At 36.9% G+C, this 54,503-nt stretch carries 44 protein-coding genes, 1 tRNA gene and 2 pseudogenes (1 of these 47 only partly in view); 5 read left to right on the top strand and 42 right to left on the bottom strand.

Annotation, left to right across the window (positions count from 1 at the left end; translation table 11 throughout):
- Positions 1–722: 722 nt before the first annotated feature.
- From rlmH to yycF, 7 genes are all read right to left on the bottom strand, one after another.
- Positions 723–1,202, bottom strand: coding sequence for a 23S rRNA (pseudouridine(1915)-N(3))-methyltransferase RlmH (gene rlmH, locus FFM71_RS07900; protein ID WP_137611631.1), 480 nt, complete (start codon positions 1,200–1,202; stop codon positions 723–725).
- 394 nt (positions 1,203–1,596) lie between these two features.
- Positions 1,597–2,970: a S1C family serine protease gene (locus FFM71_RS07895; RefSeq protein ID WP_137611630.1), complete on the bottom strand. Its 1,374-nt coding sequence runs from the start codon at positions 2,968–2,970 to the stop codon at positions 1,597–1,599.
- 500 nt (positions 2,971–3,470) lie between these two features.
- Positions 3,471–4,286 (bottom strand): MBL fold metallo-hydrolase, encoded by an 816-nt coding sequence (locus FFM71_RS07890; RefSeq protein ID WP_171000511.1) that lies wholly within the window; start codon positions 4,284–4,286, stop codon positions 3,471–3,473.
- Positions 4,267–5,079, bottom strand: a complete 813-nt coding sequence (locus tag FFM71_RS07885) for a two-component system regulatory protein YycI (RefSeq protein ID WP_137611628.1) — start codon at positions 5,077–5,079, stop codon at positions 4,267–4,269. The genes FFM71_RS07890 and FFM71_RS07885 overlap by 20 nt, the downstream gene beginning before the upstream one ends.
- Entirely contained in the window at positions 5,080–6,393 is a 1,314-nt protein-coding gene (locus FFM71_RS07880; RefSeq protein ID WP_137611627.1) for a YycH family regulatory protein, read from the bottom strand.
- Entirely contained in the window at positions 6,383–8,278 is a 1,896-nt protein-coding gene (gene walK / locus FFM71_RS07875; protein WP_137611626.1) for a cell wall metabolism sensor histidine kinase WalK, read from the bottom strand. Before walK ends, FFM71_RS07880 begins: the two co-directional genes overlap by 11 nt.
- Before the next feature lie 719 nt (positions 8,279–8,997).
- Positions 8,998–9,699 (bottom strand): response regulator YycF, encoded by a 702-nt coding sequence (yycF, locus tag FFM71_RS07870; RefSeq protein ID WP_137611625.1) that lies wholly within the window; start codon positions 9,697–9,699, stop codon positions 8,998–9,000.
- A gap of 177 nt (positions 9,700–9,876) precedes the next feature.
- On the opposite strand from yycF, the gene FFM71_RS07865 reads away from it, so the two are divergent.
- A tRNA-Lys gene (locus FFM71_RS07865) sits at positions 9,877–9,949 on the top strand.
- Positions 9,950–10,175: 226 nt separating this feature from the next.
- Here the strand turns inward: FFM71_RS07865 and FFM71_RS07860 are convergent.
- The 6 genes from FFM71_RS07860 to mmuM all read right to left on the bottom strand — a co-directional run bounded on the left by FFM71_RS07860 (position 10,176) and on the right by mmuM (position 17,028).
- Positions 10,176–10,718, bottom strand: a complete 543-nt coding sequence (locus FFM71_RS07860; protein ID WP_137611624.1) for a 5-formyltetrahydrofolate cyclo-ligase — start codon at positions 10,716–10,718, stop codon at positions 10,176–10,178.
- 454 nt (positions 10,719–11,172) lie between these two features.
- Positions 11,173–11,613, bottom strand: coding sequence for a MarR family winged helix-turn-helix transcriptional regulator (locus FFM71_RS07855; protein WP_171000510.1), 441 nt, complete (start codon positions 11,611–11,613; stop codon positions 11,173–11,175).
- A gap of 11 nt (positions 11,614–11,624) precedes the next feature.
- Entirely contained in the window at positions 11,625–12,578 is a 954-nt protein-coding gene (locus FFM71_RS07850; protein ID WP_137611622.1) for a quinone oxidoreductase family protein, read from the bottom strand.
- Positions 12,579–13,073: 495 nt separating this feature from the next.
- Entirely contained in the window at positions 13,074–13,823 is a 750-nt protein-coding gene (locus FFM71_RS07845) for an SLAP domain-containing protein (protein ID WP_137611621.1), read from the bottom strand.
- Positions 13,824–13,982: 159 nt separating this feature from the next.
- Positions 13,983–15,569, bottom strand: coding sequence for a cation:proton antiporter (locus tag FFM71_RS07840; RefSeq protein WP_137611620.1), 1,587 nt, complete (start codon positions 15,567–15,569; stop codon positions 13,983–13,985).
- A 511-nt stretch (positions 15,570–16,080) separates the two neighbouring features.
- Complete coding sequence (gene mmuM / locus FFM71_RS07835; RefSeq protein WP_137611619.1) at positions 16,081–17,028, bottom strand: homocysteine S-methyltransferase; 948 nt, start codon at positions 17,026–17,028, stop codon at positions 16,081–16,083.
- A gap of 115 nt (positions 17,029–17,143) precedes the next feature.
- Here mmuM and FFM71_RS07830 point away from each other — a divergent pair, with 115 nt between their 5' ends.
- Positions 17,144–18,547, top strand: coding sequence for an amino acid permease (locus tag FFM71_RS07830; RefSeq protein ID WP_137611618.1), 1,404 nt, complete (start codon positions 17,144–17,146; stop codon positions 18,545–18,547).
- A 104-nt stretch (positions 18,548–18,651) separates the two neighbouring features.
- Positions 18,652–19,155, top strand: coding sequence for a GtrA family protein (locus FFM71_RS07825; protein WP_137611617.1), 504 nt, complete (start codon positions 18,652–18,654; stop codon positions 19,153–19,155).
- 126 nt (positions 19,156–19,281) lie between these two features.
- On the opposite strand, the gene FFM71_RS07820 is transcribed toward FFM71_RS07825, so the two are convergent.
- The 9 genes and pseudogenes from FFM71_RS07820 to FFM71_RS07780 all read right to left on the bottom strand — a co-directional run bounded on the left by FFM71_RS07820 (position 19,282) and on the right by FFM71_RS07780 (position 30,446).
- Positions 19,282–21,207, bottom strand: a complete 1,926-nt coding sequence (locus tag FFM71_RS07820; RefSeq protein ID WP_137611616.1) for a copper-translocating P-type ATPase — start codon at positions 21,205–21,207, stop codon at positions 19,282–19,284.
- A 14-nt stretch (positions 21,208–21,221) separates the two neighbouring features.
- Positions 21,222–21,593: pseudogene (locus FFM71_RS07815) on the bottom strand (cupredoxin domain-containing protein).
- Between the two features lie 101 nt (positions 21,594–21,694).
- Positions 21,695–22,330: a pentapeptide repeat-containing protein gene (locus tag FFM71_RS07810; RefSeq protein ID WP_137611615.1), complete on the bottom strand. Its 636-nt coding sequence runs from the start codon at positions 22,328–22,330 to the stop codon at positions 21,695–21,697.
- 624 nt (positions 22,331–22,954) lie between these two features.
- Positions 22,955–25,525, bottom strand: a complete 2,571-nt coding sequence (locus FFM71_RS07805; protein ID WP_137611614.1) for a glycoside hydrolase family 38 N-terminal domain-containing protein — start codon at positions 25,523–25,525, stop codon at positions 22,955–22,957.
- Positions 25,525–26,646 (bottom strand): annotated as a pseudogene (locus tag FFM71_RS07800) (PTS fructose transporter subunit IIC). Before FFM71_RS07800 ends, FFM71_RS07805 begins: the two are co-directional and overlap by 1 nt.
- A gap of 27 nt (positions 26,647–26,673) precedes the next feature.
- The gene (locus tag FFM71_RS07795; protein WP_137611613.1) at positions 26,674–26,994 is read right to left on the bottom strand and encodes a PTS fructose transporter subunit IIB; all 321 of its coding nucleotides are present in this window, start codon (positions 26,992–26,994) and stop codon (positions 26,674–26,676) included.
- Positions 26,994–27,458, bottom strand: a complete 465-nt coding sequence (locus FFM71_RS07790) for a PTS sugar transporter subunit IIA (RefSeq protein ID WP_137611612.1) — start codon at positions 27,456–27,458, stop codon at positions 26,994–26,996. The genes FFM71_RS07795 and FFM71_RS07790 overlap by 1 nt, the downstream gene beginning before the upstream one ends.
- Positions 27,459–27,460: 2 nt before the next feature.
- Positions 27,461–29,377 carry a BglG family transcription antiterminator gene (locus tag FFM71_RS07785; protein ID WP_137611611.1) on the bottom strand — a complete coding sequence of 639 codons (1,917 nt, stop codon included), beginning with the start codon at positions 29,375–29,377 and terminating at the stop codon, positions 27,461–27,463.
- 733 nt (positions 29,378–30,110) lie between these two features.
- Positions 30,111–30,446: an ASCH domain-containing protein gene (locus FFM71_RS07780; RefSeq protein ID WP_137611610.1), complete on the bottom strand. Its 336-nt coding sequence runs from the start codon at positions 30,444–30,446 to the stop codon at positions 30,111–30,113.
- A 434-nt stretch (positions 30,447–30,880) separates the two neighbouring features.
- Between FFM71_RS07780 and FFM71_RS07775 the strand changes: the two genes are divergently transcribed.
- Positions 30,881–32,659 (top strand): glycerophosphodiester phosphodiesterase, encoded by a 1,779-nt coding sequence (locus FFM71_RS07775; RefSeq protein ID WP_137611609.1) that lies wholly within the window; start codon positions 30,881–30,883, stop codon positions 32,657–32,659.
- Between the two features lie 12 nt (positions 32,660–32,671).
- Here FFM71_RS07775 and FFM71_RS07770 read toward each other — a convergent pair whose 3' ends face one another.
- On the bottom strand, positions 32,672–33,088 hold the full coding sequence (locus tag FFM71_RS07770; protein WP_137611608.1) for a winged helix-turn-helix transcriptional regulator: 417 nt from the start codon (positions 33,086–33,088) through the stop codon (positions 32,672–32,674).
- Positions 33,089–33,813: 725 nt separating this feature from the next.
- Between FFM71_RS07770 and FFM71_RS07765 the strand changes: the two genes are divergently transcribed.
- Complete coding sequence (locus tag FFM71_RS07765; protein WP_137611607.1) at positions 33,814–34,989, top strand: NADH-dependent flavin oxidoreductase; 1,176 nt, start codon at positions 33,814–33,816, stop codon at positions 34,987–34,989.
- A gap of 601 nt (positions 34,990–35,590) precedes the next feature.
- Here the strand turns inward: FFM71_RS07765 and FFM71_RS07760 are convergent.
- The 19 genes from FFM71_RS07760 to FFM71_RS07670 all read right to left on the bottom strand — a co-directional run.
- Positions 35,591–36,583 carry a sugar kinase gene (locus FFM71_RS07760; RefSeq protein WP_137611606.1) on the bottom strand — a complete coding sequence of 331 codons (993 nt, stop codon included), beginning with the start codon at positions 36,581–36,583 and terminating at the stop codon, positions 35,591–35,593.
- Positions 36,584–36,593: 10 nt separating this feature from the next.
- On the bottom strand, positions 36,594–37,328 hold the full coding sequence (gene dagF / locus FFM71_RS07755) for a 2-dehydro-3-deoxy-phosphogluconate aldolase (protein WP_137611605.1): 735 nt from the start codon (positions 37,326–37,328) through the stop codon (positions 36,594–36,596).
- Between the two features lie 2 nt (positions 37,329–37,330).
- Complete coding sequence (locus FFM71_RS07750; RefSeq protein WP_137611604.1) at positions 37,331–38,428, bottom strand: DgaE family pyridoxal phosphate-dependent ammonia lyase; 1,098 nt, start codon at positions 38,426–38,428, stop codon at positions 37,331–37,333.
- A 1-nt stretch (position 38,429) separates the two neighbouring features.
- Complete coding sequence (locus FFM71_RS07745) at positions 38,430–39,542, bottom strand: amidohydrolase/deacetylase family metallohydrolase (protein WP_137611603.1); 1,113 nt, start codon at positions 39,540–39,542, stop codon at positions 38,430–38,432.
- Positions 39,543–39,546: 4 nt separating this feature from the next.
- A complete protein-coding gene (locus tag FFM71_RS07740; RefSeq protein ID WP_137611602.1) occupies positions 39,547–40,635 on the bottom strand; it encodes a DUF871 domain-containing protein in 1,089 nt (362 codons plus the stop codon).
- Positions 40,632–40,895: a hypothetical protein gene (locus FFM71_RS07735; protein WP_137611601.1), complete on the bottom strand. Its 264-nt coding sequence runs from the start codon at positions 40,893–40,895 to the stop codon at positions 40,632–40,634. The genes FFM71_RS07740 and FFM71_RS07735 overlap by 4 nt, the downstream gene beginning before the upstream one ends.
- 9 nt (positions 40,896–40,904) lie before the next feature.
- Positions 40,905–42,182, bottom strand: coding sequence for a PTS sugar transporter subunit IIC (locus FFM71_RS07730; RefSeq protein WP_137611600.1), 1,278 nt, complete (start codon positions 42,180–42,182; stop codon positions 40,905–40,907).
- Positions 42,183–42,508: 326 nt separating this feature from the next.
- Positions 42,509–43,204, bottom strand: a complete 696-nt coding sequence (locus FFM71_RS07725) for a GntR family transcriptional regulator (RefSeq protein ID WP_137611599.1) — start codon at positions 43,202–43,204, stop codon at positions 42,509–42,511.
- Between the two features lie 250 nt (positions 43,205–43,454).
- On the bottom strand, positions 43,455–43,862 hold the full coding sequence (locus FFM71_RS07720) for a DUF3021 family protein (RefSeq protein ID WP_137611598.1): 408 nt from the start codon (positions 43,860–43,862) through the stop codon (positions 43,455–43,457).
- 10 nt (positions 43,863–43,872) lie between these two features.
- Entirely contained in the window at positions 43,873–44,325 is a 453-nt protein-coding gene (locus FFM71_RS07715; protein WP_137611597.1) for a LytTR family DNA-binding domain-containing protein, read from the bottom strand.
- An 18-nt stretch (positions 44,326–44,343) separates the two neighbouring features.
- On the bottom strand, positions 44,344–45,216 hold the full coding sequence (locus tag FFM71_RS07710) for an ABC transporter permease (protein ID WP_137611596.1): 873 nt from the start codon (positions 45,214–45,216) through the stop codon (positions 44,344–44,346).
- 1 nt (position 45,217) lies between these two features.
- Complete coding sequence (locus tag FFM71_RS07705; protein ID WP_137611595.1) at positions 45,218–46,051, bottom strand: ABC transporter ATP-binding protein; 834 nt, start codon at positions 46,049–46,051, stop codon at positions 45,218–45,220.
- Positions 46,052–47,395: 1,344 nt separating this feature from the next.
- Positions 47,396–48,268, bottom strand: coding sequence for a MurR/RpiR family transcriptional regulator (locus tag FFM71_RS07700; protein ID WP_137611594.1), 873 nt, complete (start codon positions 48,266–48,268; stop codon positions 47,396–47,398).
- An 8-nt stretch (positions 48,269–48,276) separates the two neighbouring features.
- A complete protein-coding gene (murQ, locus tag FFM71_RS07695) occupies positions 48,277–49,176 on the bottom strand; it encodes an N-acetylmuramic acid 6-phosphate etherase (RefSeq protein WP_171000509.1) in 900 nt (299 codons plus the stop codon).
- A gap of 3 nt (positions 49,177–49,179) precedes the next feature.
- The gene (locus FFM71_RS07690) at positions 49,180–50,235 is read right to left on the bottom strand and encodes a MupG family TIM beta-alpha barrel fold protein (RefSeq protein WP_137611592.1); all 1,056 of its coding nucleotides are present in this window, start codon (positions 50,233–50,235) and stop codon (positions 49,180–49,182) included.
- Between the two features lie 12 nt (positions 50,236–50,247).
- Complete coding sequence (locus FFM71_RS07685; protein WP_137611591.1) at positions 50,248–51,696, bottom strand: PTS transporter subunit EIIC; 1,449 nt, start codon at positions 51,694–51,696, stop codon at positions 50,248–50,250.
- Positions 51,697–51,715: 19 nt separating this feature from the next.
- Positions 51,716–52,615, bottom strand: a complete 900-nt coding sequence (locus FFM71_RS07680; protein ID WP_223876500.1) for an alpha/beta hydrolase — start codon at positions 52,613–52,615, stop codon at positions 51,716–51,718.
- A gap of 795 nt (positions 52,616–53,410) precedes the next feature.
- Positions 53,411–54,361: an FAD:protein FMN transferase gene (locus FFM71_RS07675; protein WP_137611590.1), complete on the bottom strand. Its 951-nt coding sequence runs from the start codon at positions 54,359–54,361 to the stop codon at positions 53,411–53,413.
- A 45-nt stretch (positions 54,362–54,406) separates the two neighbouring features.
- A protein-coding gene (locus tag FFM71_RS07670) for an FAD-dependent oxidoreductase (protein WP_137611589.1) crosses the window boundary here: on the bottom strand, positions 54,407–54,503 show its end. 1,682 nt of this gene lie beyond the right edge of the window; 97 of the gene's 1,779 nt are visible here — the last part of the coding sequence; its start codon lies beyond the right edge, outside the window; it ends in the stop codon at positions 54,407–54,409.

Raw genomic sequence — 54,503 nt, 5'->3', positions numbered from 1 at the left:
CAATGTAATGAAATAAACACAATCTGCCTAACTCCAGTAACTGAAAATCCCTTGGAATCAGTATTTTAAAAAGTGGCTAACTTGTTCTTGCAATTTGCGTGTCAATTATTTATAAAAAAAAGAAGATATTTCGCGACTTGAATATTTCAAGTAGAAAATATCTTCTTTTTTATCTTAACTTTAGAAAAGCTGAAACTTTTCATCATATCAGAATTATGATCACTTATTAACATTTGTCTAAAAGTTGAAAAACGAAAAATTAATATAGCCATTGTTGTTACAAGCCTAAAGTTATTTTATTTAAATAAGCGGAAGTCTTCATTTTACTGTTCCGCTATTAAAAATAAACTAGTTGGAAGAGCTGAGAGTATTCATTTGCAGCGAAAGTAGCGTTATTGCTTCAGCAATTGAATACTCTCAGATCTGGAAACGGCATCCGGCATACTTACCTAAACTTTCAACCTTTAGACATTTGTTTCTTAAACAAAAAAATAAAAAACCAAGATAATCATCTATACCCAACAAACTAGCTGGAGACCGGCAGTAATGTAGTACGTGGTGGAGGTGGCGTTAGAGCTTCAGCTCTTACCCCACAGGACGTATTTTGAGATTTGCGAACTTTGCAAAGCTCAAAATCGAGGGTCGAGACCGCTCTTCGGCTCGAGCCGGTCCCACTACAGACTACATTACTGCCGGTCTCCAGCGGCCACCAACCAAAATCCCTATTTATGATATGTCCGATGATTAATAATCATGAACGAACGATAAATTTGCTCAGTCAAAACTAACCGCATCAACTGATGTGGCAAAGTGAATTTTCCAAAACATATGCTGTAATCAGCCCGCTTGGTAACTTCTGGACTAACGCCTAATGATCCACCAATTACAAAAGTAATATCCGAAGTCCCATATGTGGATAAGTCGTCGATTTTTTTGGCCATTTCCTCAGATGTGAGTTCTTTGCCGCGCAAATCGAGTAAAATCACATATTCCTTATCTTTGATTTTACCTAATATTCGTTCTCCTTCAATTTGTTTAACTTTGATATCCTGTGCCTCACTTAAACTTTCAGGAGCTTTTTCATCCGGACACTCAACAATCTGAAACTTACAAAAAGCACCCAATCGCTTGGCATATTCAGCTATACCGGCCTTGAAGTACTTTTCTTTTAGCTTTCCAACGGTAACAATTTTAATATTCATAGTAGAAATCTCCTCGTTATTTATCATACGAAACTATCGTTTAATTGCCAAATTAATTTTAAAAATACGAATTATCATGAGGATTTATTTTTGCACAGAGAAATAAAAGTTTGTTTGTTTTTGTGTAACACTTATCATCCCTAATTTAATAAGCATTACTCTCATTGATGAATCCGACCATTAAAAGTTATCAACAGCTGTGGGTAATTCTGTGGATAACTTTTCTACAACGGTTTTTCTAAATTTTTGCCACTTATACACAGGTTATTAACATCTGTGGAAAACTATTGTTTATTAGTTTTCTGAAAAGTCGAAATAAATATCCATTTTGTACATAATTGTTCAAAAAAAAGCGTGAAACCACTATTACTTGGTTTTACGCTTTTATTCGTGTTTATTCGGTTGTCTGTTTGGTTAAGTGTACTTTAGCAGTACTCAATTTACCATTTCTGTAATATTCAACATTTACTGTATCACCAACTGAATGTGAATATAAGGCTGTATGCAAGTCTGCAACAGACGTTACGGTCTTGTTACCCAATTTCACGATAACGTCGTACTTCTTCATACCAGCGGCCTTAGCAACTGATCCTGAGGTCGTACTGTAGACTACAACACCTTTCGTTACGCTACTTGGCAATTTCAAGCTTGATTGTGAGTCATCAGTAATTTGATCAAGGTCTAAGACTTTGATACCAAGTGATGGCCGTTCAACTTTACCATTAGCAACTAATTGATTGATAATCTTGACTACTTCATTACTTGGAATAGCAAAGCCCATCCCTTCAACTGAAGAGCCATCTGTACTTGAAGCCAATTTCATTGAGTTGATACCAACAATTTGACCTGCGGCATTAACTAACGGACCACCTGAGTTACCAGGATTAATAGCAGCATCAGTTTGTAAAACAGTTGCCTGTCCGGTTGCTTGTCCAGTATTTTGGTCTTGAGTTGTGACAGTTCTGTTAGTAGCTGAAATGATACCTTGAGTAACTGTCGTAGCATATTCACTACCTAATGGCGAACCAATAGCAATTACCGGATCACCCGGTGAAACGTTGTCTGAGTTACCAAATGACGCTGTAGCAGGTACTTTACTACCTGGAATCTCTAAGACAGCCAAGTCAGTTGCTGTATCAGTACCAACTAATTTAGCAGATACTTTAGTACCATCTTCCAAAATAATTTCGAGTGAATCAGATCCCGAAACAACATGGTTATTCGTTACGATATAACCTTTACCATTTTGTTTAGCGTAAATCACACCAGAACCTTCACTGTACTCTTGCAAGTTACTGTTGCTAGAAGAACTGGAATTAGAATTACTGCTGTCGCCACTCTCATCAGCCTGTGTTTGTGTACTACCTGATGATGAACTATCCGACGACGAGCCACTATCTCCAAACAAGTCACCAAAAATGGATGAAATACTGCCATCACTGGAGCTCTGTTCCTTTTGTTTCTGCAAGTTGATAACGGAAACGACGGCACCGTTAACCTTCTTGTATGCCCCAGACATGGAACTGGATGTATTTACCTTCGTATTGCTAACTTGCGTCGTTCCGGCCGTATTGCCGACACTAGCTGTATCGGAAGAGTTATTACCGAAATATGTGAATCCTGCAAAAGCAATTACTACACCTAAAGCGGCGGAGATAAATGCTACAATTCCCGTCTTAAGCAAAGAATTATTACCAGAATTCTTAGTGGAACCACGTTTCTTTTCTTCTACTCTTGATTCAGATTTGTCTTTATTGTCATTATTCATACATTTTCACTTCCCCACACATTTAATAATTTACTAACAAATAGTGCTAGTTAATAACCTATTTTAAATACTCAGAATTCTTCATTTTATTGTTCCGGCTATTAAAAAAATAAACTAGTTGGAAGAGCTGAGAGTATTCATTTGCAGCGAAAGTGGCGTTATTGCTTCAGCAATTACACCACCGGACGTGTTAAAAATTCGCGGTTTTTGCGAGGCTTCAACCGAGGAACGAGTTCGCTTCCCAGGCTCGGGCCGTTCCGCGCAGCAATTGAATACTCTCAGCTCTGGAAACGGCATAATGCATCAAACTTTCAACCTTTAGTTAAATATTTTAAATTTCCCTAAGTAACTAAGCTCGTAAGAATATATCCATACCAGCAGGTAAATACTATCAGATCTGAAGCCGGTATATTTAACTAGCACTACAAGTTTTACTAACTATAATATACCGTTAAAATATGAAAAAATTATGAACGACTTATGATTAAATTGTTTACTTTTTAAAGAGCAATCAACGCATCTGCCACTGCAGGGTCAGTATCATTGATTTTGAAATCGTGACCCACACCAAAATCGTGGTCCTCCAATACTTGAGTAACCTCTTGTCTGGCAGCCGCCTTGGTGTTATTTTCGTGACTCAAATGTCCCAAGAAAATCTGTTTAGTATTATTACCGATAACGTCCATCAACGTGCGAGCTCCATCTTCATTCGAAAGATGTCCTTTTTCACTGAGGATTCGTTGCTTCAGAGGCCAAGGATAGATACCATCACGAAGCATTTCAACATCGTGATTGCATTCCATCAAATAGCCATCCGCATTTTCGATTGTCTTTTGAATTCGGTCAGACACGTAACCTGTATCTGTTAAGATAACGAACTCCTTGCCGTTGTGATAAAACTTGTAGAATTGAGGGTCAGCCGCATCGTGAGAAACGGCAAAACTTTCAACATCCAAATCATCTAAAGACATAACTTTATTGTGATTAAAAATATTGATTTGGTCCTCAGAAACCTTTCCAATTTTTGGCAACATTGCAGCCCAAGTTTTCTCATTAGCATAAACACTTAAACCATACCGTCTAGCTAAAACTCCGACACCTTGAATATGATCCGTATGTTCATGTGTTACAAAGAGCGAATCAACCTTAGTAATATCTTTTCCGATACTATCCATGGCTCTCTTAATTTTGATACCAGACAATCCGGCATCTACTAAGACCCGGTGCTTAGGCGTTTCGATATAAGTGGCATTACCAGAACTGCTACTGGCTAAGACACTGATTTTTAAACTATCATCATTGGGCACTATAATTATCTCCGTTTGTTGAACTCTTTATAATATTGCCCGTAAAGGCATTAACTTTTTTCGTTGCTGAAACTTTACTATCTTTATTCTTAATTGTCACGAACCAAACTGGAATGTAAATCGTACTATTCTTCGCTTCCAATAATTTCGTATAAGCTAAATTAGCGTAAGAAATTTTAGAGTTGTTAGGAATTTCAGAATTAGCATACAAATTAGTAATGACATCTTTTTCACTCTTAATTGCTTGTTTTTCATGCAGGATTATCATTGAATCTACATAAGTCTGAGTATAACCTACCACTTCTCCATCAGAAACGGAAAAAACTAGCTGTGCTGTTTTATCATAGACTTCACCTAACGAACCAGTTCTGACATAAACAATCTGAGAATTAGTTGAAAGCTGAGGTGCATATTTATATTGTTTACCGAATAAAATATTGCTGTCTTTTTGAACAAATCTGTTCATAACATCTTTTCTATCAGCATTTGTAACTGTAATTGGATCATTCAAAGTACTTGATATCATGTGATTAACTTCTTCATAGTTAATTTTTTGATTATTTAACTTTTGAAGATTTTGAGCCAATGATTCATCAGGTTGTGAGCCCAAGTAATAAGCATAGCCACTCTTGGTATCCAAACTGCCAAAACTAATATTACGTTTGTGCATTTCAGCTACGGTTGATGTGTTATTACTAGTGCTACTAACCAACTGTTGACTGTTACGAAATGACAAGAACAGGAAAATATCTAGTGAGAAAAAAACTATTAGGAATATAACTTCAATTCTTCTAAAATCCATTTAATCTTCCTCCGCACTTTCATTTGTCCACTCGTCATATGACTTCCAATGACTATCAATTTTCACGTAATAAGTAGGTTTCAAATCGACAACCTTCTCATTATCAGCCTCAGCTTCCCACTGATAACCGACTTCGATATCTTCAACATCATTAGGAGAATAGCCAGCTCGTTGTAAGCCTTTAAAGATAGCATTGGTTGATTTCAATCGTGTCGCTGCTTGATTAGATGGCACCGGAACTTCCAAAACTTTATTCAAGAAATGTTCTGTGCTGCCCTTTCGACTGAATTTAATTCGAATCGAACCAAATTGACTCTTCTTAAAGATTGGGAAACCTTCGACATATTCACGGAAAACTAAATCTTTATTATCCCAATCCGCACTGTACAAACGTAAGTTAGAGATAGAGTTTTGAATATTAGTGATTTTTTGATAACCTCGCTGCAAGAAAGTCAGCTGATTCTTAGGAACCGACGTATCAGTATAATCTTCAAACGTCAATTCGTCAGTATTATGATCTGAAACCAATCGTTTCGATTCACCGTAATTATACGTATAAACGCCATTATCCTCAGAAGTTACTAAACCATTCGTATTGGAATCAAATAAGGCTGTCGTATACTCGCCATCTTGTTTACCGCTGATGACATAAGAATAAGTTTTCAGTTTAATTGGATTGACGTAAGACGTGAAGACACCGTGCTTCATAATATCCAAACGAACTTGGAGATTAATATTAGCCTTCTTAACCAATTTGGTTAGCGGTACCGATGAAGCATTTTTTAACTTAGCTTTGTAAACGGCATAATTACTGTCATTAGCTAAATAAATATTTGGATCTTTCTTATCTTTCAAATTCACCAAAATTCGATTGAACTGATTAGATTTATCATTTTTCAAACTATCATTGTTCAGCAAATATCCGAAGGTATTGATTGAAATGGCAGTCGGATAGACCATTTGTAACATATTCTTGCCCTGAATGATTTTTTGATAATAAGCGCCATCTTTTTTGGAGACTTGCTTAGGTTCACTAATTTTCCAATCTTGCATAACTTTTTGAATACTCAGTGAAATATTTTCATTACTGTTATAAATTAAATGTTGCTCGGTCTCATCGTGCCAAATTACCGACGTGGGACTGATAACTTGATTCATGGGAATTTCATTCTTATTTGATTCGGCAGATGTTACATCAATATTGCGGCCTCGTTGATAACGCGCAGTATTTGTCCAGATGAAAAAGGATAGGACAATACTAGTGATCACGGCTACAGTCAAAAATATTTGGACGATCAATCGACTAAACTTCATCCCATTCTCCTCCAGTTTCGTTAGGATCAAATGGTAAGGAAATGTAGAATGTTGAGCCCTTACCTTCAGCACTGTTGACCCAGATTCTACCCTTGTGTTGTTCAACAATTTCTTTCGAAATGGATAGACCTAGTCCAGTACCACCTTGTTTTCTCGAACGTGCTTTATCAACACGATAGAAACGTTCAAAGACTTTCTTAATATCCTTTCTAGGGATACCCAAGCCTTCATCGGAAATGCTAACAATAATATGCTTGTTAGTTTCCAACAAACGACAAGTTATGACACCACCGTCGGGAGAATATTTGATAGCATTATTCATAATATTATCGACCACTTGCGTCATTTTATCTGTATCAATTTCGACCCAAAGATCCTTGCTGGTGAAAATACGCTTGATACGGTAATTTTTAACAATTTTCGTATCATCCTCTTTAGCATCAGCTTTTTCCTTTTTCAACATCATATCAAAACGATCCAAGATATAAGAGAAGAATTCATTGAAGTTAACTAACTCTCTATCAAGTTTCGAACGACCTTGGTCCATTCGTGACAAACTCAACAGATCCTTGATCATTCGGATCATTCGGTCAGTTTCCTCGGCAGTAACACCTAAGAATTGTGGAGCCAACTCTTGATCTTTCCAAGCACCATTATTTAAAGCATCGATATAACTACTAATACTTGTCAAAGGTGTTCTCAATTCATGCGAAACGTTGGAAACAAACTGACGACGTTCACTATCAATTTTTTGCTGTTCAGTGACATCATGAAGAACACAAACCATACCACTGATAAAGCCACTATTTCTTTGAATCAATGAAAAATCAGCGTTTAAAATCAACGAATTATCATCAGTTTCATCGTAATCTTCATTATTATCATTAGTTTCAATCACCATTGGATCAGGATTTTCCAACAAATCATCAAAACTAGTCCGATCCTTGATTCCAAGAACTTCCACTAAAGGTTGCCCAATAGCTTCGTCCTCGTCTTTTTCCAAGAACTCTTGTGCCATTTCGTTGATAACGGTAATATTTCCCAAACGATTCGTGGCAATAACACCATCTGACATTTGGGTCAAAACACTGTCCAGCCTTCGTCGCTCAGACTCCGAGTTTTCGGTGGCCTCTTCAACTTTAACCGACAAATCATTAACAGCCATTGCCAGTTGACCTAACTCATCAGGAGAATAAACTCGAACCTGTCCGGAATAATCTCCTTCAGCCATACGGACAGCTTGCTGTTTCATTTCATCAATTGGTCGTGTAATGGCCCGCGCAATGAAAATTGCAATTATGGCACCTAATAATCCGGCCACTAGGGATGCTGTTAGAAAAATCAAGATAATACTATTGATTCCGGTATAAACTGATTCCATACTGGCACGAACATAAATTGCTCCAACAACAGTACTATTATCCGGTGAAGTCACTGGAACAATCGATTCGTAAGAACTACCATTTTGCTTCTCATAGTAAATTTGCGTAATTTTCTTGTCATTACGGATACTTTGTTTGATATTATCTTTCAAAGTCTGCGTTCCAACGATATTGTCACCATCTGAATCCTTAGCCCCCACAATAATACCGCTGCGGTCGACTACTTGGACATCGGTGATATCAGTGCTGACTCGAGAATAATCTTGAATGGCATTGCCAATATTTTCTCGGGTATGTTGATCATTATCCGTTAAATTTTCTGAAATTTGATTAAGCGTATAGGCAGGCACTTGCACGGAAGTTTCAAAATTAGCAACATTTTGATCCTCTAACTGACGCACAAAATAGGCCCCAATGATTTCAATTGTGACTATCAAAATTAAAATAAAAGACAATCCGATTTTGAAGTTAATCGAATGTAAAAAGACAAATCTATTTTTCAAAATATTTCCACCTAAATTGTACAGACTTGGTTATATTATACAGCTTCCTGGTTAAATATGCCGCCTCCGGTCATCAGTGATTTTTTGTCCGCTATGAGGACCGGTCCGAGCCTGAGAAACGGTCTCGAACCTCGCTTTGAAGCCTTACCACAAACCGGTAAGTCTCCAAAGTCGCCCTGTGGTGTAAGTGCTAAAGCACTAACGCCACCTCCACAGCGTACAAAAATCACTGATGACCTCCGGCTAGAATTACTTTGATTTGGAATTATAACTATTGTTGTTAAAAGCCTATGGTTAATTTATTTAAATAATCAAAAATCTTCTTTTTATTGCTACTTCTATTAAAAAATAAACTAGTTGGAAGAGCTGAGAGTATTCATTTGCAGCGAAAGTGGCGTTATTGCTTCAGCAATTACACCACCGGGCGTGTTGGAGACTCGCGGGTTTTGCGAGGCTTCAACCGGGGTCCGAGACCGCACTTTGGCTCGGGCCGTTCCGCGCAGCAATTGAATACTCTCAGCTCTGGAGACGGCATACTTAATTAAACTTTCAACCTTTAGTTATAACTATAAAAAAAACTGACTCGCATTTTTCATGCCAATCAGTTTTTTTAGTAGAATTACCAACACAGTCGGAAATTATCCAACTTATGAGTAGTATAGTATTTATTTGTAATGGAAGAATACTCTTAGTTCTAAAGATATTTTACTTCCTATCTATTACTCACTATCTGGATCTCTCAAATAGTAACCAACGCCACGTCTTGTCATTAACCATTCTGGTTGACTAGGATTGTTTTCAATCTTTTCACGTAGGCGTCTTACAGTAACGTCAACCGTTCTGACATCACCAAAATAATCATAGCCCCACACTGTTTGAAGCAAGTGTTCACGTTTCATTACTTGTCCAATGTGTTGAGCTAGATAATGTAACAATTCGAACTCACGATGAGTTAATTCAATTTCCTTACCGTTTTTTGTGACAGTATAAGCATCGGGAAGAATGGTTAAATCCCCAATTTTAATCTCACTAGTTTTAGTATCTTCACTGTGAGCGTGTGTTTGGGTTCTTAAACGTGCCTTAACACGAGCAACTAATTCCCGATTAGAGAATGGCTTAGTGACATAATCATCTGCCCCAAGTTCTAGGCCAATAACCTTATCAATTTCGGTATCCTTGGCCGTTAACATAATAATTGGAGTATCTTTAGTTTTTCTGATAGTTCTTGCTACTTCAAGACCGTCAATAACCGGAAGCATTAAATCAAGCAAAATTAGATCTGGATCATCCTCATCAACTTTATCCAAAGCTTCTTGTCCATCAAAAGCAGTTATGACTTCGTAGCCTTCATTTTCCAAATTATATTTAACAATGTCGGAAATTGGTTTTTCATCATCTACTACTAGAATTTTTTTAGCCATATAATTTATCTCCTTGACGTGAATATTATACAAGTTATTAGTTATTAAAACAAAAGCACCATAAAGCAGGGTTAAATTTTTTAAATTTTTTTCAAAAAAAGACTTGTCAGAAATTTGGGGCTTATGGTATGATATATCTCGTTGGTTGAGAGAGATACGCAATCAACACAGATACATGGGTGGTTAGCTCAGCTGGCAGAGCAACGGACTCTTAATCCGTGGGTCTGGGGTTCGATCCCCCAACCACCCATAAATGCGATTCTCGCTTAAACCGATTATGATGAAAATCATGATCGGTTTTTTAGTATCTACAATTGTTTCCAGCAAGTAACTATGTTAACACCTTTAGACTACCTAGTACAATAATTTGGATTAAAAATGAGTTGTATCACACTTAAAGAACCAAATAATTAAGTATGATACAACTCATTTTGTTGCTGAAAATATCAAATTTTCTTATGTTAAATACATTACTTTTAATTCACACAGATCAATTTTTGAATCTTAATATCATAATCCTCAATTTCCCAATCTGCCGTGTCAAAATACATAGCAGATGGAACTAAAGCCACTGTTTTACCAGTATATTTTGCCAAGAAACGATCATAATAGCCGCCACCAAAACCAACTCGATAATTTGAATCCTCTGCGAAGGCCAACCCTGGAACAATGACTAAATCGGGTGTTTGGTTGACCAAATTCTCGTTATATACTGGTTCGAGTATTCCATAATCACTTCTTACCAAATCATCACTATTTGTAAATGGTAGAAAAGCCATTTGACGGTGAGGCATTGTTTTTGGTAGAAAAACTTGCTTGTCTTCTGCTTGGGCAGCCTCAATAATTGGTGTTGTGGGAACTTCAATAAGTGAACTAACAGTGGTTGCAATGGTCTTGGCATTCTTCCACTCAGAAGTATCCTGTAATTTTTTAAGTAGCTGTAATCCTTCAATACGAGTTAGTGTTTTATTTTTATGTAATTGTTTTGTCTGCTGTTTACGTAATTCCTTCTTATCGATATGCTTGCCCTCCGAAACCGTAATTTACTATCTAATAGTTTACAATTAAATAATCTAAAATTAAAACTGATGTGCTTGATAATTAAAGGTTGAATGGTGAAAAACTAATATAACCTCCAATGTTACAGGCCTAAATCTAATTTATTTAAATAATTAGGAATTTTCGTTTTATTATTCCTTCTATAAAAAATAAACTAGTTGGAAGAGCTGAGAGTATTCATTTGCAGCGAAAGTGGCGTTAGGACTTTAGTCCTTACGCCACCGGTCGTGTTGAAGACTCGCGGTTTTTGCGAGGCTTCAACCGAAGTTCGAGACCGCACTTTGGCTCGAACCGTTCCGCGCAGCAATTGAATACTCTCAGCTCTGGAAACGGCATATTTAACTAAACTTTCAGCCTTTAGCTGATAATACGAAAAAAAATTGAAGTCATATATGTGCAGACTTCAATCTTTTTTTATTTGCTGGAATCAGTATCTTCAAAATTGTTAAGAGTGGTTGCCAGATGTTGTAAATTTTTAAGCAGCTCATTTTTTTCAGTATCCGACCAATCATCTAGCGCCTTACTAATATTATTCATTCTAGTTTTGTCTAAAATCGCTTTTAGTTTTTCACCATCTAACGATAATTCAATCGAACGAACTCTGGCATCAGCAGTCCCGTCTTTAGTCGTCACCAAGTCCTTCTTCTCAAGTTTATCGATTTGTCGGCTGACACTGGAATGGCTTTTTCCTAGCATATTGGCTAATTCACTGACATTTGTCGGCTGTTCACGTCCAATGGTAGCGAAAAGCTGAAATGACGTAACTTCTAAATCAACACCAGCATCTTTAATGAAGGCTTTATCACGATCAGTTCGATTGAAAAACGAAACAATTGTTATTAATGCTTTGATCAATTCATTCTCCATTATTTCACCGTCACAACTGCACGTGGTGTCAATGGTGCATTCCATGCTTCACCGATTTCTGACAAATCAAAATTATTGGTTTTCATAGTTATTTTCTCTTTTGCGGCCCATTGAAAGACCCCATTGATGGCTGAAATCAATTGTGGCATAGTTGCACTTTTGACACCGCTGCCTAAAATTTCAATTGCTGAAGAACGCAAGACTGCTGATGGTAAAGCAATATCAGCTTGTCCAGCAGACGCTCCGATACTGACAAACCGTGTAGCATTGTGACCACCAAACATTGCGACAGCTTTCATAATAGCAATGGCACTGTCACCCCATAAGTAATCTAGGACAACATCAACGCCAGCTTGCATCTGCTTTACCAAATCAGCGGTAAACTTATCTGCTCCACCTTCGGCATTCATGTCGAAAGCTACCATTTCATCAGCACCTAATCTGCTTAATTTCTCGCTATTACGACCAGTAACGATAACTTTCTTAGCTCCCATATGATAAGCAATTTTAACAGCCAAACTTCCTGCCGTTCCAGTTGCCCCATTGATTAAGACAGTTTGTCCGGCTTCAAAGTGAGCTCGACTTACTAAAGCCGTCCATGAAGACATCCCTGGATTCGCGATTGCCGCTGCCGTAACATCGTCAATTCCATCTGGTAATGGTAAGATTAAATGTTCATTAATCAAAGTTTTTTCTGCTAAGGAACCATAAGGTGCATTGGTAGCCAAGAAATATACTCTCTTGCCATTCAAAATCCCAACGCCGTCAGTTCCGGCAACATTTGGATAAATTGAATCGGCTGAATAATGCTGTCCCATAGCGCGCATCTTCGTCAGATTGCTCAATGCCGATGCCTTAACATCAACGATTACGTTACCTTCTTTTAATTCTGGTTCATCAAAATCTCCATAAATTGGTGCTTTACCCTTTTCTGTTACAATTGCTGCTTTCATAATTTACTACCTCTTTTTTAATGTTATTTTGTTTTTATAATTAAGTGCGTTTTGCACTCATTTAAAATAACACGATTAGGTGCATTATGCAACTAATTTTAGATAAAAAGTTTTTATAAAATTAGAGTTCATTTGTTTAAACAATTGGAAGTCTTCATTTTATTGTTCCGCCCATTAAAAAAACTAGTTGGAAGAGCTGAGAGTATTCATTTGCAGCGAAAGTGGCGTTATTGCTTCAGCAATTACACCACCGGGCGTGTTGAAAACTCGCGATTTTTGCGAGGCTTCAACCGAGGTGCGAGACCGCTCTTTGGCTCGGTCCGTTCCGCGCAGCAAATGAATACTCTCAGCTCTGGAAACGGCATACCTAATTAAATTTTCAACCTTTAGTTATGTGAAAAAAGGAGACTGTCTCTCACTTGATTACTTCAAGTGGAGGACAGTCTCTTTTTGACAAATTTTTAAATTAAATTCACATATGATTATTTTTAGAAATTAATATACATCAGCAGCAATAACATATTCATTAGTTGCAACACGTAAGTAACCCACGCCGCCAGTATTGGAAATCTCGTCGGCATACCACTTAGTATTTGGTGCCAAAGCCCGATCAGTAATCAGTTGACCGTTGACATCATATAACGCAGTTGGTGGACCGGGTCTCGTTGTTATAACTTGACTAGTTGCTCTGGTAAATCCAGCCTCATAAACACGGACATCTGTACCACTAACATATTCACCTGAACCAACCCGATAATAAGTACCACTGTCAACATTATTTATCTGATCAATCTTCCAAACTGAACCATCTGGCAATGTTTTTCCAATTGGTGATCCACTAGCATCATAAAGTGCAGCCCCATAATCAGAAGTTACTACAACGCCATCATAGTTTCCGGCCGATTGGATACCATTGCCGCTAAATCCAGCTTCCATCTTGTAGTGAACATCAGAAGCTTTAACATATTCGTCAGTACCAATTCCATAATATGAACCATTATAGAGTGTGTTTTCCAGATTAGTCTTCCACTCTGAATTCATTGGTAAATATTTTCCTGTTGGAATTCCGTAAGAATTATAAATTTGCGCACCAGTATCTCTAACCGTCACAACGGAAGTTGCAATTGCTGTGTAGCCGTAATAATTATCATCAGCTTTAGCAGTTGTAGGACCGGAAATTGCGGTTGCTCCAGCACCAAGTGCTAATAATGAAGAAAATAATAAAACTTGTGTAAATCTCTTCATAAACTCATCTTCTTTAAGTAAATCAATAGCATATTCTGCTATCAGCTTGTATATTAGCAAGTTTTTGAAGTTCGAGTATTAATTAACGCTAGTCATTTAGTATATGCATGGTGCTAGTTAAATATCCCGTCTACAGATTTGGAAACGGCATACTTAACCTTATTCAGTTTCATCCTCTGAAACGGTTGGTCCAATAACCAATGACTCCGCCATCAGAATTTCATTATATAATTTAAAAACATAATTTTGATATTTAACTTCACTCTGCGAAATCATATCCAAATACTGTCTTTCTTGCTCAAAGGCCGTCATGAATGCCCGCATCTCGAGTTCCTTTTCTGCCCCAGTAAATTCAGAATGTTTAACAACTTCCAACCACTCTCTGACAAAATCACGCGTCCTAGTTCGTTGCTTTTGAGCCATTAAATCAAACGTAACTGATTTCTTAACATTATCTGGTAAATACATTTTATTAATTGTCACGATTGCTTGATGAACCATATTAACACGGATCTCAGCAACCTCTTCATCAATTTCACTATTTGTTGCCTCATGCTTCAAAACAAATCTGAAGACGATTGTTGGAACAATTAAGCTCAGAATAATCAGGACACTCTCTGACATCAAAATTAAATTGAAATCAGAATTTTTAACATGATATTCGGCCAAAGTATAGGCCAGTGCCAATGTGACAGCTCCATGAACTCCACCTAATGAAAAAATCCAGCCGGAACGATTATTAAACTTTAATCGCAAGCGTCCATAAACGTAACGTGTCAAAACATTAACAACATATAAAATTGTACCAATAGCCAACCATTTCAGTGAATCAGTCGAAAAACGTTCATCGAAAATGATTTTTGTAAACATGAACCCTAATATGACAAAAACTATACTGTTGAAAATTTCTGTAATCATTTTTTGAACATCATCGCCAAAATGAACTTGTTGAGCATTTGTTAATCGACTCCGTTGTGATTCTGCGTTCGAAACTAATCCCGCACAGACTACTGCGATGATACCTGAAATATGAATCTGCTCAGATAAATAATATAGAACAAACGGTTCAACAATATACAATAAAATCTGGGAATTTAGTGAGTTGTAAGACGTTCGTATTAAAATTTGGCGGAATAGCACCATTACCCAGGCAAATGCAAAACCAACTGCCACTCCACCAACTGCTGAAATAAGAAAATCGATAATTGTTTCTTGATAATTGATATAACCGTTAACGTACCAAAGCGTAGCCATATTCAATAAAATAATTCCTGAAGCATCATTAAATAATGCTTCCATTTTTAAAAAGGTACCTTCATTTTTAGGCATCTTTAAACCATTTGTGACTGATTCTGTCGCCGTGGCATCCGTAGGTGTACTGATAGCCGCCAAAATAAAGGCCAAAGGTAAACTAATACCTGCTGCCACCCAAACACCGAATCCAGCCAAAACCATACATAAAATAACTAACGAAATTGCCATTTGTACAATATGTTTTAATTCTTTACCAACAGAATTCAAATGCGTTGCTTGGCCTTCAAAAAATAGCAATGGCGCTACAATCAGGCCAATAAAAATATCAGAATTAAAATTTTCAATATGACTGCCTAAACTGGGAATCAAGAAAATCCCCACTCCAACAACCATACTAATATAGTTAACCGAAATTTTTGAAAACACCTGTGCCGCGAACATACTGACAACAGCTGCCAAAGCCAAAATAAAGGTTGAGATCATCATGCCCATAGCGTTGCCCCCTCGTTTTTTTCCTTCATAAATATAGCACATTAAAATGAAATGTACTCATTGTATGCTGCCGTCTCCAGAGCTGAGAGTATTAACCTGCTATGCGGACCGGCTCGAGCCTGAGGAACGGTCTCGAACCTCGGTTTGAATTCTTGCACAAACCGCAAGTATCCAAATACGCCCGGTGGCGTAATGGCTGAAGCCATAACGCCACATCCACAGCTGGTTAATGCTCTCAGCTCTTCCGACTAATTGTTCGTTGATACGTGAATTAATAGTAATTAACTGAAGGTTGAAAGGTGAAAAAGTAATCGCAAAAAGTAATATAAACATTATTGTGATATTCATTACCCCCAAAAAATCGGATTAAAAAAAATACAACAAAAAAAGGAATGTATTCTTTTTAAAAAATAGAATTACATTCCTTTTGGCTATATAATTTTAGAATTTGTTTCACATGGAACATATGGTATTTAATCACCGCAAAAACACTATATATGGTATTGGAATATTAATGAATATAATTACTTATTGATTTAATGTCGTTTGGGGTTGTTCGACAGCATCCGCCAATCAACTTGGCACCAGCCTCTAGCCACCCTGGCACTAAATCAGAAAAGGTGTCAGCTTGAAGACTGGCCTGCCATGTTTTTGTGACGGGATCATAAATATCACCATTATTAGGGTAAACAATAATTGGCTTATCCGTCACCTGATTAACATTACGAACAACTTCGTGGATATTTTCCAAGGTTGTACAATTGACCCCAATTGCCGAAACTTGGTCAGCACCATTGAAATATTTCACGGCTTCCGACAAAGATGTACCATTACACAAGGTCGAATCATCTTTAACACTAAACGTTAACCAAGCGTGTTGTTTAGGAAACTTTTCAATCAACAAGTCGACTAGTGCGTTGGCTTCATCAAAGTTAGGTTGAGTTTCAAATGCAAACAGATCCACTCCAGCTCGATCCAGCAACTCCATTCTGGAATAATGAAATTCCTGATACTCTGACTTGCTTAAATTATAATCTCCACTGTATTCACTGCCATCTGCCAAATATGCACCATAAGGTCCGACACTACCGGCAACTAAAGGGTGGGGTGCTCTTTTTTGACGGACATCTTTTGGCAAAGAATTGAAATAATTATTGCGAGCTTTATTAGCTAATTCCACAGCCTTAATTATTAAGTTTTCACTTTCGGACTCGCTGAATCCTAGTTCCATAAATTTTGAAACATTAGCTTGATAAGTATTAGTTGTGGCAACGTCTGCGCCATTTTGAAAATAACTTTCGTGGACAGCTGTTATCGCTTCAGGATTTTCAATCAAAGCTTTAGCCGACCAAAGATCACTGTCAGTATCAATGCCGCGTTTTTCTAGCTCTGTTGCCATTGCCCCATCAACAACCAAGCCGTTTCTATTTTTCAAATCTACCGCGATCAAATCACTCAAATTGCCATCTCCTCAGATATAACCTTGCTTGCCTTCTATAATAATGTAGTTTATCATAAAAATTAAACTTTTTTAATCTTATTCTAATGTATCTCATTATACAAGGTGCTCACCTATGGAAAATAATAACAATACTCACATCAAATTGAAACGAAATATGGAATCTCGTCACTTATTCATGATTTCTTTAGGAGGAGTCATTGGAACTGGTCTCTTCTTGAGCTCGGGTTATACAATTCATGAAGCGGGACCAATCGGAACCATTTTGGCCTATGGTATTGGAGCAATCGTCGTCTACCTAGTCATGCTCTGTCTAGGGGAATTGTCGGTAGCAATGCCTGAAACTGGTTCTTTTCACGTTTACGCTAATAAATATATTGGCCCCGGAACTGGATTTACAGTTGCCATCCTTTATTGGCTGACTTGGACTGTTGCGTTAGGTTCAGAATTTACAGCTTCCGGTTTAATAATGCAACAGTGGTTTCCCAATTCACCAACCTGGATCTGGAGTGCCTTGTTTATGGCTGTAATTTTTATCTCCAACGCCTTATCAGTTAAATTTTTCGCTGAAACTGAATTTTGGTTTTCAAGTATCAAAGTTATTGCTATTATTCTGTTCATTATCATTGGATTCTTAGCAATCTTTGGTGTCATTCATATCAAAGGTACTACCCAAGCTCCAATGTTTACTAATTTATTCAAAGATGGACTTTTTCCCAATGGCTTCAAAGCTGTATTTACTACTATGTTGACTGTTAACTTTGCCTTTTCCGGAACAGAACTGATTGGTGTAACTGCTGGAGAAACGAAAGATCCCAGCAAGAACATTCCCCGAGCTATTCACACGACTTTGTTACGATTAATTATCTTTTTCATCGGTAGTATCGTTGTCATGTCGGCGTTAATTCCTTGGCAAAAAGCTGGTGTCAATCAAAGCCCATTTGTACTCGTATTCAAAAGTATTGGCTTCCCATTTGCGGGTGACCTGATGAATTTCGTTGTGCTAACAGCTATCCTTTCAGCGGCTAATTCAGGACTCTATGCCTCAACTCGAATGCTGTGGTCACTTGCACACGAGGGCATGATTCCATTAAAATATGCCAAAACTAACTCCCGAGACGTTCCAATGACCGCCTTATGTTTGAGTATGATTGGTGGAGTTCTCGCTTTAGTATCAAGTGTAGTCGCCGCTTCAACCGTTTATTTGGTTCTTGTATCAATCTCCGGTTTAGCAGTTGTGATCGTCTGGATGGCAATTGCTTTATCAGAAATAAATTTCCGCAAGAGTTTTCTAAAATCTGGTCACACTTTAGATGAATTGAAATTCAAAACACCATGGTATCCATTCGTACCTTGGACAGCATTTATCATGAGCCTTTTATCCTGTGTTCTAATCGTATTTGACCCCAATCAACGTTCCGCCCTATTTTATATGATTCCATTTTTGATATTATGTTACGTAGTTTATTATGGAAAAGAATACCTCAAGAAACTTCGAACGAAATCTTCAAACGACTAAACTGCCTGTTTTATTCCAATTTTTCAATCACAAGATTTGTTCTGGGCCGAATAAAAAGGTTTAATATAAAGGTATAGGCACTAAAATTGGGAGAGATTGATATTATGAATAAGAAAACAGACGTTAACGAAGAAAGTCCACTAACGAAAGTTATTGACGACGTTTCAGAAGGTATTAATGACGCTGGGACTGTTTTTAATTCCGAAGAAACACCAGTAATTGAGGACAGTAATGGTAAGGAAGCAGTTCGTTACTTACTTTGGGGATTACTTTCAGTTGTCGTAAACTTTGGAACATTCTTTCTTTTGTATCACACAATGCATCTTAACTATCAATTCGCAAATATTGTGGCCTGGTTCTTAGGAGTACAAGTCGGATTCTGGGTTGACCGAATTATTGTTTTCCGTCATAAATCCAACACAGCATTTAGAGAAATGTTAGCTTTTTACGGTACTAGAGTTTTAACATTTTTAATCGAAACAGCAACACTTTGGGTCGGAATCTCCGTATTAAGCGCCAATGGAACCGGTTCAAAAATTGTGGGTCAGATTTTAGCGATTGTCGGTAATTATGTATTATCTAAGTTCTTTATATTCAAAAATAAATAGAGAGCGGAAGGAGTTGCCCTTGGGTAGCTCGTTTTAGAGCCATCTCACAATAAAATCTTAAGACGGCCCAACTTTAAAACTAGATTATAAAAAAAGGGACCTCCAAAATTCCGGAGGTCCCTTTTACTATGCAGTTTCAACATCACTAGAAATTTTAGCTTTATTCAAAAGCACTGAACTGGTTACAACTGACAAGGAACTGAATGCCATTGCAAATCCTGCTAATTCAGGACTCAACGTTAATCCAGCTGCGTAGAAAATACCTGCAGCAACCGGAATACCTAAGACATTGTAAATAAAAGCCCAAAACAAATTGAGTTTGATACGATTAAACGTCTTCTTACTCAATTCCAACGCTTTGGCAACATCACGGAGATCATTCTTCATCAAGACGATTCCACCGGATTCGATTGCAATATCAGTTCCTGAACCCATGGCAATTCCAACATCAGCAACAGTCAGTGCTGGAGCATCATTGATACCATCACCGACAAAAGCAACTTTTCCATTTCTTTGTAAAGCTTCAACATGGTCTGCTTTATCACTAGGCAAAACGTCAGCAATCACTTCATCAATGCCAACTTCTTCAGCAATTGCTTTCGCAACTCGTCTGTTATCACCGGTCAGCATGACCGTATTCAAACCACGAGATTTCAACATACCGATGGCCTCTTTGGAAGTTTCTTTAGCCGCATCTTGAATAGTAATCAAGCCAATGATTTCTTGGTTTATACCAACAAAAACAACTGTCTTGGCCTGATTTTGGAGAAGAATCATCTGTTCATTCAATTCTGAATCAAGTTTAATATCGTTTAATAATTTATCATTACCAACAAAAGCTTTTTGACCATCGATTGTTGCAAAAACCCCTTTACCTTCGATAGCTTGGAAATCTGTAACTGTTGCAACAGTAATCTTGTCAACTTCAGCTTTATCCAAAATTGCAGCAGCTAAAGGATGTTCAGATGATTCTTCCAAAGCTGCAGCAATTGCCAAAACCTGTTTCTTATCACCAACAATATCAGTTACTTCAGGCTTACCTTTAGTAATTGTTCCAGTCTTATCAAAGACAACCGTGTTAACATCACTAACTTCTTCAAGTACTTCGCCATTCTTGATCAAGATACCCATCTTAGCTCCACGGCCCGTTCCGACCATTAAAGCAGTTGGCGTTGCTAAGCCTAAGGCACATGGACAGGCGATAACCATCACTGATACAGCAAAAATCAAAGCTGTAGCTACAGTAGCACCAAGGAAAACGTACCAAACTACGAATGTCAAAATCGATAAACTTAAAACTACTGGAACAAATATTTCCGATACTTTATCGGTTAAATTTTGAATTGGAGCATGACTATTTTGGGCTTTTTTGACTAATTCAACAATTTGAGAAAGCATCGTATCTGAACCGACTTTTTCAGCTTTAAACATAAAAGTTCCATTACTGTTCATTGTCGAACCGATAACTTTATCACCGATGCTTTTGGAAACTGGCATACTTTCACCCGTCACCATTGATTCATCAACTGTCGAGCTTCCTTCAGTTATCTCACCATCAACCGCAATTTTTTGACCAGGTTTAACTCTGATAATATCCCCGGCTACAATTTCTGATAATGGTACCTGAACAATTTTGCCATCACGCATAACTTCAGCGTCCTTAGCTTGCAGATCCACCAATTTTTCAATTGCATTAGACGCATTATTACGCATCTTTTCCTCAAAAACTTGTCCTAGCAAGACAAATGTGACAACAAAAGCAGCACTTTCAAAGAACACTGCCTGATGAGTCAACATCGCATAAATACTGTAAACATACGCTGTTGCAGTACCAATTGCGACTAACGTATCCATATTTGAATGATGCTTTTTAAATGATGCCCAGGCACTCTGGATAAATGGACCGGCTGCGACCGCCATAACAATCGTTGTTAAAACAAATTGAATCCACTCACTACCTGGAATCATAATGCCAAAGGGCATCAGAATCATCCCAACTAACATCGGAATTGAAAAAATCAATGAGATCCAAAAGCGCTTTGTAATAGTCATACTAAATCCCCTCTCTATTCAACAATTACTTTTCCATGAAACATATCCATTCCACATGCCCATTGATAAGTGCCAGGCTTACTTGTGTCAATTTCAATCGATTATTGTTCGTTTTGTGGCAATTCCTTATTGATACCGAAATCTGAAAAAACAACTCGATCCAAACAGCTAGAAGCATCTTTTCTAGTAAAATTTAACGTAGCTGGCACGCCTTGTTTCAAAGTTATAACTTCAGGTGAGTAGCCACCTTTGACCTCAACATCAACACTTTGATTGTTATCAGCTACATCAGCTGTAGCACTTGCTACCTCATGCTTACCGAAAAACCACCACAGAATAAACCCAATCATTGCTAAACAGATAATTAAAATTATAATTCTTGCCATAATGTTACCCCCATTCCTCGTTTACAAATGTAATCTATGCTAAATATATTATCGTTAAAGTTTACATTTGTCAACTAGGATACCAAAAAAAAAGATATCCATCAGTAAGATACCTTAATTTCAAGAAAGTATTTAGCAAAAAAGGTTGCTTGTTCAGAATTAACCTTGAGCCCTTTGATTCCAAATTCTTCAATGTCAATCGTTTCAAAACGGCAACTGCTGAAGTCAATGCCTTTTAATTTGGTATTGAGAATCGTCATTTTATTTAAGTCACAATCGTCAAAAAAGATTTGTTTGAGTTTATTTTCGTTAAAACTCATATCTTTCATACTGGTTGATTCGAAACTCGTTTCCTTCAAGTTAGCTTCATTAATATTACTCAAATCCAACATACAATTTTTGAAAACGACATTATTAAAGTAGGATTTATCCAGATTAACGCCAATCATCTTACAGTTTTGAAATTCGACCCGATACAAACTAGCTTCTGTCAAAAAGCAATTCGAAAGATTGCAACCTTTAAAAATGACATCGGTTAGTTCAATTTTATCGAAATCACATTCACTAAAAGTAACGTGTTCAAAAATAGTCTGTTCAATAATTGGATGGCGAATAATTTGTTTTTCAACAAACTCCCCTTCCAATTTTTTGTTGCTCAGGAAGAAATCTTCTTCATTAAAGATATCGAAAAACGACGCTGGTTCCAGATATTCTTCGGTAATTTTTGGATGATCCATATTTCTTGCTACTTAGTTACTTGTCTATAAGGCATGATAACAGATATTTTAATTTAATAAATTAGAAGAAAACCACCGATTCAACGCTCGCTGTAATAAACGCGGTTGTTAAAAAAGGTGAAGTTGTTTGCTCAATTTACGTGTCGAACGTCTTTAATTAGATTTTCTAACTTAAAATTAATTATTAGATATCCGCATCTTGATATAACAGTGTTTATAGTTCATTTTACGTGCATCCTGATAATACCGTTACCTTAGCATATGACAAATGTCATTTCGAGTTGTGACGTTCTGTACTATATTATGAATATCATAATAAATTAAAATTATATTATTCCATAAATGAGGGAGGCCATAGATTATGACTTAATTAATAATGTGTTAAACATTTAGATAAAAGTTACGATAAAAAAAGAAATTCTACATGATGGAAAATTGTTAATTAAAATTAAATTACATAAAAAATGAGTTGTATCACACTTAAGAGAATTAGGTGAGCTGCAACTCATTTTGTTAGTTTTAATATTTAATGATTGACACAAATACTTTAAAAATAATTACTAAGATACTTCTGTAATAAAACTTAAGAAGGAACTAATATTCTGTTCAATCTTTTTTATAACATCAATAGTTAATTTTCAGACTAATCACGCTCATTGGTGCAATTGTAAAATCAAGATTTTCTTTATCCTCAAGTGCGTTAACAACTTCAACGTTTTTACCAAAATCATCTTTATTCAAAACAATTTTATTTTCTCCAACATTTTCTAGTCTAACAATAATGGCCGACTGATCTGTATATGAAGGATATATTGAACTAATTAAATAGTCTTTTGGTAAATTAAACAACTCTAACTCACGTATCTCAGATTTTTCAATTGTAGGGAATTGAATCTTATTATCTAAACGATTATGGAATAAATTCAATTCCTGTTCTTGATAAGAAGGTATCGACAAGTCGTCGCCATTCACTGCTTGTTGAATATTTAAGTGATCCATCTTCTTGGTAAATAATACGCTGAATTGCTCCGAGATAGACCCAAGCAACTCACCATCCGGAGTCTGAATCATTACATGACCCTGTTTAGTCGTATCACCAGATGCGCGACCAGGACGATAAACCAAATTTGGTTTACCAAGTTCATTAGTCGAAGTAAGAATTGTTAACCATAAAATATCATCTGATTGTTGATATTCAGAAATGTCTTTTGATATCGCCGTTACAGTTACATTCTCATTTGATAGAGAAACACTACTATCAAATGGATAAATATTCACTGGGGTTTCCGCCCAGTTATCATGTGGCACAATTTCATTATCACGTTCAATAAAACCAAATGGAACTGAAGCAATATTGGTCTTAGCATGAATACCAGTCCTCAACCCCACTCTAACTCGATGATTCAAGACTGTATTATCAAAATCAAATTGCATTCTTATTCGATTGTCATTTGGTAATAGAAACATTGTCAGTCTGTAAGTAACCTTTTCCATTTGTCCCTGATATGTATTTTCTACTTGGGACTTAGGCAATTCCTGCCCTCCAGTTAAGATCATCTTCGAAAAATCATGATGGACATCTGTTTCACAGTGATCAAATGGCAGCATAAATTTTTGACCATTTCTTAATGGAGAAAAATCATATGTATCCCCATCATTGGCAACATCTTCAATTAAAAGTACGTCCTTTAATATTTGATTTTGATAAGTTAAATCAACTTTACCATCCATAAAATTAATCGATAAAATATTATTTGAGATAGCATTTTCTGATTGTTGCATCTTTTCTGAACTATCATGAGAAATCACTTTAAAAACCTTGTATCCTAACGCCGGAAGCTCCACTTTTACTAAGGCCTTGGATATGTAGTATCCTGATTCTTTTATATAGTGATCTCCCGTCTCATCCTGCATTAGTACATTGTCACGGGGAACAACATACTCTTGAGAAATAATTTCTGTTACACAATTATCAATCTTAGGATCATTAGATTTTGTTAGTAACTCTACAGTCTTATAACCGTGGAAACGGTGCCCATCCGGATTGAATAGTAAAATTTCATCCTTGGTCAAATTAATTTTCTTTGCAATTAAATTTTCAACCATATTGACGATATCTTCAGCAATTTGAATACCCTCAGTTAAGCGATGCATAATATCCTGTTCGACTGGATCAGTAACACTTCCAGCCATACTATCATGAGCCTGACTTTCCAATAATTTTTTCCAAGATCTGATTAATAATTGCTGACTTATATCAAGACCTACAGATCGACCAATAACTAACATTGGTTCAGCCTTTTTAATTAATAGATTTTCCAACCGGCGAGATTTCAATTTAATATTCATTCGACTGGAGCTACTCGAACGGTGAACTCTGGCTAAAACTGGATCAATAAATTCGCCTATGTATTCGGGCAAATCATCTCTTTGTGAAACCTTATCAACAAAAGTTTGATAATCTGATATTTCATAATCATATTTACCGATTTTGTTAATATTCTTTATCTTTCTTTGAAAATCCTTAATGATATCCAGCTGATCATTACCAGATGGAATCAAAATGTCATTTCCTTTCTCGAATTTTTGAATGAATTCAATTGCAGTATCTAGTCGTTTATCAACGTACGCGTGATTATCCGATAGTAGCATTCCAGTCCCATAACCTTGTGGCATATTCACGGCCGTTACTTGATTTCCTTTACCTAAAGATTTCCAATTAAAGTAATAACCGCCAATTTTTTGAGGGTTAATTCCCCGCCAAAAAATAAAACTATGTAATCCTAATTCGTTCAAAATTACGGGTATTTGAGAATTAAATCCAAACGTATCTGGTAAATATCCAACGTGTAAATACTGACCATATTTTTTAGAATCAAATATTCCAATCATCCCATTACGTAGTAGTGATTCACCCTTTATATGTAGTGCATCCGGCTGTGTATACCATGGTCCGATAATCAGTTGACCATTATCAACCAACTTTTTAACCCGACCCAACATCTCCGGCCTAATTTTAATATAATCATCCAAAATGGAAATTTGTCCATCCAGCGTAAAACTTGTTCCAGGGTGATTTTCCAATTCAACAATTGCATCGGTAAATAATTTATCACTTAAAAAGATTGAATCTTCGGCTGAAAAATACCATTCACGGTCCCAATGAGTATGATTTACGATACTTATCTTTTTCATTAACTCTCCCACTCTTCTTCAGAGAAGTCTACGTCCTGACTTTCATCAATCGTAGCTGTTGTTGGAGCCTCTTCGACCTTAACGTTTCTTCTAACTAGCAATGTGGCTCCAGTTATAAATCCCGAACCAACTAAGATACCAAGAATATAAACTGGCCAATTATTAACTGCAAACCAACCATAAAAACCGCTAATAGGTGCTTTATTAACTGCGCCTAAACCAACAGCAATGGCACTACCTAATGCTGATCCGATAACATTAATAGGAATAATCTTTAATGGCGATTCAATAGCGAACGGAATGGCACCTTAAGAAACACCAATTAGTCCCATTACGAATGAAGCTTTACCAGCTTCGTTTAATTCTGGACTGAATTTCTTTTTATCAATCATTGTTGCAAGACCTAATCCTATTGGAGGGATAATAATAGCTACTTGAGCGGCTGTGTTAGGATCATAAACTCCACTAGTTAATAACGCCATGGCGGTTGTAACAGCAGCTTTATTAACAGGTCCACCTAAGTCAAATCCAACCATTCCGCCAACAATAGCGGCTAATAGAACCTTATTAACTCCAGTCATTGATTTCAACCAACTAGCTAATCCGGAATTCAAAGCGGCAAATGGCCCACCAACAACGTACTGTATCAGAATCAAGGTAATTAAAGAACCTAAAACAGGGACTAAGAAAACAGGAACAACTGAGTTCATTGCATCTGGTAAATGAATATGATCAAACATAAATTTTGATACATAACCAGCAATTAACCCTGATGCCAATGCACCCAAGAATCCAGCATTCATATTAGCAACCAAAACACCAGCTACCATACCTGGTGCAATACCACCTTTATCAGCAATTGAATAGGCGATAAATCCAGAAATAATCGGGAACATTAATCCTAGAGCTAGTCCACCCCAACCATCATCTGTATGTAAAAATTGGATAATAGCGTTTGAATTTGTTGCCCACTTTTCATCCCAAATGTTAGAAATACCAAATGCTGAAGCACCAATTCTAGAAATAGCCATTAGAACAGCACCTGCAATAACAACGGGAATCATGTACGAAATACCAGTCATAACGTGTTTCTCTAACTCTTTCCAAAACGACTTACTCATTTTAAATACCCCCTTAGTTTTAAAAAACTATTTTCCGTCTGCCAATGCCAACGCGTCATTAATAACTTTCTTAGCATCTTTAATAGGATCACTAACATTAATATCTAGAATCTTTTTGCCATCAAATCTTTCAGAATCACGTACTTTAGTATCAGTAGCAAAAATAACAACTTCCCCAATTTGGACATCTTTTTCATTCAAACGATTACCTATACCTGTGGCACCTTGTGTTTCCACTTTAATCAAAACATCCATTTCTTTGGCTGCTTTACGCAAAGCCTTTTCAGCCATATATGTATGAGCAATTCCTGTGGCACATGCTGTTACGGCAATTAGTTTTCTTTTCATTATTGTGTTATCTCCTTATTCTTAAAAATATTAATAATATCTTCCTTTGTTTTTGCAACCTTAAGAGCATCAATCACATCGTCGTCCATCAATCTTTGGGCTAACAATGATAAAACTCGCAAATGTTCTTTAGACTCTGACCCTTCAGGAATCGAAAGCATGAAGACCATGGAGACTTTTTTACCATCAAGTGCATCCCAATCAACTGGATGATTCAATTTAGCAAATGCTATGGATGAGGTTTTGACTACATCGGATTTTCCATGAGGAATAGCAATTCCACCACCGACTCCTGTGGTACCAGTCCTCTCACGCTCCATAACTGAATCAGTATACTTACCGATATCAGTAATGACTCCATCTTTCAAAAACATCTTTGCCATCTCGTGAATAACATTTTCTTTAGTATCTGCTTCAATATTGAAATTCATTTGATTCTTATTTAATAAATCTAAAATCTCCATCTTTATCTCCCCTTTAACAAGTCAGATATTTTTTCGCTACTATTACTTGAAATAATCTTCTTGATTAATCGACCATCACTTAAAATATCCCAAAATCGATCATAAATTGTATCTAACTGTGCCTGATCCATATTCTCCTTAAACGCAATGAAAAAAATCAAATTGACCTTCTGATTACCCCACACGACTGGTTCTTGCAGTTTTAAAACTCCAATTCGAGTTTTCTTAACATACCTAGGATTTGCATGTGGTGTTGAAATATTTTTGAATGATGTAAAAGAAAGGTTTTCTCTCTGAATTGCACTTTCAATGGAACCAGTTCTTAAAACTCCATTATTTTCTAATAATTTGCCTAACATCGAAATAGCATTTTCCCAGTTATCCACTTTATCAATCATGATGTTTTCACTGGAAATCAGACTGTTGAATAAAGAGTAATCACTCGTTTGAGATGTGTTGTCAGCTATAGCCATTTTAATTTTATTTTTCAACTCTTCAGTGGAAACCACTGGACTGACATAAATAATAGGTAAATTGTTTTCTGGAAGCTCAATTGTGCTGATAATCAAATCAATATCCTTAGAATCAAATTTCAAATACTCATCATAGGATAATATCTTCATAATTTTAACTCGAGAAAAATCGTTCTTAATTCTAGCTGCTAAGAGCTGTGACGTACCTAATCCTGTACTACAAACTATTGCTGCCTGAATGACATTATTATTAGTTCTTCTTCTTTCAAGATATGCTTCAAAATGTAATGCCAGATAAGCCGTTTCGTCATCATTAATTTTTGTATTGTATTCTCGTTCATATAATTTCTTTAAATTAATTGCCGCTTCAAAAGCGTAGCTGTATTTCTGAATAATTGAATCTTTGTAAGGATTGGTAATTGATACTCCCAGTTTCCACCGATTTAGTGATGAATTAATATGCAGTAATAATCCTTCATAAAGTTGATCATCGTAACCAAAATCATTCAAATAATTTTGCAGTAAATCATTCGTATTTAATTTTGTAGATATATTGTTTGTTCTCTTTTTTCCAGCTGCCACCAGATGTAATTGAATATAATATATTTCTTGTTTAGGGAATTTAATATTTAATGCATTTTCTAATTCTTTAGCCAAGATTTTAGATTCTGTTAAATATGTTGTTGAGGATCCCCAATGTTCATTCTTAACAAATTTGCCTAGTTTAATTCTTTCAACAGCAATCAATAAGTGAACCAACAGAGACTGATACTCATAGTCATTAAGTACCATATTCTGATTTTTGGTAAAATTATTTAATATACCATCAACTGACGTTATAAGATTCTTGGGAATAGATAGTTTATTATCATTAACAATTTTTAGATTTCGTTCATTAATAGTAGGAACTACATTAAATATTTGCCTAGATACTACTTGTGTTAAAATTTTGCGTCTACTATCTTCATCAATATCCAGTTTTATACCTTTACCTGATGTCCTTTGAAGAGTTAATCCGATTGATTCCAAACGTAATTCAATATCATCAATATCTTCTAAGATCACTTGTCGATTAACGTAATACTTATCAGATAATTCTTGAACTGTAATAAATCCATCTGAATTAAGCAATTGACTAAAGACTAGTTCTCTCCTTGTTCTATTATCCAAATAATCATCGTTCTTTTTAAATTCAATTCCTGTTAGTATCCTTAATAAATCACTATCACTACCTTTTATATAAATTCCAATACGTGGTTTTTTAATCAAATCAACATTAAATTTACTAACATAGTTTTGAATAATAGATACATCGCTATAAATTGTCTTCGTTGAAACTTTTACTTTTTCAGATAATTCTTTGGCACTCAGAGGTAAATAGTCAGGTTCTCTTTTATTTTCAACTAGTATTAAAATCAATTGAATCTGTCTTTTGTTTAGGTTCATGTATTTGCCTCCAATTACAATATAGCATTGCTGTAAACGGTTCCATATATAATTACTTTCCACATTAATGTGGAAGTATTCAACTTATTACTAAAGAAAATAAAAAAATAATCCTTCATTTTGAAGGTTCTGTTCAAAATGAAGTTAAAAGTTGTCCGTCAGCATAATTTCTTATGACTTAAAATTTTTAATCAAAGTCAATTACAGAAAAATGAGTTGTATCACACTTAAGAGAATAATTAGGTGAGATACAACTCTGTTTTGTTAGTTTTAATATTTAATGATTGATGCAACAACCTTAAAAATAATTATTGAAATACTTCTATGGCCAAATTTAAAAAAGAACCTTTTTTGAATGTTTGTCATTTAAATAACGCATTGTGCTAGTTAAGTATTATTAACTGAAGGTTGAAAGACGAAAAGGTTATATAAACAGTGCTGTGACAGGCCTAAATTCAATTTATTTACCAATGTATTTAAACAGCAAAAGATCACAATTGGAAATTCTTATTATTAAAAAACTAGTTGGAAGAGCTGAAAGTATTCATTTGCAGCGAAAGTGGCGTTAGGACTTTAGTCCTTACACCACCGGGCGTGTTGGAGACTTACCGGTTCTTGGTGAGGCTTCAACCGAGATTCGAGACCGCTTTTTGGCTCGAATCGTTCCGCGCAGCATATGAATACTTTCAGCTCTGGAAACGGCATAATGCATCAAACTTTCAACCTTTAGTTATTAAATCAATTCAAGCTTAATCGCCAATGCACCATACTGCTTCTCCATTTGGCGTGAATAAATTTTCTGATTCTCACAATCAAGCTCAGAAATTGGCTCCTGTTCTGGACTACCAATGATAGTGCCCGAATACTTTTGAAATAACTCCTTAAAGGTCGAAAAGCATTCCAATCTCAAAACCTTAGTCTCAATCATTTCGTCAGTTGTTAAATCACTGAAACGGATAATATTGCCAATTTTTAACTGCGACCGTTTTTCGTCATTCAAACGGATTTCAATTGTTTTTGTACCATTCTTAATCGCCATAAATGGCTGATGATTCAGATGCATTTCCATAAATATTCTACTCGATTCTATTAAATTAACTTTTAGATACCTATTTATATCTTCCTAAATCCCTATAATTATGTATTATAGAGCTAAAGGTTGAAAGGTGAAAAATTAATATAACCATTGTTGTTCCAGAACTAGAGCTAATTTATTTAAATAATTTGAAGTCTTAGTTTTATTGTTCCTGCCAAAAAAATAAACTAGTTGGAAGAGCTGAGAGTATTCATTTGCAGTGAAAGTGGCGTTATTGCTTCAGCAATTACACCACCGGGCGTGTTGAAGACTCGCGGGGTTTGCGAGGCTTCAACCGAGGAACGAGTTCGCTTTCTGGCTCGGGCCGTTCCGCGCAGCAATTGAATACTCTCAGCTCTGGAAACGGCATACTTAATTAAACCGACCTTTAGCTATTTAACTTATTTAATTAGAACAGAGGGATTTTTATGGGGGCTTTAAGCGAATTACGATATCAAAATCGTAACTTCTGGAAATATTTCTGGAAATACGGTCAAATCATTATTTTGATTCAATTATCTATTAATTTTGTCTTTGTACCACTTTTAAACTACATGGCGAATGGCATTAATTATCTGGGTAACGTTAATTACATTTCTTACAGCAATATCATTACACTAATTACAGGCAAACCGTTGGTGGTAATCGGTTTAATAATCGTATTACTAATTTTATTACTGCTAGTTTTTGCCCAATTCACGTTAATGCTGGTCAGTTTTCAAGCTATCAAATCAAACGCCAGTTTAAGTTGGTGGGACTACCTCAAGAGTGTCAGTAAAAATCTCTTCGGTTTACCATTCAAGGCTTTTGGATTCTTTCTATTATATTTTCTGATCATTACACCGTTTGGCAGCCTCGGAATGTCATCAAGCCTTTTGAGTAAGGTAAAAGTTCCACAATTTATTCTTGATTGGTTATTTCAAGAACATTTAACATATGGAATTATTCTAATAATTTTCTATCTTATTATTTTTTACATTGGTGTTCGCTGGCTTTTCGTCTTGCCACTGATGATTTTCGAAAATAAGGATATCAAAGACGCTATTAAACGCAGTTGGAATATGACCCGAAGTAAAGTTTTTTATTATTTAAGAATCTTTCTAAGCTTAATTATTATTGTGACTCTTTTTGTTATGGTAACTAATGGTTTCTTTTTAGGACTACAAGCAATTGTCGACAATGTATCATTCTTAAAAGTCGTTTCATTGCCCATGGCCATCATTAATATGACCATTATTCAATTGCTAAATTACGCCGTTGATTTATATGTCTCTGCGATGTCAGTGCTGATTTTACTAAGTCACACGCATACACATTACTTTTATCCACGAAAAAATCATCGCAGTCACAAATGGTTCTGGGGTATTTTAGGAACCGTTGTCGTCTTTTCATTCATCGCATATGACACGTATTACTTCAATGACATGCTATTAACGCCACCACTAACAATTTCTCATCGCGGCGTTGACAATGGTAACGGCGTTCAAAATACCGTTGAATCACTTGAGGCTACAGCCAAAGAAAAACCTGATTATATTGAAATGGATATTCAAGAAACCAAAGATCATCAATTTGTAGTTTTCCACGACAATACGTTAAAAGGACTGGCTGGTATCAATAAACGACCTAGTCAAATGACTTTAGCCGAACTAAAGGAAACCCAAATTCATGAAAATGGTAAAACTACAAATATTGCCAGTTTTGACGACTATCTTGCTACCTCGACACGACTCCACCAAAAGTTATTGGTTGAATTAAAATCTGTTCCTGGTAATCAGAAAGATTTTGTCAAACTATTCACCAAAAAATATCAAAAACAATTACTCAAAAATAAAGATATGGTTCATTCATTGAGTTATAGCTATATTGAAGAAACTAAAGATTTGATGCCCAAAGTCACCACCAGTTACATCCTCCCATTTAATCTCTTCGGAGTACCATTTACCAATGCCAATGCCTTCACGATGGAATATACTACTTTAAACGAAGCCTTCATCGACAATGCTCACTTACAACAGAAGAAAGTCTTTGCTTGGACGGCCAATGATACAGAATCAATGGACCGCATGATTTTTATCGGTGCTGACGGCATTATTACAGATAATTTGAGTGAATTACAGACTGAGAACAACAATCTATTCAACGATACTACCTACACCAAACGTATGGCAGCTTATATTTCTCAAATGCAAGATCCATTCGAATAATGGAAAAGGACGCTATTCAGCAATTTGCCGATCAACGTCCTTTTTTGGTGTCTTAATTTTTTGATAGCCACGATAGTTATCACTAGAAAACGAAATGTTTTGTCCATCAGCATTTAATTCATCTGCATGATGTTCTCCCCAAACTGACATATCAATCAAAACTTTACGCAGGGATTTACCCTCATCCGTCAAAGAATATTCAACGTGTAATGGTAATCCCGGATAATTAATTCTTTGAACAATTTTGTTACTGATCAATTCATTTAATTGTTGTGTCAAAACCTTTTGACTAATATCAGGAATTTCCCTTAAAAGTTCGCCATTACGCATTGACTGACCACCAAGATGACATAGAATCAACGATTTCCACTTTCCATTAATAACTGAGAGTGTTAAATCAATACTCATATGGTAATTTTTTCCTTCCATTACGAAACCTCTTTTGACGTTACTCGAAAACGATATTTTATAGTTACCTGAAGGTTGAAAGTTTAATTAAGTATGCCGTTTCCAGAGCTGAGAGTATTCAATTGCTGCGCGGAACGGACCGAGCCAAAAAACGGTCTCAAACCTCGGTTGAAGCCTCGCAAAACCCGCGAGCCTTCAACACGCCCGGTGGTGTAATTGCTAAAGCAATAACGCCACTTTCGCTGCAAATAAATACTCTCAGCTCTTCCAACTAATTTTTTTATGACAGGAACAATAAAATGAAGACTTTTTATTTGTTTAAATCAATTAGCTTCATGCCTGTAACAACAATGGTTGTATTAGGTTTTCACCTTTCAACCTTTAGTTAAACAATCAACAATTTTCATTTCACTGTTTCTAACATTTAAAAATAAATTAGTCGGAAGAGCTGGGAAATATTTGTGTGCCGTGGAAGTGGAATAAGGACGGGAGGTTCTCCCGTCCTTATTCCACCGGGCGTGTTTGGAGACTTGACGAACTCTGTCAAGGCTTCAAACCGAGATTCGAGACCGCTTCTCAGGCTCGAATCGGTCCGCACAGCTAGTGAATATTTCCCAGCTCTGTAGACGGCATACTTACCTAAACTTTAAACCTTTAGATAGTTACTAAATAGTGCGTACTATGATTTTAGCACAGAACTTATTACAATGATTCCATTGAAACTTTTAGAAATGAGGTGTAGTTTTATGACTGAAAAATATAATTTCTTAAAACCTTATACTTTTAAGAATGGTGTTACGATCAAAAACCGGATTGTCATCCCACCAATGACTGAGGCCGCAGCCTTAGAAAACGGAGCAGTCTCACAAGATGAATTACGTTATTTCAATATTCATACTGGTGGCGTTGGTATGTTCATCATTCCCACTATGAACGTATCTGACAATGGCAAAGGCTTTGAAGGTGAACCTTCCGTTGCTGATGATAAATTCATGCCCGGTTTAAAGAAATTGGCTAACACTGTCAAACAAAACGGCACCAAGGCTATTTTGCAAATTTTCCATGCTGGGAGAATGTCTAATTCTAAAATTTTACGTGGTGTCCAACCTGTTTCGGCTAGTGCTGTAGCCGCGTTACGTCCTAATGCTGAAACTCCTTGTGAATTGACTGAATCCGAAATCGAACAAATTATTGAAGACTTCGGTCAAGCAACTCGTCGTGCTATTCAAGCTGGTTTTGACGGAATCGAATTGCACGGTGCCAATACATATTTAATGCAGCAATTTTTCTCACCCCACTCAAATCGTCGTTCTGACAAATGGGGCGGCAGTCTTGAAAATCGCATGCGTTTCCCTCTTGAAGTCATTAAGAGAGTTCACGCAGTAGTTGAGAAATACGCTGATGACAAATTTATCGTTGGGTACCGCATTTCCCCTGAGGAAATTGAGGAACCTGGTATCAGATTGGATGATACTTTGAAATTTATCGACGTTTTGGCTGACCAACCAATCAATTACCTACATGTATCAATGGGCTATTCTTGGAGAACTTCATTGAATGACAAGTCCGATGCCGAACCAATTATCCTCAAGGTTAAAAAAGTCGTAAATAACCGTTTACCATTGATTTCAGTTGGTTCAATTGAAAAACCTACTGATGTCGAAAAAATTATCGATGCCGGTATCGACTTTGCTGCAATCGGTCGTGAGTCAATTCGTGAACCTAAGTGGGTACAAAAAGTTGAACTCGGACAAGAGAATTCGATTAAATATCAAATGTCTTTAACAGAACTCGATGAACTAGGTGTTAATTCAGCCTTCTTCGACTTCTTATCTGCAATGAATGCTGACTTACACTTAGTCGGTTCAGATCAGCCTAAGGATGATTTTGCTGAAAATCTTGGTGTAGTTGAAGGTAACTAAAAATTAAATATGCCGTCTCCAGAGCTGGGAAATATTCACTAGCTGTGCGGAACGGTTCGAGCCTGGGAAGCGGTCTCAAGCCTCGGTTTGAAGCCTTGACATAGTTCCGTCAAGTCTCCAAACACTTCCACGGCACACAAATATTTCCCAGCTCTTCCGACTAATTAATCGTTATTATTTGAATGTGAAAATATTCAATTGCTTTTATATCTGGAATATTTTAAATTCTAAAATACAATTGATGAGAATATTTGTAATTAATTATCGAATAGCACCATACGTATTAAACATTAAAATTAACAAAAAAGAGTTGTATCACACTTAATGGATTAGCCTTAAATAACTAAGTGTGATACAACTCTTTTTATGTAATCTTCCTATAATCAGAAATCATTCTGTCTAATAAAACAGACAAACTAGTCGGAAGGGTTGAGAATATTTACCCGCTGTGGGTGTGGCGTTACGGCTTGAGCCGTTACACCACCGGGCGTGTTTGGAGACTTTCCGGTCTATGGAAAGTCTCCAAACCGAGATTCGAGACCGCTTCTCAGGCTCGAATCGGTCCGCATAGCAGGTGAATATTCTCAACCCTGGAGACGGCCTACCTAATTAAATCATTTTTACCTTCAGTATCAACATAATGGAAAACATCTGCTTTACTAAAGATTGGAGAATCGTTCATTGAGGCCTGCGCCAAAATCGAATTGGCAATCGCAAATTCCAAAATATCAGTGAACTCCCAATTTTCAATCAATCCGGCCAGAACCCCACTTGCAAAGGCATCACCACTTCCGATTCGATCCAATATGTTCAATTCTTTGGCAGCTGAACGATAGATCGTATCATGGTGAAATAGAAATCCTTCAAAATATTTTTTACCATCTTGAAAACTACGTTTACTGCCAGCAAAAAAGTTGATTGAATAATCATGACAGAATTCTTGGTAAAGTTTTGACTCATCTTTAATTTGATAATCCAATAGATCGGTCAAATCCCGTTGGCTTCCAAAAACAATATCAACGAATGGTAAGATTTTTTGATAACGTTTCTTCATTGTTTCATGACTGATTTCTTCATTAAGACTCATCCGATAATTGAAATCAAAACAGACTGTCTTATGACGTTCATGGGCAACTTGCGCCAATTTTAAAGCTGCGTTTCGTGTTTGACGATTCAAACTCAAAGCTATGCCACAAATATGGACAATTTCCACACCTACCAAGGCTTTCTCAAAATCATAATCGTCGGCATCCATCATACAAAAAGAACTCGACAGGCGATCCTGATAAGTCACGCGTTGTGGCCTAGCCCCTTGTCCTAATTCCACAAAGAAACTGCCCAAATTCTTGCCTTTATAAATAATATTATGATCAGAAATACCCAATTTACGTATGTCCGCGGCTGCCTTTTTGCCTATGGGATTGTCCGGCAATACTGTCATTAATGAAGTCTTGTAACCAAAATGGGCCAAGCTACTTAAAAGATTAACGCCAGTCCCGACAGTCGACATAGTCAACTGATCACTTTGTTCCAGCATCATCTTCTCGGCAACAGTGAACCGCAACATAACCTCACCAAAAGCTAAAATATTCATACACTAACCCCTAAAACTTCTTGATGATCTCGTATAATTTTGCGACGTCCTCTGGTCTAGTATCGCCAGTTTCTTTATCAATAATTGAACTGTATACGTGTGGAATAATCCGCTTAACCCCAGCATTAACTGCAATTTTTACGATTGTTTCGAAGTTTTCCAAGTCGATTCCACCCGTTGGTTCGAGATCGAAATCATTGGCCGCACAAGCACGAGCTACTTCTTTAAATTCTGCTTCATGAGCCAATCCCTTCATTGGGAAAAATTTAATTGACGAACCACCCATATCTTTTAACATAGCAATAGCAGTTTCAATTGAAACTTCCGTTGGAACTGTTTGACTGCTCAAAGGACCAGTAGCCAAGTTGACGAATCCTACTTTACCCGTTGGCGAAACTAGTCCATTAATAATGGTTTCGTTTTGACCCAAAGCTTCTCTAGTAGCCCCAACGCCTGTGAAAACTTGGTTAACATGTTGTGGTTGAATCGCTTTGGAAACTCGAACAACCATCCCACTCTGCTTTGGATCACCAGCACCCAAACCAACTGAAACTGCATTGTCGATTTCTGCTTGATACAATTTCATATCAGCGATTGCGTCTTCATCACTGGGATAATTTTTAGTTAAAACGCCGAGCACCACGTGACCTTCAGCGGCTTCATAACAATCTTTGGCATTTTGAACTGAATTAGCTAGTACGTTCAAACAAATTCCATTTGCTAAATAATTAGGTAGTAAATTCATCTTTATTTTCCTCCAACGATTTTCTTTAAACTGGATACAATCTGATACATTTCAACATCATCAACCGCTCTAATATCGAACTCGATAATGCCTTCATTGACCCGATATTCCCGGGCATAAATCGCTATATCGCCGTTACGCAACTGTTCACAAATTTCCTTAGCAGACAAATCTCCAGTTGGGGTTACCTCGGCACGATAAATCTGGCGTCCGGCAGCATCTTGAACAATTCTGACTTTTAGACCTGATACTTCTGATAAATTCTCAACAAACGGTGACAATCTAGACTTCATTGACTCCCCGGACTCAGAACCATCTTTTAAATATTTAGTGATTGCGGTCGTTAAACCAATAATGTTTTCCTTACCGATTTTCATTGCCCGTCCGATGCCAGCGCCCTGCATACGAGCCCAACGAATATATTTTTCTTTACCAAAGATAACTCCGGAAGCTGGGCCTTCGATTGCTTTAGCACCACTGTAAATTACTACATCAGCACCTAATTTAAGATATTTCAACAAATCCTCTTCGGCTGCCGCATCCAAAATTAGTGGCAATTCATGGTGATGGGCTACTTCAATAGCTTCTGGAATTGTCAACATACTCTTTTGAACCGTGTGATGGCTCTTGATATAGAGAATTGCTGCTGTTTGTTCTGTTATCTGCATTTCCAAATGTTCAGACGTACACATATTGGCGTATCCCGCGGGAACCATTTTGGCGCCGGCAACACCAAGCATCACATCTACTGGAGTACCATAGTCAACATCGTGACCCATTGGTAAAATCACTTCACGTTTTGAAATCCGATCAGTATATGGGTGGTAAACGTGATAACGACTGCCTTGACCAATAATTCCCGCAATTGTTTCTGCGATGCCTGCTGAAGCCGAATTAACTACTAGTGCATCTTCACTACCGACTAATTTAGCTAGATACTTACCCGTTTGAATAAGTAGATCACCCATTTCAAAGAAATTTTGGGCACCTTGTTTTTGGGCCTCGACCACTTCATCTGACACTTTAGAAACACCGAGAATGGTCATTTTTCCATCAGCGTTGATGACATGCTTCAAGTTATATTTTTTATAGATATCCATATTATTCTCCAATCAGATACGCGTTTCCGCCGACAATACTATAGATTGGCTCGACAGTCTTGGTGCTTTGACGAGTATTGCCATCTGAATCAACTAACGTTTTTGAATAATTTTCGATGTTGAAAATTGTTACATCAGCGTCCATTCCGATAGCCAGCTTACCCTTATGTGACAAATGATAATTAGTTGCTGGAACAGTTGTGATCATTGGCAAAATTTGTTGCAATTCAAAACCTAGATATAGCATTTTTTCAATACATGTTGCCAGATTATAAACGGGACCATTCTCACGATTTCCATGATAAATATCGGTACTGAGACTCTGCGGATAAAGGTTATTTTTAAAAGCTACTTCAGCCGTTTTGAAATTGAAACTTTCCGTCCCATGACCAACATCAAAAATAATTCCTTTATCGAGACCTTTTTGAACGAAATCTTTAATCGAACCATCTGCATTAAGAATGCCGTTATCCTTGCCATTGAAGCAGTGTGTCATGATATCACCTGCATCCATAACATCCATGATTTCAGACAATTCAGGTGGATTAGTTCCAACGTGGACCATTAATGGTAATTTTTGAGACAATTGCTTTTGAAATTCTTTAGCAACTATCAACGGCTTAATCCCATTACCAACGATAACCGATTTACTGATGCGAGCTTTTAGACCAATAATAAAATGAGGATAATCGTTTATTGCCTGTTGTAGCGTGTTAAATTGTAGTCGATCCATATCACCCAATTCGTCCTGTGCCAAAATACCAGTCTTTGAAATATTAATCATCGCGTAGACATTAGTTTTTTTCGACTGTACGAGATGATGAAAGTCACCGATATTGTCAGCTCCCGTTGAACCGGCATCAATCACCGTTGTAACGCCGTTACAATAACCAACTAAATCAGGATCATCATAGTATAGCGACATCTTTTCATAACAATGAACATGGTCATCAATCCAACCTGCAGAAACATATGAATGACCTTGCAAATTAATAATTTCGTCAGCTGTAACATCTAGTTGCGGTGCGACATCCACAATTTTTCCATCCTCTAATAACAATTCCAAAGGTTGCTCGTTAATATCTTTACCGTTCTTTATATAGAGACTTTTCAAAAAATCATCTCCTAAAACGGAATTTGTCCCATGCTCCGATGTAATCTAGGAGGAACAATTCATTCGTTGGAATTTGTGCCACTCGATTCTTTCTCATATCGCTGTGATCCCGTAAAACGACCTGTAACTCATTCTTATACTTACCAAATTCATCATTACCGATAACCACATCCCCGCGAACAAAGGTATGTGTATCTGAATTTACAGGATTATCATTAGCTTTATACTTTTTTCGGACTTCCGTCGAACGAATTACTAAATCAGTGATATCACCACGTCTGACATGTTGATTATCAAGTAAGACTTCGCGTTCCAATTGCGTTATTCCTTCTGATAGAGCAACATTGAAGACCAATTGATAACGGTCCATTTCACCGAGACGGCGCAATTCATCTTCAGAAGCATAAGCATTTCCGATAATCACACAGTCGATTAAATTCGTGGCGAAAAGGTGTTTAGCTTGAATATCCAGTGGTAAATCACGATGCATTTCCAAAGTTGGTAGGCCATCGTTGATATCCCAAGGTCCAATCGTTCCCGCTTGTGATGTGATAAAGGCTGCCGTTTCAATGCCTTGATTCTTGAATCGTTGCGATGCACTGATAAAGAAATCCAGTGGTAAACCAGTTCCACGTTGCGGATAAAAATTATGACAACCCGATATGAAAGGTCGATTGGCCGAATAACTCAAAATATTATCTAGGTAGGCAACATCATTGCTCATATTCAATTCGATATTCATCGCTTGGGGATTGAATGACAATAAGGCCTCTTTTTGACCATCAAACCCCTGATCTAATCGAATTGCATCGGCCCCTAATTCAGAAAAGAAGTCTAAATCATCATATGAGATTTCCAATTGATCAAAAATATTCGGTGCAATATCCAAAGTAGTTGAGAAACCCAAACCTTTGGCAAATTTAATCAGATCAGTAAATTTTTGGGCAACTTTTTCTTTACCTTCTGAAACTTCCAACATACTCATAAAAATTCTGGTGAATCCATATTGACTAGCAAGTACAAGGTAGCGTTTATCTTCATTCACATCACTGTGATCTGGATAAAGTGAGATACCGAGGGTTCTCTTAGTCATATTTTTTTACCTCTTTCCATCTTCTGAAATTCTTTCAGATAGTAATTTGAAATCACAACTGACAAATAAATCGTGCTGAGAATAACTAAGATAACGGCATATTTTATATAGAAGCTAATCACCGCTAAAGTTAAAATTACGACTAAAGAGACAAGAATTAACTTTCCAGCTCGATAATTTTTTAAAACTTTGGGCATGATGTCTTTTTGAACCAGAATTTCACAGGCGATAAAATAAATTGCTAGCAGTAATAGAACCATTATTTTCACCTATTCCTTTTCGAGTTGTTGTTTTTCAAAAATCTTGAAGAATGGATAGTAAATTGCTAGGTCAATCAAGAAGTTAACGAAAACCAAAATCATGGCCGGAATACTCCAGTTTGTACTACTGAATGCACCTAGTGGACTTGGGACAGTAAATGGTAACCGAGCCATCATCATTGGCACAACACCCCAGATAGTCATGAAATATGAAAGTGTTCCCGTAACTAGAGGTGCCACGATGAATGGAATACCCAAAATGGGATTCATCACAATGGGGGCACCGAAAATGACTGGTTCATTAATATTGAAAAGTCCTGGTAAGAGCGCAAGCTTTCCTAAATCCTTGAGGTAAGCTGACTTGGAGAACATGAACAAGACAACTAAAGCCAAAGTACCACCGGCTCCACCAATCCAAAGGAACCATTGTAAAAATTGTTCAGTAAAGATTGTTGAAAGGTGATTAGCGCTAGTACCACTGGCAAATTCACCCATATTTTGAGCAATTGACATTTCCCAGAAAGGTCTCGTAATTGGCGCCATGATTGCTGCCCCGTGAATACCTAAGGTCCAAAAACCAGTAATCAAAAGAATTGTCAGTAAACCACCGAAGAGACTGTTACCAACTAAAACGCCCTTTAGTGGCATCAAGATCATGCTCAAAAATGACGAAATATTGAAGTTTAAGATGTAACGAATGAACCAGAAGAAAATCAGGATAAATGCTGCAGGAATCAAAGCAACAAAGGAATTGGAAACCTCTGGTGGTACTCCTTGAGGCATTTTGATAGTGATATTCTTTTCTTTAAAGAAACGATAAATTTCAACCGATAAAAGTCCGGTCACAATTGAAGCAAAAAGTGATGAGGCACTCAAGTTCGAAATATCAATGTAACGTCCAGCCGAAATCACTCCCTTAACATCTTCTGTAATGTGAATCGGTGCCGCTGTTGAGACCAAAAATGCTAAAACAGCTAAAATTCCGTTGGTCAATTTATCTAATTTGTAACTATCGGCCAAAGCTGATGCAATCCCAAATGTTGCATACAGTGCTAAAATTCCGACAGTGTAACGGAATGGTATATCTAGAATTTCCTTATATGGCGCCATCGCATTGGCCCATGATTGGATCGGGGGATTATTGATCAAGGTAAAGAATGATCCTACGATGGTCAGTGGTAGTGTTGAAATAACTCCCTTTCTAATTGCCATCATATGTCGCTGTGTTCCGATTTTATTGGCAACCGGCAGTATCTTGGCGTTCAAAAAATTAACAAAATTATCCATATTATCCTCCTCTTTTTTCGCAATCATCATAACATTATAACGTTATGATGTAAACGCTTAAATAAAATCTTGAACATCGAAGGTTGTCGTCTCCAGGGAGGAGAATATTCACCTGCTATACGGACCGGTCCGAGCCAAAAAGCGGTCTCGAACCTCGGTTTGAAGCCTCGCAAAATCAGCGATTCTCCAAACACGCCCGGTGGTGTAATGGCTAAAGCCATAACGCCACTCCCACAGCTGGTAAATATTCTCCTCCCTTCCGACTAATTTATTTTTTAGTATAAAGACAATTACGCTATCTAATTTATACCTCAACAAAAAAACAGTTAAATTTCGTATTCAATTTTATATGGCATTTTATTACTATCATAAATGGATTCGGTATACTCGATCAAACGGCCTTTATTATCAAATCCCCGTCTGATTCGCTTTAAGGCTAACGTGTCTGCTTTATTCAACAGTTTTTGGTCATCTTCACTAATATTTACCGCACTAAACTCATCTTTGAAACTGTTGATTTCTTGGCCACTATCTTTTAGAAACTTGTACAATGATTGATTTTTCAGGTTATGTTTCTCTGTCGGAATTTTTACGTTAGGCAAATAATGGTTCACAATAATAAATGGCTTATTATCCAAAAAATATAATCGCTTGATGTAAACAATATTCTGCTCACCAAATTCAGCTGCCACTGGCGTCTGTTCTGGCGTAACGTTAGCAACTTCTAAGACTTGTTTTGTTAACTGATCATTCTCTCGAACAATTGTGGAATACGACTTGGCCTTTGATAATTTATTGAACAAGTGATTGCTGACAACTCGGGTGCCGATTCCACTCTTCTTCAACAAATAACCTTCAGCAACTAACTGTTCAACTGCTTTACGAACGGTAATTTTACTGACGGAATATTTTTGTTCGAGATCATTTTCAGTTGGAATCAGACTGTCTAATTCATAAACACCGGATAAGATATTTTTTTTGATATCATCGGCCACTTTTTGATACAAAATTTCTGCAACCATACGCAAATTCTCCAAATATTAACTATATTTTTTACTGCCGTCTCCAGATTTGAAAACAGCCTACTTAAATTAGCACCATAAGTAGTACTTTATTTATATCTATTATAGCAATACTTATACTACCAGAATTTGTTATTTATGTAAGCGTATAACTATAAATTAACTAAAGAGGCTTGAATTCATAATAGGATTCAAGCCCCTTTAGTTAATTTCATATCTAGTTAATGCCTCAGGTTCTATGAACAAAGCCTTATCTAGATTTCCTTTTACGTATCACAGAATTAATTTTCTTAGTATTGGTCACGTCTGCTAAATACAGCATCACCCAAACTGCTATGTAGATGAGAACAAAAGTAAGAATAAACGATAATATATGTCCACTCTTAACTAGACCCCCCCATCCTGCAAAATACATCATCATACCAACTATTATTATCGTAATGATCAAATGCAGTAATAATCTAATTGGAAAGGCAAACCACTCAGTCTCAAAAATCATAGAGACCAGTCCGATCAATCCGCTGAAGAAGAGTAGTGACAAGACAGATTTTGGCTCAACCATCATACTTCCGCTAAACAACAAGATCAGCATAAAACTGAATGATCCCAATAAAACTCCAACCGCAAAATATTTGACTACTTTCAATATTTTTTCCATGCTTCACACCTCACATTCCCAGTTGTTTTTTCAAGCCAGTTAAATATTTTCGACTGACACTGAATTTCAAATCATCTGTCACAAATGCTGTCATATTACCGGAAAATGCTGCTTCAAGTGAATCCAAATGATTCAAATTAATCACGGTATTTTTAGATATTTGTACAAAATCATTATTATTGATCCGTTCAATCATTTTCTTTAATTGACCACGAAAGCAATATTTTTTCTCGTGTGTATACACTGTCAGTTCATTTTCAAAAACTTCAATCGCAATAATTTCATCAATTTGAACCATAACTACCCGATCATCAACTGATAATGGAATAGCTGAAAACGTTGCATCCAGTTCCTCCAACTTACGCATTAATTCTTGAACCTCATTCGAAAAATTGGCTGCTTTAACCGTAATATCTATTTCATTTTTGGGAATTTTATCGTCCTGATTGAAGTTTATTTTCATATTATATTCCCCTTAAAATCATGCTCTGCTAATAACCACGCGTCGACTAAATCTGAAGATCAAAACTGCCACCATGCTAATTACCACTGCAAAGCTAAGAATTACCAAACTATCTTGTTGATTTGTCAGAATTTGACTGCCCCATTTAACACTAATACCCATGTTGTCCTTAAAACTATTTAAGACTGAAACGGGGAAATTTTTAAACGAATGTTGCAACTGCGTATTCATCAAAATATTTCGGTATATAGCTGTATTATACAGTGCCGGCGTGTATTTCATAAATTGTTGAACTGTAGTTGGCAACATTCCGATTGGAATATAAACACCGGCTAGAAAACCAGAGGCAGTCCCAACGATTGTTCCAATTTTTCCTAAAGTATCAATTTTTTTAACAAACGATAACAAAAGCAAGTTAAAGGCTGTCCAAATAAAGCTGCTTAATACAATAATGCCAAAAATTTGTGGGAAAATTGCCATTTCTAGTGGACTATTGTCCGCAATCATAAAGTAACCGCCCATCATAAAGTACATAACTAGTTGCATGATAATTCCGACAATCATTGCGGTCAGTAAATATGAACATTGAATACCTAAATAACTAACATCAGTCAAACTAAGGTCGGACAAAGTATTTTTTCCCCGGTCCTGAACCATTAAACTCAAACTGCTCAAGGTCGTAGTAATGGCTGTAATCGTCAGCGTTCCACCAATCAGCCAGGGATCCAGAAGCAACTTCGTATCTGGCACGCTACTCCAACTGCTGACCATATTTTGACGCAAGAATATTAAATACAAGACAAAAGAAATCAATGCTCCCATCAAGGAAAAGAAGACTCCACTTTTATTAGAAAAATAAATTTTTAAATTACGATACATTAATCCTTTCATATTAACGAATCTCCTTTCCCGTTAAGTTCATGAAGACATCATCCATCGTGCCCGGACGATACTCAAAATTGGTCAGTAATTTAGCATTTTTAACCAAAATTTTGATAGCTTCATCTTTGTTATCAAGTGTTGTTGTTGTAGTTTCGCCGGTTAGATAATCCAATTGTAAAACGTTTTGGGTATATTTTTGTTGTAAACCAGCCACAGTATCCTCAGCAATTACTTTACCCTGATCCATAATGTAAACATAATCTGCATTTTCTGACTCTTCCAAATAATGCGTTGTAAAAACAATCGTTAATCCAGTATCTTCGCGTAATTGATTCAACACTTCCCAAATCTTAGTTCTAGTCTGAATATCCAATCCAGTTGATGGTTCATCCAGAAATAATAATTTAGGACTGCTGATCAAAGCACGGGCAATATCGACCCGACGTTTTTGACCACCAGAAAGACTGCAGTAAGGCTGCTTCCAAATACTTTCCAATTCAAACTTTTTAATTAAACTATTTAATTGCACTGTCCTTGTGTACATATGGGCACGAGTCATAATATTATCTTTGACAGTCAGATTAGCGTCCAGCACACTCCCTTGAAAAACGACCCCAATTTCATTTTTATAATCTTTGATACTAGCAGATTTATCACCAAAAATTATTTTTCCACTAGTTGGTTGACTGACGCCAATAAGCATATTCAGAGTAGTCGATTTACCAGCCCCATTGGGACCTAATAGTGCGACTAAGTCTCCTTGATTGATTGTTAAGGAAATATTATTAACAGCTAATTTGTTGGGAAATTTTTTAGTTAAATTTATTGCTTGAAGCAGTTTCATAATAATCACTTCTTTCTTGTTTATGATTATTATTCTATGCAGAAAAGTTTATTTGTATTCGATTTTACAATAAGTGGTCAATATTTGAAGATTAGTGGTTATTTTTGGCTACTGTATGATGCCGTCTCCAGAGCTGGGAAATATTCACTTGCTGTGCGGAACGATCCGAGCCAAAATACGGTCTCGAATCTCGGTTTGAAGCCTTGACATAGTTCGTCAAGTCTCCAAACACGTCCGGTGGAATAATTACGGGAGGTTCTCCCGTAATTATTCCACTTCCACAGCACACAAATATTTCCCAGCTCTTCCGACTAATTAATTGTTATTAATTGAATGTGAAATTTGCCATGGACAATTATTCAATTGCTTTTATATAATGTGAAAAATTGATATGGACGATGCCCATGGTAGTTTTAAATTCAATCTATTTAAAATCACAATTAAACATTCCTAATTATTCAAAAACTAGTTGGAAAATCTGAGAGTATTCATACGCCGCGAAAGTGGCGTTAGATCTTTAGCCCTTACACCACCGGGCGAGTTGAAGACTTACCGGGTTTTGGTAAGTCTTCAACCGAGATTCGAGACCGCCTTTTGGCTCGAATCGTACCTCGCAGAATATGAATACTCTCAGATCTGGAAACGGCATACTTGCATACTTACCTAAACTAGCGCCATGGGTAATTGATGATCATTAAATACTGAAGGTTGAAAGGCGAAAAAGTGATATAAACAGTGCTGTGACAGATCTAAATTCAATTTATTTACCAATTTAGTTAAATGGCAAGAGATCACAGTTGGACATTCTTATTATAAAAAAACTAGTTGGAAGAGCTGAAAGTATTCATTTGCCGCGAAAGTGGCGTTAGGACTTTAGTCCTTACACCACCGGGCGTGTTGGAGACTTACCGGTTTTTGGTGAGGCTTCAACCGAGATTTGAGACCGCTTTTTGGCTCGGATCGTACCGCGCAGCATATGAATACTTTCAGCTCTGGAAACGGCATAATGCATCAAACTTTCAACCTTTAGTTAAATATTAAAAACAACAAAAAAGAGCTATATCCCACCTAATTATTTGATTCCTTAAGTGTGATACAACTCAGTTTTATGTAATTTATCCATACATCATAAATTAACCTATTTAATAGTCCAACCAGTCGGAAGGGCCGAGAATATTCACCAGCTGTGGATGTGGCGTTACGGCTTTAGCCGTTACACCACCGGGCGTGTTTGGAGACTTTCCGTTTTTGGAAAGTCTTCAAACCGAGGTTCGAGACCGCTTCTCAGGCTCGAACCGGTCCGCATAGCAGGTGAATATTCTCGGCCCTGGAGACGGCAATTTTTTAACGCTTCTTTGTTTTCTTAGCAAAATATTCATCAACTAAAAGATGTGATTCTTTTAATCTTTGAACATTTTTATCGTAATCTCGTTGTAGGTAGAGATAATATATCAAATCGACGGCATACAGCTGACTGATAAGAGATGTTGTCGCAGCCGATCTAACTTGATCTTTGGGAACACTGTCACTCGTCAAAATATGAATATCCGACGCTTTAGCTAAACTACTATTCGTATTCGATGTCAGGCTAATAACTGGAACGTTTTTTTTCTTAGCTAACTTGGCCAAAGTCAAGGTCTCCACAGTTTCACCTGAATCAGAAATAAGAAAGATAACTTGACGATTATGCTGGGTCAAAAAATTAGCTGCCATCTCGTGAGTATCTTGCGTATTAATCACATTCAAACCAATTCGAGAAAACTTTTGTGTAAAGTCTTCGGCAACCAAATTAGAAGCTCCAAGTCCATAAACTTGAATGACGTTAACACTAACAAGCAAGTCGACGGTCTTTTGTAAAATATCTTTATCCAGACCCTGACTAGTTGTTTCCAATGTATGTTGAATTCGAATAACTAGCTTTTCTTTCAGTTCATCAACATCGTCATCTGGCGAAATCTCGTCATACAAGCCGTTAATTACATCGTCCATGGAACAGCGTGCGAGTTCCACTTTTAATCCCTTAAATCCATCCACGCCTAAGTTTTGGGCAAATCTAACTATTGTGGCTTGACTGACACCACTTTGCTTTGATAATTCAGCTACACTCATCCCCGGGATCATTTGTACATTTTGCAAAATATACTCACCCAGAATTTTTTCAGCTTTACTAGCATTCTCTATTTTCGAACGAATTGTTAATAAGATTGTATTAACCATGTGCTACCTCACTTGATTGCCTGACGTACAAATCCACCTGATTCAGTTAGTTTTTGCTCGGCCGCTGCTTGATCCATCTTATTTGAAATCATTACGATAGCATCTTTGACTGAATAGTTTGCTTCTTCTAAAGTTGCTTGAGCAATATCAGCTTTCACACCAGTAACTTCCACAATAATATTAATTGAACGCTGAACTAATTTCTTATTAGTTGGCTTTACATCGACCATCAAATTGCCATAAGTCTTGCCGACCCCAACCATTGAAGCTGTGGACAACATGTTGAGCACCATCTTTTGAGCTGTTCCTGACTTCAATCTAGTTGAACCAGACAAAACTTCGGGACCTACGACGACTTCAATTTTTATCTCAGCATGTTGACTGATGATTGCATCCTGATTGCACGATAACGCAATTGTATCAGCTCCAACTAATTTGGCATAGTCCAAAGCACCAACCACATATGGAGTCCGACCACTAGCGGCAATTCCAACTACAACGTCATTATCAGTCAAATCATGTTCTTTAAGGTCACTGGCACCCAATTCGACGTTATCTTCGGCACCTTCTACCGCCAAAGTCATGGCCTTACCACCACCAGCAATTAAGCCTTGAACCATTTCCGGCTCGGTCCCAAAAGTTGGTACACATTCAGCCGCGTCTAAAACTCCTAATCGGCCACTAGTTCCAGCACCAACATAAAATAGGCGTCCATTGTTTCTAAAAGCCTGTGAAATCTTTTTAACGGCTGCTGCTATTTGTGGTAACTCCGGCTTAATAGCTACTGGTACTTTTTGATCTTCTTGATTCATGACTGAGACAATTTCTAATGGGCTCATTTCATCTAAGTCAGTCGTTTGAGAATTGCGACCTTCAGTTGATAATTTTTTTATATCCATATCATTCATTTCCTAACTTTCAATATCAATTAGCTGAATTGCTTGATTAGCGACACAATACTTCATTAAACCAATGTCCTTATCAGCAATTTGGCCAATGACATTGACAGTATTATCAGCTGGCAATTGATATTTCACTAATTGTAATTCACCTTGATAACGGCCAGAAAGCACATTATCAAGCGTAATCGAACCTTGTCTTCTCAAACCACTGTTGTTTGGTTCGATCCTAGAATGGTTGAGTGGACGGCCTTCTTTTAAGCGTACAACATCTCTAGAAACATCTGCTCTTTGATGGAAAATATGTGAAATATAACTAGGAGCATTGTGCAATTGTACTCTAATTTGTAAAACGTGGTCGACAAAGTAATTTCTAAACTGTTCAAAGGTAGTCGTAGCAATAGCGGAATCTCCAATATAAATCCGATCAACATCGAAATCACCCATATTTAGAGCCGCAACTAAAGGATTTTCATAACGATTCTCTTCCAAAGTTGGCAACCCTTTATATACTGGGGCCCGTAAGTTTTCATCGCCAGCAATAAAGGCCATTACTTTAAAGTTGTTTAGTTTCAACCACCGATTTTTTTCTTTGAACCAATCCCTATCCAATCCAGTATTTTCACGAGGATAATAATTATGCCAGGCTTCTAAGTTTGTAAAATCAGCTTTATCTGCCTTCAATTCATCAATTTCAGACTGAACGATAGTAGAAGCATTCAACGCAATTTTCATTTCCTGAGAGAGTTGAGCTATTTCTTGAATGGAGATACCATCGTCGATCCGCAACATTGTTACATGCAGCTCTTGAAAGACATTTAAATCATGTGGCAATTCTAAATTGAGACGCTTCAATGCACTAGATGAAACATCCAGTGTCAATTCCAATTTATTATCGGCACACATTTGACCTAATGATTTTAAGTTAGCCAGCAGAACTTTAGGGTCATCTTCAGGTAAATTGATTGAGGTGAAGACACCTTTAAAACCAGCCTGGACAAACTTATTAAACATTACTAAATCGTCTTTTTTCAATGAACTGTGCAAGTAAGCTGAAAATCCTAACATAATCAAACTCCTTTATTCTGGATAAATTTCATCAATTCTATTTTCATCGACACCGAAGAACCATGTCACAATAAAACCACCCGTATAAGCAACTAAAAGCGCTAACAGGTATGTCAATTGTTGACCCGGTTGCATGATCAAGAGTCCGAACAATCCGGAAACACCTTGAGAAACAGCACCCAAGTGGAATAGTGAAGCCACGATACCACCGAAACCAGCACCGATACTGGCAGTAATAAAGGCTCTACCAAGTGGCAAGGTAACAGCATACATCAATGGTTCACCGACGCCCAGGATAGCAACAGGAATTGAACTCATAACCATTTTTCTAAAACGTTTGTTCTTTGATTTGAAGTAAAGTGCAAATCCAGCACCAACTTGACCACCACCGGCCATCATCAAAATTGGTAGCAAGTAGTTAATACCATGTGTAGGACCAGCAGGATCATTAAGTAAAACGTGAATTGGAGTTAAAGCTTGGTGCAATCCTACGGAAACTAAAGCTAAGAATGTTGATGATAGAATGAATCCACCAAAGACACTTAGTTTAGTATAAACAAAGTCCATTACAAGGTAGATGGCTGTTGTTAACCAAGCACCTGCAGGCTGTAGGAAGACAACCGCAATCAATGAACCAACGATAACCGTCAATAATGGCGTGAAGAATGTATCAAGAACACTAGGCATGATCTTGCGGAAATTTCTTTCCAAGAAGGCAAAGAAGATACCCATTAGTAAAGCAGTGATCAAACCACCAACACCTACAGTAAATGGTGCATGTGTGAATGGCATTGAAATAGCTTGTGAACTTAATGGTGAACCAGTAACAGTAACACCTAAGCAAAGAGTTCCACCGATACCACCAAGAATGGCACTACCTTTAAACTCTCGAGCTGCATTCATACCAACAAAGATAGGTAGGAACGTAAATAGTCCCCAACCTAGTGTCTTAATTGTCATGTACCACCAATCAGTTACGAAAGCTTGACCAGTTTGATAATCAATAACATTGGCTAAACCATTGATCAATCCAGCGGCAATAATACCAGGAAGCAATGGGATAAAGACGTTAGCAATGTGTTGTAGACCACGTTGCAATGGTTTATCATGCTTAGCCTTATTAACTTTTTTATTCTCTTTAGCAATATCTTTAACATCTTCACCATGTTTACTGTCTTCAGCTACATCGCCCTCATCAGAATCACTACCTAAAGCAACTCCTGTTAAATCAGCAAATGGTTCCGCAATTTTATTAACTTTACCGGGACCTAAAACAACTTGTAATGTATCAGCTTGAACAACAGCAAGCACGCCGTCAATTCTCTTTAGGGCATCAATATTAACTTTGTCGTTGTCTTTGATGCCTAATCTTAATCTAGTCATACAAGCAACGTTTGCAGTAACGTTTTCTTTACCACCAACATTTTTTAATATTTCGTTAGCAATATCTTTATTGTTCATGTTTATTTCCTCCCCCTATTTAAAATTCATTCATCAACCAGTTGTATGCTTTTGGAGTGGCTTTGGTCCAGTAAGCCCAGTTATGGTTGTCGCCAGTGTCCTTAACATATTTAATGGAGACTTTGTCAGTATCCTTTTTAACGTCCTTTACGAAGTGATTAACGTCTTTAATAGGAACTGTTGTATCGCCAGAAGTTGTTTCGATATAAAACTTAACTGGCTTAGTCTTACTGTTGATATATTCTGTAGGGAATAAACCGTTATAAACCTTATCTGACCAGTTAGTCTTGCCATTAGTAAAGGCATGCATGTTTTGTCTGATCAAATTATCCTTTGGCAATTTATACCAAACAGAAGGTGAAACCATGATAGCTTTAGAGAAGTAATTTGAATACTTCAATGATAATCTAGCAGCAGCGTAGCCACCCATTGAAACACCACCAACAGCGTGGTCAGTTCTTGATTTAGAGACTTTGTATGTTGAATCAATTTTTGGAACTAGATCCTTCATCAAAGCACTTTCTACTTTGAGGCCACCCTTTTGGTTAACATAAAAACTATTGAAACCATCGACAAAGACGACGATTGCTTTAGTATTGTTACGTTTCATTGCCCCATCAAGCATTTGTTGAGAGTTAAATCTCTCAAGTAAATTTCTATGATTTCCGTATAAACCGTGCATCATGTATAGCACTGGATATCTCTTATTAGCACTAGGATTATATCCAGCAGGTAAATAAACATCATAATTCCAATCCAAATGCATTTGCTTTGAATACATTGTGGTTGTTGTCACCGTACTGATAGGTGAAACCTTAGCCGCAGCCGCTTGCGCATTTGTAGCTGTAAACGTAGCTATTCCCAGCATCCCTACGATACCGGATAAAATAACTAAAAATCTTTTAACATATGATTTCATAATTCTTACCCCCAAATTTATTGTAATCGTTTACATTTATGATGATACAACTTTTGAATAAAATTTCAATAATACACGTAGAAAAATAATATTTATAAAATAATATTTCATATTCAGAAAATAATTTTTCATTTTCTACATAAATATTGCTGTTTTCTTACATCCATCTAGGCCATTAAAGATGCCGTCTCCAGAGCAGAGAGTATTAACCTGCTATGCGGAATGGCTCGAGCCAAAAGGCGGTCTCGAGCCTCGGTTTGAAGCCTCGCAAAATCAGCGAGTCTCCAAACGCGCCCGGTGGTGTAATTGCTAAAGCAATAACGCCACACCCACAGCGGGTTAATACTCTCTGCTCTTCCGCCTAGTTTTTCTAATTAAATTCATAAATGTTTCAAATTCATCTAATAAATTCTAATTGCTTATATTCAAGATTAATTTGCGTTCAAAATTAATTTAAATATTCCCAAATTCAATTAAAGAGGCAAATTAAAGAACGAAAAGCGACTGAATTTATCTAAACAACTAGAATCATTTAAAAAAACCGAGCCTCCTGCTGGAAGAAATGTAGCCCGCAATGGAGGTGGCGTTATGGCTTTAGCCATTACACCACAGGGCGACTTTTGAGATTCGCGTACTTTGCGAAGCTTAAAATCGAGGTTCGAGACCGCGCCTTGGCTCGGACCGGTCCCTCATAGCGGGACTACATTCCTGCCAACCGGAGGTGGCATATTTCAATACAAAAACAAAAAAATCGATGAATTGCATTCCGTAGAATTACAATCTCATCGAATTTTTTTATTGAACTACTTTGAATACTGAATCCGTAACTTTGAATTTGTTCTTTAAGTTATCCGTTAAGCGAACTGTCATATCTTTATAAACAAATATCAAACCTATTTTCGGATCAGATAATAATTTTCTAGTTCCTTCATAATCGTTATAAAATCCTAAACTGGACCAAATTTCCCCGTCGATCGATTTAGGACTAACAACAGTAACTCCCAATAAATCGGTTTCTACTGGGTACCCCGTCAACGGATCCATAATGTGGTGGTAGCTGTGCCCATTTTTGTTCAAAAATCGTTCGTAAATTCCAGAGGTAACGATTGAATAATCTGGTATCTCTAAAATCCCAATTGGTTCATTTCTCGTATCAAAGGGAGACTGAACGCCAACTTTCCAAAGTCCATCATTATGAATGCTTCGACCTACCAGTAGAACATTTCCACCCAAGTTTATAATTCCTTGATCAACTCCTAGTTCATGCCATAATTTCTTAATAGCATCTGCAATATAGCCTTTCGCTATACCACCCAAATCTAATTCCATTCCTTCATCTAATAGGAAGACGGATCTCTCTTTATCATTCAACATGATACGTCTGGGATTGGTCAATCTTAATGTGTGAGAAATTTCTTGGTCGCTAGGAATCTCAGCATCGGAGAATCCTATATGCCACAATTTTACTAATGGCCCTATTGCTGCGTTAAACCCATGATTTTCTTGACTAACTTGTACGGCCCTTTTAACTATGTCATAACTGATTTCAGATACCGATACTGGACCTTTACCTGAAGCATGATTTATCGACATGATTTCTGATTCTGTGCGATTAACTGTTAAAAGATCCTCACAACATTGAACTAAATCATTGGCCTTATCAAGAGCTGGTACATGCTCTTTTTGAAACACTGTTAATTTGATTTCTGTACCTAATGCATGATAGGTATTAGTAAAATTTGTCATAATAAAACTCCCAATGACTAAGATTTTCTACTTGAAATGGTTTTACTAAGCTTTAACGGCAGCAGCTTTCTTCAAGTAATCCAATGAAGCTTCACTGATCAATTCATCAGTTGCTTTGGTATAAGATTGAATTTCGTCATCT

It is taken from the genome of Companilactobacillus huachuanensis (assembly GCF_005404815.1).
GTDB lineage: Bacteria > Bacillota > Bacilli > Lactobacillales > Lactobacillaceae > Companilactobacillus > Companilactobacillus huachuanensis.
Note: the sequence above shows the minus strand (reverse complement) of the source record. Positions and strands in the feature narration are given on the sequence as shown.

Coding starts and splice junctions, on each gene's coding strand:
- rlmH (WP_137611631.1), bottom strand. CDS start 1,202: ATGAATATTAAAATTGTTACCGTTGGAAAGCTAAAAGAAAAGTACTTC.
- FFM71_RS07895 (WP_137611630.1), bottom strand. CDS start 2,970: ATGAATAATGACAATAAAGACAAATCTGAATCAAGAGTAGAAGAAAAG.
- FFM71_RS07885 (WP_137611628.1), bottom strand. CDS start 5,079: ATGGATTTTAGAAGAATTGAAGTTATATTCCTAATAGTTTTTTTCTCA.
- FFM71_RS07880 (WP_137611627.1), bottom strand. CDS start 6,393: ATGAAGTTTAGTCGATTGATCGTCCAAATATTTTTGACTGTAGCCGTG.
- yycF (WP_137611625.1), bottom strand. CDS start 9,699: ATGGCTAAAAAAATTCTAGTAGTAGATGATGAAAAACCAATTTCCGAC.
- FFM71_RS07850 (WP_137611622.1), bottom strand. CDS start 12,578: ATGAAAGCAGCAATTGTAACAGAAAAGGGTAAAGCACCAATTTATGGA.
- FFM71_RS07845 (WP_137611621.1), bottom strand. CDS start 13,823: ATGAAGAGATTTACACAAGTTTTATTATTTTCTTCATTATTAGCACTT.
- FFM71_RS07840 (WP_137611620.1), bottom strand. CDS start 15,569: ATGGGCATGATGATCTCAACCTTTATTTTGGCTTTGGCAGCTGTTGTC.
- FFM71_RS07830 (WP_137611618.1), top strand. CDS start 17,144: ATGGAAAATAATAACAATACTCACATCAAATTGAAACGAAATATGGAA.
- FFM71_RS07825 (WP_137611617.1), top strand. CDS start 18,652: ATGAATAAGAAAACAGACGTTAACGAAGAAAGTCCACTAACGAAAGTT.
- FFM71_RS07820 (WP_137611616.1), bottom strand. CDS start 21,207: ATGACTATTACAAAGCGCTTTTGGATCTCATTGATTTTTTCAATTCCG.
- FFM71_RS07810 (WP_137611615.1), bottom strand. CDS start 22,330: ATGGATCATCCAAAAATTACCGAAGAATATCTGGAACCAGCGTCGTTT.
- FFM71_RS07805 (WP_137611614.1), bottom strand. CDS start 25,525: ATGAAAAAGATAAGTATCGTAAATCATACTCATTGGGACCGTGAATGG.
- FFM71_RS07795 (WP_137611613.1), bottom strand. CDS start 26,994: ATGAAAAGAAAACTAATTGCCGTAACAGCATGTGCCACAGGAATTGCT.
- FFM71_RS07790 (WP_137611612.1), bottom strand. CDS start 27,458: ATGGAGATTTTAGATTTATTAAATAAGAATCAAATGAATTTCAATATT.
- FFM71_RS07785 (WP_137611611.1), bottom strand. CDS start 29,377: ATGAACCTAAACAAAAGACAGATTCAATTGATTTTAATACTAGTTGAA.
- FFM71_RS07780 (WP_137611610.1), bottom strand. CDS start 30,446: ATGGAAATGCATCTGAATCATCAGCCATTTATGGCGATTAAGAATGGT.
- FFM71_RS07775 (WP_137611609.1), top strand. CDS start 30,881: ATGGGGGCTTTAAGCGAATTACGATATCAAAATCGTAACTTCTGGAAA.
- FFM71_RS07770 (WP_137611608.1), bottom strand. CDS start 33,088: ATGGAAGGAAAAAATTACCATATGAGTATTGATTTAACACTCTCAGTT.
- FFM71_RS07765 (WP_137611607.1), top strand. CDS start 33,814: ATGACTGAAAAATATAATTTCTTAAAACCTTATACTTTTAAGAATGGT.
- FFM71_RS07760 (WP_137611606.1), bottom strand. CDS start 36,583: ATGAATATTTTAGCTTTTGGTGAGGTTATGTTGCGGTTCACTGTTGCC.
- dagF (WP_137611605.1), bottom strand. CDS start 37,328: ATGAATTTACTACCTAATTATTTAGCAAATGGAATTTGTTTGAACGTA.
- FFM71_RS07750 (WP_137611604.1), bottom strand. CDS start 38,428: ATGGATATCTATAAAAAATATAACTTGAAGCATGTCATCAACGCTGAT.
- FFM71_RS07740 (WP_137611602.1), bottom strand. CDS start 40,635: ATGACTAAGAGAACCCTCGGTATCTCACTTTATCCAGATCACAGTGAT.
- FFM71_RS07735 (WP_137611601.1), bottom strand. CDS start 40,895: ATGGTTCTATTACTGCTAGCAATTTATTTTATCGCCTGTGAAATTCTG.
- FFM71_RS07730 (WP_137611600.1), bottom strand. CDS start 42,182: ATGGATAATTTTGTTAATTTTTTGAACGCCAAGATACTGCCGGTTGCC.
- FFM71_RS07725 (WP_137611599.1), bottom strand. CDS start 43,204: ATGGTTGCAGAAATTTTGTATCAAAAAGTGGCCGATGATATCAAAAAA.
- FFM71_RS07720 (WP_137611598.1), bottom strand. CDS start 43,862: ATGGAAAAAATATTGAAAGTAGTCAAATATTTTGCGGTTGGAGTTTTA.
- FFM71_RS07715 (WP_137611597.1), bottom strand. CDS start 44,325: ATGAAAATAAACTTCAATCAGGACGATAAAATTCCCAAAAATGAAATA.
- FFM71_RS07710 (WP_137611596.1), bottom strand. CDS start 45,216: ATGAAAGGATTAATGTATCGTAATTTAAAAATTTATTTTTCTAATAAA.
- FFM71_RS07705 (WP_137611595.1), bottom strand. CDS start 46,051: ATGAAACTGCTTCAAGCAATAAATTTAACTAAAAAATTTCCCAACAAA.
- FFM71_RS07700 (WP_137611594.1), bottom strand. CDS start 48,268: ATGGTTAATACAATCTTATTAACAATTCGTTCGAAAATAGAGAATGCT.
- murQ (WP_171000509.1), bottom strand. CDS start 49,176: ATGAATGATATGGATATAAAAAAATTATCAACTGAAGGTCGCAATTCT.
- FFM71_RS07690 (WP_137611592.1), bottom strand. CDS start 50,235: ATGTTAGGATTTTCAGCTTACTTGCACAGTTCATTGAAAAAAGACGAT.
- FFM71_RS07685 (WP_137611591.1), bottom strand. CDS start 51,696: ATGAACAATAAAGATATTGCTAACGAAATATTAAAAAATGTTGGTGGT.
- FFM71_RS07680 (WP_223876500.1), bottom strand. CDS start 52,615: ATGAAATCATATGTTAAAAGATTTTTAGTTATTTTATCCGGTATCGTA.
- FFM71_RS07675 (WP_137611590.1), bottom strand. CDS start 54,361: ATGACAAATTTTACTAATACCTATCATGCATTAGGTACAGAAATCAAA.